The 49,521-nt window shown below is 46.4% G+C and carries 44 protein-coding genes, 2 tRNA genes and 1 other RNA gene; 5 read left to right on the top strand and 42 right to left on the bottom strand.

Annotated features, from left to right (window positions below; all coding sequences use genetic code 11):
- Window positions 1-169: 169 nt before the first annotated feature.
- The 20 genes from GPK83_RS15680 to GPK83_RS15585 form a co-directional block, all read right to left on the bottom strand.
- Window positions 170-1,492 (bottom strand): FRG domain-containing protein, encoded by a 1,323-nt coding sequence (locus tag GPK83_RS15680; protein WP_215705208.1) that lies wholly within the window; start codon window positions 1,490-1,492, stop codon window positions 170-172.
- 65 nt (window positions 1,493-1,557) lie between these two features.
- The gene (locus GPK83_RS15675) at window positions 1,558-2,664 is read right to left on the bottom strand and encodes a UvrD-helicase domain-containing protein (protein ID WP_215705207.1); all 1,107 of its coding nucleotides are present in this window, start codon (window positions 2,662-2,664) and stop codon (window positions 1,558-1,560) included.
- On the bottom strand, window positions 2,658-4,295 hold the full coding sequence (locus tag GPK83_RS15670; protein WP_215705206.1) for an AAA family ATPase: 1,638 nt from the start codon (window positions 4,293-4,295) through the stop codon (window positions 2,658-2,660). The genes GPK83_RS15675 and GPK83_RS15670 overlap by 7 nt, the downstream gene beginning before the upstream one ends.
- Window positions 4,296-4,389: 94 nt before the next feature.
- A complete protein-coding gene (locus tag GPK83_RS15665; RefSeq protein ID WP_117553070.1) occupies window positions 4,390-5,202 on the bottom strand; it encodes a hypothetical protein in 813 nt (270 codons plus the stop codon).
- A 23-nt stretch (window positions 5,203-5,225) separates the two neighbouring features.
- Complete coding sequence (locus GPK83_RS15660) at window positions 5,226-6,371, bottom strand: DUF3800 domain-containing protein (RefSeq protein WP_215705205.1); 1,146 nt, start codon at window positions 6,369-6,371, stop codon at window positions 5,226-5,228.
- A gap of 359 nt (window positions 6,372-6,730) precedes the next feature.
- A complete protein-coding gene (locus GPK83_RS15655; protein WP_215705204.1) occupies window positions 6,731-7,567 on the bottom strand; it encodes an HNH endonuclease in 837 nt (278 codons plus the stop codon).
- Between the two features lie 32 nt (window positions 7,568-7,599).
- Window positions 7,600-7,737, bottom strand: coding sequence for a hypothetical protein (locus GPK83_RS15650; protein WP_215705203.1), 138 nt, complete (start codon window positions 7,735-7,737; stop codon window positions 7,600-7,602).
- A 236-nt stretch (window positions 7,738-7,973) separates the two neighbouring features.
- Window positions 7,974-8,318, bottom strand: an RNA gene (gene rnpB / locus GPK83_RS15645) — RNase P RNA component class A.
- Between the two features lie 276 nt (window positions 8,319-8,594).
- Entirely contained in the window at window positions 8,595-10,250 is a 1,656-nt protein-coding gene (locus GPK83_RS15640; RefSeq protein ID WP_118600313.1) for a nucleoside kinase, read from the bottom strand.
- Window positions 10,251-10,383: 133 nt separating this feature from the next.
- A complete protein-coding gene (locus GPK83_RS15635; protein WP_215705202.1) occupies window positions 10,384-11,184 on the bottom strand; it encodes a Nif3-like dinuclear metal center hexameric protein in 801 nt (266 codons plus the stop codon).
- Window positions 11,174-11,908 (bottom strand): class I SAM-dependent methyltransferase, encoded by a 735-nt coding sequence (locus GPK83_RS15630; RefSeq protein ID WP_215705201.1) that lies wholly within the window; start codon window positions 11,906-11,908, stop codon window positions 11,174-11,176. The genes GPK83_RS15635 and GPK83_RS15630 overlap by 11 nt, the downstream gene beginning before the upstream one ends.
- Before the next feature lie 154 nt (window positions 11,909-12,062).
- Window positions 12,063-13,187, bottom strand: coding sequence for an RNA polymerase sigma factor RpoD (gene rpoD / locus GPK83_RS15625; RefSeq protein ID WP_117504659.1), 1,125 nt, complete (start codon window positions 13,185-13,187; stop codon window positions 12,063-12,065).
- A 59-nt stretch (window positions 13,188-13,246) separates the two neighbouring features.
- On the bottom strand, window positions 13,247-15,013 hold the full coding sequence (gene dnaG, locus GPK83_RS15620) for a DNA primase (protein ID WP_215705200.1): 1,767 nt from the start codon (window positions 15,011-15,013) through the stop codon (window positions 13,247-13,249).
- Between the two features lie 87 nt (window positions 15,014-15,100).
- Entirely contained in the window at window positions 15,101-16,108 is a 1,008-nt protein-coding gene (locus GPK83_RS15615) for a deoxyguanosinetriphosphate triphosphohydrolase (RefSeq protein ID WP_015554152.1), read from the bottom strand.
- 293 nt (window positions 16,109-16,401) lie between these two features.
- Complete coding sequence (locus GPK83_RS15610) at window positions 16,402-17,865, bottom strand: M20 family metallopeptidase (RefSeq protein ID WP_215705199.1); 1,464 nt, start codon at window positions 17,863-17,865, stop codon at window positions 16,402-16,404.
- A 103-nt stretch (window positions 17,866-17,968) separates the two neighbouring features.
- A complete protein-coding gene (locus GPK83_RS15605; protein WP_117469609.1) occupies window positions 17,969-18,694 on the bottom strand; it encodes an amino acid ABC transporter ATP-binding protein in 726 nt (241 codons plus the stop codon).
- Between the two features lie 10 nt (window positions 18,695-18,704).
- Entirely contained in the window at window positions 18,705-19,394 is a 690-nt protein-coding gene (locus GPK83_RS15600; protein WP_015554150.1) for an amino acid ABC transporter permease, read from the bottom strand.
- Window positions 19,395-19,554: 160 nt separating this feature from the next.
- Window positions 19,555-20,526, bottom strand: a complete 972-nt coding sequence (locus tag GPK83_RS15595; RefSeq protein WP_215705198.1) for a transporter substrate-binding domain-containing protein — start codon at window positions 20,524-20,526, stop codon at window positions 19,555-19,557.
- A gap of 347 nt (window positions 20,527-20,873) precedes the next feature.
- Window positions 20,874-24,074, bottom strand: coding sequence for a carbamoyl-phosphate synthase large subunit (carB, locus tag GPK83_RS15590; protein WP_118532969.1), 3,201 nt, complete (start codon window positions 24,072-24,074; stop codon window positions 20,874-20,876).
- On the bottom strand, window positions 24,074-25,147 hold the full coding sequence (locus GPK83_RS15585) for a carbamoyl phosphate synthase small subunit (protein WP_215705197.1): 1,074 nt from the start codon (window positions 25,145-25,147) through the stop codon (window positions 24,074-24,076). Before GPK83_RS15585 ends, carB begins: the two co-directional genes overlap by 1 nt.
- Window positions 25,148-25,453: 306 nt before the next feature.
- Between GPK83_RS15585 and udp the strand changes: the two genes are divergently transcribed.
- Both udp and GPK83_RS15575 read left to right on the top strand, forming a co-directional pair.
- A complete protein-coding gene (gene udp / locus GPK83_RS15580) occupies window positions 25,454-26,245 on the top strand; it encodes a uridine phosphorylase (RefSeq protein ID WP_215705196.1) in 792 nt (263 codons plus the stop codon).
- A 103-nt stretch (window positions 26,246-26,348) separates the two neighbouring features.
- Entirely contained in the window at window positions 26,349-26,783 is a 435-nt protein-coding gene (locus GPK83_RS15575; RefSeq protein ID WP_215705195.1) for a hypothetical protein, read from the top strand.
- A 131-nt stretch (window positions 26,784-26,914) separates the two neighbouring features.
- Here the strand turns inward: GPK83_RS15575 and GPK83_RS15570 are convergent, their stop codons facing one another.
- The 19 genes from GPK83_RS15570 to GPK83_RS15480 form a co-directional block, all read right to left on the bottom strand.
- The gene (locus GPK83_RS15570) at window positions 26,915-27,334 is read right to left on the bottom strand and encodes a zinc ribbon domain-containing protein (protein WP_117483271.1); all 420 of its coding nucleotides are present in this window, start codon (window positions 27,332-27,334) and stop codon (window positions 26,915-26,917) included.
- 259 nt (window positions 27,335-27,593) lie between these two features.
- Entirely contained in the window at window positions 27,594-27,812 is a 219-nt protein-coding gene (locus GPK83_RS15565; protein ID WP_117483272.1) for a hypothetical protein, read from the bottom strand.
- Window positions 27,813-27,833: 21 nt separating this feature from the next.
- Window positions 27,834-28,433 carry a DUF3990 domain-containing protein gene (locus tag GPK83_RS15560; protein ID WP_117483273.1) on the bottom strand — a complete coding sequence of 200 codons (600 nt, stop codon included), beginning with the start codon at window positions 28,431-28,433 and terminating at the stop codon, window positions 27,834-27,836.
- A gap of 88 nt (window positions 28,434-28,521) precedes the next feature.
- Window positions 28,522-28,743, bottom strand: a complete 222-nt coding sequence (locus tag GPK83_RS15555) for a hypothetical protein (protein ID WP_117566357.1) — start codon at window positions 28,741-28,743, stop codon at window positions 28,522-28,524.
- A gap of 264 nt (window positions 28,744-29,007) precedes the next feature.
- The gene (locus GPK83_RS15550; protein WP_117483275.1) at window positions 29,008-29,187 is read right to left on the bottom strand and encodes a hypothetical protein; all 180 of its coding nucleotides are present in this window, start codon (window positions 29,185-29,187) and stop codon (window positions 29,008-29,010) included.
- Between the two features lie 146 nt (window positions 29,188-29,333).
- Window positions 29,334-29,609 (bottom strand): hypothetical protein, encoded by a 276-nt coding sequence (locus tag GPK83_RS15545; protein WP_117566355.1) that lies wholly within the window; start codon window positions 29,607-29,609, stop codon window positions 29,334-29,336.
- Between the two features lie 196 nt (window positions 29,610-29,805).
- A tRNA-OTHER gene (locus GPK83_RS15540) sits at window positions 29,806-29,885 on the bottom strand.
- Between the two features lie 313 nt (window positions 29,886-30,198).
- Window positions 30,199-30,269, bottom strand: a tRNA-Gly gene (locus GPK83_RS15535).
- Between the two features lie 276 nt (window positions 30,270-30,545).
- Window positions 30,546-31,805: a peptidoglycan-binding protein gene (locus tag GPK83_RS15530; protein ID WP_345941835.1), complete on the bottom strand. Its 1,260-nt coding sequence runs from the start codon at window positions 31,803-31,805 to the stop codon at window positions 30,546-30,548.
- Between the two features lie 275 nt (window positions 31,806-32,080).
- Window positions 32,081-33,190: a sporulation integral membrane protein YtvI gene (gene ytvI / locus GPK83_RS15525; protein ID WP_215705193.1), complete on the bottom strand. Its 1,110-nt coding sequence runs from the start codon at window positions 33,188-33,190 to the stop codon at window positions 32,081-32,083.
- A gap of 168 nt (window positions 33,191-33,358) precedes the next feature.
- Window positions 33,359-34,555, bottom strand: coding sequence for a pyridoxal phosphate-dependent aminotransferase (locus GPK83_RS15520; protein WP_215705192.1), 1,197 nt, complete (start codon window positions 34,553-34,555; stop codon window positions 33,359-33,361).
- The gene (locus GPK83_RS15515) at window positions 34,552-35,874 is read right to left on the bottom strand and encodes an O-antigen polymerase (protein WP_117515253.1); all 1,323 of its coding nucleotides are present in this window, start codon (window positions 35,872-35,874) and stop codon (window positions 34,552-34,554) included. Before GPK83_RS15515 ends, GPK83_RS15520 begins: the two co-directional genes overlap by 4 nt.
- Before the next feature lie 6 nt (window positions 35,875-35,880).
- A complete protein-coding gene (locus GPK83_RS15510; RefSeq protein ID WP_117515255.1) occupies window positions 35,881-36,144 on the bottom strand; it encodes an HPr family phosphocarrier protein in 264 nt (87 codons plus the stop codon).
- A 15-nt stretch (window positions 36,145-36,159) separates the two neighbouring features.
- On the bottom strand, window positions 36,160-37,614 hold the full coding sequence (locus GPK83_RS15505; protein ID WP_117515257.1) for a CdaR family protein: 1,455 nt from the start codon (window positions 37,612-37,614) through the stop codon (window positions 36,160-36,162).
- Window positions 37,595-38,464, bottom strand: a complete 870-nt coding sequence (gene cdaA, locus GPK83_RS15500; RefSeq protein ID WP_117469359.1) for a diadenylate cyclase CdaA — start codon at window positions 38,462-38,464, stop codon at window positions 37,595-37,597. The genes GPK83_RS15505 and cdaA overlap by 20 nt, the downstream gene beginning before the upstream one ends.
- Before the next feature lie 18 nt (window positions 38,465-38,482).
- Window positions 38,483-39,445 (bottom strand): ABC transporter permease, encoded by a 963-nt coding sequence (locus GPK83_RS15495; RefSeq protein ID WP_117469358.1) that lies wholly within the window; start codon window positions 39,443-39,445, stop codon window positions 38,483-38,485.
- Window positions 39,446-39,477: 32 nt separating this feature from the next.
- A complete protein-coding gene (locus tag GPK83_RS15490) occupies window positions 39,478-39,864 on the bottom strand; it encodes a hypothetical protein (protein WP_117469357.1) in 387 nt (128 codons plus the stop codon).
- A gap of 267 nt (window positions 39,865-40,131) precedes the next feature.
- Window positions 40,132-41,631, bottom strand: coding sequence for a UDP-glucose--hexose-1-phosphate uridylyltransferase (gene galT, locus GPK83_RS15485; RefSeq protein ID WP_215705191.1), 1,500 nt, complete (start codon window positions 41,629-41,631; stop codon window positions 40,132-40,134).
- A gap of 236 nt (window positions 41,632-41,867) precedes the next feature.
- Window positions 41,868-42,386, bottom strand: coding sequence for a Gx transporter family protein (locus GPK83_RS15480; protein WP_015554134.1), 519 nt, complete (start codon window positions 42,384-42,386; stop codon window positions 41,868-41,870).
- Between the two features lie 193 nt (window positions 42,387-42,579).
- Between GPK83_RS15480 and GPK83_RS15475 the strand changes: the two genes are divergently transcribed.
- Together GPK83_RS15475 and GPK83_RS15470 are read left to right on the top strand one after the other, a co-directional pair.
- Entirely contained in the window at window positions 42,580-43,608 is a 1,029-nt protein-coding gene (locus tag GPK83_RS15475) for an FAD:protein FMN transferase (protein ID WP_345941834.1), read from the top strand.
- A gap of 90 nt (window positions 43,609-43,698) precedes the next feature.
- Entirely contained in the window at window positions 43,699-44,073 is a 375-nt protein-coding gene (locus GPK83_RS15470) for a NusG domain II-containing protein (protein WP_215705190.1), read from the top strand.
- A gap of 182 nt (window positions 44,074-44,255) precedes the next feature.
- On the opposite strand, the gene GPK83_RS15465 is transcribed toward GPK83_RS15470, so the two are convergent.
- Together GPK83_RS15465 and GPK83_RS15460 are read right to left on the bottom strand one after the other, a co-directional pair.
- Entirely contained in the window at window positions 44,256-44,858 is a 603-nt protein-coding gene (locus tag GPK83_RS15465; RefSeq protein ID WP_117469353.1) for a hydrolase, read from the bottom strand.
- 482 nt (window positions 44,859-45,340) lie between these two features.
- Window positions 45,341-46,726, bottom strand: coding sequence for a D-alanyl-D-alanine carboxypeptidase family protein (locus GPK83_RS15460; RefSeq protein WP_215705189.1), 1,386 nt, complete (start codon window positions 46,724-46,726; stop codon window positions 45,341-45,343).
- A 199-nt stretch (window positions 46,727-46,925) separates the two neighbouring features.
- Here GPK83_RS15460 and GPK83_RS15455 point away from each other — a divergent pair, with 199 nt between their 5' ends.
- Window positions 46,926-47,849, top strand: a complete 924-nt coding sequence (locus tag GPK83_RS15455; RefSeq protein ID WP_215705188.1) for an RluA family pseudouridine synthase — start codon at window positions 46,926-46,928, stop codon at window positions 47,847-47,849.
- 110 nt (window positions 47,850-47,959) lie between these two features.
- Here GPK83_RS15455 and GPK83_RS15450 read toward each other — a convergent pair whose 3' ends face one another.
- Window positions 47,960-49,450: an RsmF rRNA methyltransferase first C-terminal domain-containing protein gene (locus tag GPK83_RS15450; RefSeq protein WP_215705187.1), complete on the bottom strand. Its 1,491-nt coding sequence runs from the start codon at window positions 49,448-49,450 to the stop codon at window positions 47,960-47,962.
- Window positions 49,451-49,521 lie beyond the last annotated feature (71 nt).

Below are 49,521 nucleotides of genomic sequence, written 5' to 3'. Positions count from 1 at the left end.
TGAAAAGCAATATTCAGCTAAAATACAGTAACTATGTGGCTTTCAGCCACTTTCACGGCTGATCCGTGAATAATCTAGGTGTAATTATAAAATCTAATCCATTTTCCAGCATAGTGTATTTCACGTTCATGCGCCTCCCATATACTTCATGTCAAAGCATTTCCCATATTTATACAGTTTTATTAACATGAGTTTTTATATAATCCGCAACGTCATCTATTTCCGGATAAATCTTTGCCTTATTTATTCCTAAACTTTCCAATTCATTTAATAACTCGGCCTTTTTATCAATAATGCAGATTGCAATCTTTTTATTATCCAATTTTAAGCGCAGATTTGATAATGTATTATACTTTTTGTTACCATATATTTCATCAAGCAGTCCACAAACAACAAATGCGCCTTCTTGATTATCAATTCTTCTGTTCTTTTTTGCAGGAATACAAACAACAGCATCTCTTATATCCTCTGCCCTTATTTCCGATTTAAACCCCGGACGTTCCATTCGCACCTCGTGAACGAGTCGTTCAACATTATCATTAAAATCATTCACATTCGATGCCTTAATAAAACTTGAATGGTAAAATTGCATTTGTTCACTTTTGGTAAATAAGGGAAGTGATGCAAGCATTGCAACAGTATCACTTTGAAAATATTTTATTGAATCCAGATTCTGTGAAAAAATTATTATTTCACCATGATACGAATGTTGGGATTCACAGGCAAAAAATAGTGCAATCAATGGATTTTGGGTAATATCTAGCAATCTTGTTGGTAATCCATAGTGTTGCATTTCTGCCAGTTTTTCTATATGAGATTTTAATCGTTCAAATTCAAAAGGACATTTCGCCATTAATTCTAAATACATTTTCTTTTCGTTTGATAACCATTCTTCTTTTCGAAATAACGATGGTTTCAAATCATAAGAAACTTTACTGTGCCCTCGAAAAAACAGTTTGCCATCATTTTTTCTTATTTGTCCCAAAAAATCTACATACTGATTAATTGAAGATATGAAGTTAACCTCAACCTTGGCTGCATCAAAAACAATTCCGTTTGACATCCTGATATCATACTCATGCTCATGTTCATTCCAAGTTCTGTATAACTCTTTTACACAATCAAGCTTCTTATCAACAGATTTGTACATTTGAAAAATAAAATAAATAATGGCAAAATAATTGTATTCATCAAAAGAACATTTATTTTTTGATGTTTTTTCTTCAAGTTCTTTAAGTACCGGTAGCATTATTGTTTCGAGTTCCTTAGTGTTTGTAGCATACTTTCCTGCGAAAACCTTAGCTAATGGAGAATCTAATCTCTTCAAATTATTTTCAATTTCAGATTTAGAAGTTCTCGGTCGCCCTATTAACGGATTAATATCACAATATCCTTCTGATTGCAATTTTTCAAACATCATCTTCTCAAAAGCACTTTTGACAATGGCATTATATTCCAATTCTCCTAGTTCACCATAAAAGAAAAAAAACATTTTACGTTCCTCCTTCGTATATGTCACAGTTTATTACTGCTACATTACACAACACAATTTTCAAATTACTGATACTTTTCCACACCTTCAATATTGGTTTTCTCATCATAATTAAAAACAATTCCCACACTATATCTTGCTCTAGTTATTGCAACGTAAAATTGAGACCTTGTTTTGGGTTGCAATTTTTTTGAATGATCCTTCATCCAGTTTTTCATTGTTCCGGTTGGATAAATTAAGACTCTATCATATGTTAATCCTTTAGACTCGCCCATATTTATTGCAGAATACCCGTCATTTACTTTTACTGTTCTCTTCTCCCTGAGTTGTATTGGCTTAAATTCTTCTAAATATGCATCAACATCATTCGGTCTTACCAAATAAACTCCGTCATGCCCTGTTACCTCAAATTGCTTTGTTCCAGTTTCGCCATATTCTTCATACAACTGCGATGAATATGAACATATACTTTGGTTATTTCTGTAAGAATCATTCAAAGTCTCTTTATCAATAATGCAATCTATTTTTTTACACTCACTTCTAATAAATTCTTCTATCTTACCATCCGCATACTTCTTATACTTTGCTTCATTATGCGTATGATATGTTACCTGTCTGGGATCTCCTACCATTGTCACATCACAATCCGCTTGCAACATACTTTTTATGATGTCTAAATCATATCCCGCCAAATCTTGAATTTCATCTATATATATCTTAGGATAAATCCTGCTAATTCTTTGCGAAACCCTTCCTTTAGTCTCCTTTTCACAACGACATACAAATTTTGCAATCTTATCAGAATACATTTTCATTCCATCCGTGAAATAAAAATTTCTATAGTCCTCTTCTGCATAATATACCGGACCATATTTACCATTATATTTTTTCCCAGACTTTTCATTAACTAATATCATACCATTAATCTTATCATCTAAGACCACTCCCTGAAATGGTCGAACCCCATGCTGTAAAAGAAATGAGTACCATGTTTGTATGGTAACATTATGCGGAACACAACCATTAAGTTCTACAAATTTTTTACGGATTTCCAGTTCATTAGCAATAGTGTATGTTGTTATTAACACACTGTCCGATTGTTGCATCGCCTGTCTAACCAAATATGTAGTTTTACCAGATCCTGCTGCCGCAATTATCAATCTATTTACCATTTGATAGCCTCCAAAATATATTCCGGTATTTCTATCTGTTCAGAAGATTCGAAGATTTTCAATCCGCATTCCGTTTTGTTATGCTTCATAAATTTCCTCAAATCGTCCTCATCCGTATAAGCAGTACCAAAAATACGATTTAACTTATCTAAACCATTAGCTTTCAAAAGTTTCGGTTCTAAAGTGTTGTAATTATAATCACTCTTGCCAATCTTAAGTGTCCCTGTGTCCACAACATCATCAACACATATCTTTATATATTCTTTCTGATTTGCACCTATATAATTTTCATACTTTTTGTTGATAGCTGCCAAATCCCCATCGTTATCTGTAACAACCGCGATTTTTGTCTGAATACAATCTGCAATCTCAAGGAAACGTAAAAATGATACACCTACGGAAATCACTTCTATACCATCCTCTATCGGCAACCGCCCATCATTAAGTTGCATATATGCTTTTTGAATCACCAGCTCGTCCGAATCTCCTTCACACAAAATAGCTTTCTTACATAAAATCATTCGCAATGTATCATACCCAGCCACCTTCTTAAAGAAATTATATGTATCTCCCGATAGTTCAGAAAATTTTATTATCCTTAAATTCTCAAGTAGCATCACTTTCCTCAATCCTAACTTATTTGCAACCAAACTACTATGTGTTGAAATAAGTATCTGTTTTTCTGCATATTGTTCCGAAATACACTTAATCAATTGATTCAATCTTGTATGTGACAGATGATTTTCTGGTTCTTCTAACAAAATAATACTTGCATTTTGTGAGGTACGTTTTGCTAATGCCAGTTCCGTCTTAACAACACATTGCTCTCCCTTTCCCACATAATGAAATGGTATTTCATCCAATTGTGTAACAAGGCTATTCTCCCATGCATTCATAGTAACCAATTCTACTGATAATGCTATTTTTTTATCTGTCAAACTTGCATCCTGATTTATTTTATTGTTAATGGCTTCTATTGAAGGATCATTAATAAATGTATCCCTCATTTTTCTATGTGCCTGTGCAATAGATGTTATATCCTCCGGTTCCAATGCCCCCTTTATAATTCTTGACAAATACAGATCATTTCCACTTTGATATCTATATTCAGATGAATCAATCAAACTTGATTTATAAGGTATGCCACGTGTTGTGATTGCATCTCTGGCAAAGGTTGTCCATGTAATATCATAATATTCAATTGGCAAGCTTTTAACATTGCCCTGTTGCACTAATGCCTCATATTCATCTGCATATTTGTCATTAAATGCAATTTTGAAGCAAAATCCTTCCGCACTGTTATCTCTATCTGAATTTGCATCCCCATTCATCAAAGGATTTTCATCCCCACCAAAAAAGATTTCTATTGTTATGTATGGAAGTGCTATAGGTGCCGTGCCTAACAAAACAATATACTCATCTACTGCCTCTTTATTAAAAATATACTGCGAAATTTCATTCCAAATACTCTTCCCGCTAATAATTCCGGTTAGTGCCAGATTTATAGCTTCTAGTATTGTAGACTTTCCCGCTTCATTATCTCCAACAACAATGTTTAAACCTTCTTCAAGAGTAATTTCAAAATCTTTATAGCATTTAAAATTATGAATTTTGACTTTTCTAATAAACATTCTATATCTCCTCATATTGCTCATATGTATTTCTGCCAAAAACAACATCTTTTCCCATCATGAGAAATATACTATATTACCTATTTCTATACACTTACGTATAAATCCAAGATTTCATCTCTATTTTTTCTTCTAAGATAATATTTCTGCTTTCCTTCCCATGGCCACCGACTTCATATACCACCATATGTATATACTGCTTGTGCTCTTTCTTTTGATATTTTGTCAAGTATATGCCTAAATTGTAACCTCCACTTAACTTTCTCTTTATTTCCTTATCCAAAATCTCAAAGTACTTACTATTATTATTTATTTTCTCTTTTACAATTTCGCTCATTGGAGAGTCAAACAAAAAAGTGTGATAAATTGATATTGTTTCCTGATATCTAAGCATAGCATATGGTATATTGTACTTATTTACTGCTTTATAACTATACGCATGAGATTCCATAAAAACTTCATACATATGTTCCATTACAGAATTCGGTATATTAACTCCTACAATACCTCTAATATCCTGCTTTATCCTTCTCCAATTCTTTTCAATAATTTCTTTTATTTCCTCGGACTCTTCTGTTTTTGTTCTTATTTCCGTGTTCCCCAATGGTGATGGCTTATATAATGAGCAATTTTTCATCTCAGCCTCATTCCAATACGGAAAGCCTTCTACCGCTCGACCTGTATGTTTCCCATAAAGAGTTACTTTATGGGTTACATTCTGCATCATTTCTTCCCCATACATATTGACAATCTGAATTGGATTTCCACATTCAGGACAAATCGAATACAAAGAAAGTCGTTTATCCTTATTAGTTCTGTAATAAGGATAATCGTGGCATGTCTGTTTTTCAAATTCATCTACTGAAAGTTTCAGTGCCTTTCCTTTTTCTATTGCAAAAACATCCATATCATCAAACCTCCCGATTCAAACTATTTTTCCTTTCTGCTCTTTACCATTTCGAAAAATCTATTAAGTATTCCTATCCCATCCCAAGGACCAATCGAACATAAAAATCCGGGATTCTCCCGATCTGCTTCCATACGTAGCTTATCAATCAGTAAAATATTTTCAACCTGAAGCTTTGATAAACCTTCAACATCTCTTCTACGCTGATTTACACTTGTGGAATTTATGTACTTAAATAGTTTTCCTAAAATCCCTGCTACTACATCCGATAACTGCACGAATATGTCTGTCTCAGATTTCACAAACTTGAAATTATCTGCCATATTCTCCCCCATTGCTATCTGCTTTTTTACTATGTCCTGTACTGTCGTTTCCTCATCAAATATGTGCCTTGACTTCTGATATTTTCGGATAGGGTCAGCATAGAATTCCGCATAGTTTTCCTGCATAACATAATCATCGTTATCATGTAAAAATACTAATTCATCACTCTGTGCTGCCCTGGCAAGCATTCCTGCTAGGAACTTTTCCTCTTCCTTCATTTCTCTCCTGCTCCCGAGCAAGAACAGTAAGTCATTACAAAATGCTTCTACATCCTCCCGCTGTATATTGGGGTACTTATATTTGAACATCAAGATTTGTAATGCGTCTGCTTTCCCTTTAAACATATAATAAAATACACTCTTCATTTTAAAATAGTCATATCCAAATTCACTTATCTCATCAGGTTTTACAATGGAATCGAATATTTCAACAAGTGTATAAAATAAATTATTCACATTAGTGTAATGAATATAAAAAGGCGATTTATCTATCCATGATAAAGTTTCAAATAATCGTCTTTCCTTCACACACTGCAAAAAATCACCTTTTGCATACAGATTTTTAAACTTAATCTCTTCTACATTTGCTTGCAACTTTAATGGTTTGCGGAATGTTTCAAGCGAAGCTTCTACTTTTTCTTCCTCTTTTCTTACTAACCCTGCCAGCACAAAGTCAGCTGTATGATCCGTATTAAACTGCTGCTTACTATCATCAACCCAAAACTTTCTGCAATTATTACTTTCATCATAATAGAACACATACTTCGTTTGATTGTTGATCCCCCACATATCACACAGTTCCTGTTGCATGAAAACTAATGGATCTATATTCTTTTCTTCTGCCATAGAACGAATACCTCCCATATCAGAATTGTTCAACCTCTTCCAACACTTATATTATAGCACTTGAATATACCTTTTTCTATTCTTTTAAACACCAACGACCTATTTACAATACACAATGTGCATTCCACATTTTACACATTACACACGCTTCCGCGTTTTGAAAGTCTTTCCACTCATTGTCGATATAAATAAGAGGTAAAATGGATCAGGTTCCTAATAACTCTAAAAACAATAACTGAATTATAAAAAGGAGATACTTACACATGAATACACTTATTCCCATTACTGAGAAATACCTTGAATACTGTAAATCATAGAAAAGACTAGACTATAAGACAATTAAAGCATATCGAATTGATTTAAAACAGTTTACATCCTTCATTGCATTCTGCGCATGATAAAACGAGATTCCAGATCTTATCATCTTTTACAAATGACCATGGAATAAAATGGTCTACGTGAATGCTCTTCTGCAATTTTTTTCCGCAATAAAAGCATGTATTCTCTTCGAATTCTTTTCTAAGAATTTCTCTATATACCGACAGATTATCTCTGCGCGGTGTTGATAATTCCAATTTGTTAATTACTCTGATCAGAACATCATCATTGTTAATTTGCTCCAGCATACGCGCCCAGGAATAATAATTTAACTTTTCAAGTTCGTATTTATGTTTCAATATAAACTCATAAACACAGGGATTCAATGTGAGGCCAGATTCTTTCAAATCAAATGAATAAATCGTTCCATCAAAATCATTATACAGTGCCCCAATAACATTCTTTTTGCATTCCTGCACAACCAATTTAATTATACTTGTTCTCTTTCCTTCTTCAATAGATGCAAACTCTAATATGGATAACAACGGATTTTCCGTTGTTGCTTCCTGGAAAATTTTTTCTATCTTTGAATACTCCGATTTTCCATCTTTTCTCATTTGACACAAATGGTACTTAACAACTAAATTCCAATAGTTTTCTGCAAATTTGGCAAATAACTGCTCATACGTATAATAGATACCTTGTTCTTTGCTTTTTCCCGAAAAAACATTATCCAAAATTGCCTTAATCAAACCAAATTTATATGTATTTCTTTTTCTGCACTCATCTGAAAATACATAGTTGAACAATGACCATATATACTCTTCATCTAAGTCATATTTTGTTATTAAACCACATTTTAAATCCCAGCCTGCCATGCAACTATCACTATCTCCAATCAAACACAATGTTAGAAATCATCATCCTCATCACTATCATCATCAAAATACACGGCACCCCCGAACAATGCTATATGCTCTTCACGACTAGTACAAAGCATTTCATCTTTCATTATCTGTTTCGAAAGCATTGATTTCTCCATCATCATTTAAATCCATCCATTCACGCATATATAATACCCCCCTGATTCACCGCAGGTTCACCTGCAGACCTTCTTTTTCTCTATCATATCACAGATATTAGTATTTGTGTCGCATTTCAGGTGACAAAAAAGCTACAGTTTTTCCTGCATTTATGTATCTATCATAGGATTTAAAAAGACCGCTCCCCAAAATCTCAACCCGAGATCCTGGAAAGCGGTCTTCATCATTTTCCTTATTCAATATTCTGAGCAAGACGATAAGCCGGGTTATGTCGTTGGATGGTCATCTATCTAGGCCGTCCGTCACCGGACGGCTCAAGCGGCCTACCCGGAAGCAGACGGGCCGCCTTATGCTTCCTGTTTGGCCTTGCTTCGAGTGGGGTTTGCATGTGCCCTCCCTGTTACCATTGAGGCGGTAGTCTCTTACACTGCCTTTCCACCCTTACATGTTTCCATGCGGTTTATTTCTGTTGCACTGTCCCTGAAGTCGCCTTCGCCGGACGTTATCCGGCACCCTGCCCTTTGAAGCCCGGACTTTCCTCTCCTGCATCCCTTAGAACTGCAGCAGCGACCATCTGTCTTACTCAGAACTTGTTTATTTTAGCATATATTTATTTTGATGTCCAGACGTGTGTTTATATTTTTTTCGTTACGGCTTTTACAGAGTTACTGTACACGGGTAGGAATTTTCTGAACTGAAAATTCCGTACAGTACAGTGGTGGTAGTGGATTTTGCCGATTTGGAATGCGAAGCATCGGCAAAATCAGTTACTGTTTGCGCAAGGCGTGAACAGTAACTTTACAGATAATGTCCATATGGATGCACACTCCTATGAAAATACCACAGAAAAAAACGGATACAACTACACATTCAGACAGCTTCCCCCGATGAACTCCCTGAGAATCGAAGTCTTCGGGATCACATCACTGTCGATGGCAAGGAAATAGTCCAGGAATTTGAGAAGCCGCTTCGCCTCATCATACTCTTCCCTGTCTCTCGGGATATTGAAGAGCAGTGGTTCCGCATAGAGCTTCAATACCGCAAGCTCATACACAAGCGCGGAGTTAAACATCACATCGGCGCTCTCCTGGTACGGGAAGATATTCTTGTCCTCGCCGCGGCGCACCGACGGCCAGCGCTCGATCGTCTCTAACGCGGAGGTTCCTCTCGTTCTCGCATCCCGCACCATCCGGCGGATCAGTCGTCCGTCAGTTGTCGGGATCCGGTTGTGCTCATCCACATTCAACTGGGTCAGGGCGCTGATGTAGATCTTAAATTTACTGTCCTTCGGAAGTTCTGAGGACATCGCGTCATTCAGGCAGTGGATGCCCTCGATGACGAGAATATCCTTCTTTCCAAGCTTCAGCATTTCGCCTTTGTATTCCCTCTTGCCGGTCTTAAAGTTAAACCGTGGAAGTTCGATGGTCTTGCCGGAGAGCAGAGCGTTCATATCCTCATTAAACTGCGGAATATCCACGCACCCAAGCGCCTCAAAATCCGGCTGCCCGTTCTCGTCAAGCGGATACTCTTCCCGGTTGCGGAAATAATTGTCAACAGAAATCGGATGCGGATTGTATCCAAGTGCCGCAAACTGAGTTGAAAGCCTGTGGCTGAAGGTTGTCTTACCGGACGAAGACGGTCCCGCGATCATCACGATCCTGCGGTCCGGATCCTTCACTGCCTTCTCAGCAACCTGACCGATATTTTTTTCCTGCAACGCCTCCTGCATCAGAATCAGATCCTGCCCTCTGCCGTCCACGATCATCTTATTTAATGCGCCGACGTTCGGTACCTCAAGGCTGTCACTCCAGCGGTAGGAAGAATGCAGGATTGAAAACAGCTTCTCCCGGATCGCCGGATGCTCCACATGTTTCGGATCCGTTTTCACCGGAAGCAGGAGCAAAAATCCCGCATGACACGGAACAAGGTCAAAATACTTCACATAACTGGTGTCCGGAACCATATATCCATAAAAATAGTCCTCAAACTCCCCAATGCTGTAAATATTCACCCGCGACGCCCGACGATATTGGAACAGCTGCTCCTTATCATGCATCCCATGCTTTCCAAAAAGCTCCACCGCGTCATCTGTATTGACACTCCGCTTTTTCACCGGGATCGCTGCGTCCCTAAGCTTCTCCATATGTACCTTCACTGAAGTCAGCAGCTTCTCGTCCACCGGAATATCCCCGACAAGTTCTCCATAAATCCCGTTTCCCAGCGCAAAGTCGATCTGGATCTTCCTGATCTTCTCTCTCGGAATTACCTCATAAAACGCCTTCAGCATCAGAAAGATCGCACTGCGCTCATAAGTCTTATAACCTGCGTTTTCCTTCGCTGTGATAAAAGAAATCTCAGAATCTCCCGCCAGCGTTTTTTCGAGCTCCCTGAGCTTTCCATTGACCCGCACAAGCAGGATATCATTCTCATACTGATCCTGAAAATCTCTCGCGATCTCCAGATAGGTTGTTCCCTCCGGATACGTTTTTTCGATTCCATTCACCTTTACAACTGCCATAAAACCACCTCACACAACCTCTCCGCTGATGACATTCACAACATCAGCAACAGCAATTTCACTTCGATCTATAGCACCGGTCAGCCTCCGATCCCGGGTTGAGGCTGACCGGTGCGTCCCCGAAGCCAATTACCTACACAACGACCGCAGGAAACTTCACCGCCATCTTCACGACCTTAATATCAGCAGGCAGCTTCTCCTTCAAAAAACCTTCCATAAAATCCATAAAGATATGCTCCAGCCCATAATGCCCTGCATCAATGATCATCATCCCCTGAGCTGCCGCGTCGATTCCCTCATGGTGACTGATATCTCCGGTGATAAATGCCTGAGCGCCTGCCTTGAGCGCCTCATTAAGCTCACTTCCGCCGGCCCCCGGGCAGGTAGCTGCCTTCACAATTGGAGTATCCTCATAGAGTTCACTTCCATAAACAGTCACAAATGGAAGTCCAAACCGGTTCTTAACCTCTCTCGCGAGCTCCAAGCCCTTCATAGGCACTTTCAACGATCCTGTCTTACCGATTCCGTACTCCGTCCCGGAAATCTCTCCCATGGCCTCCAGCGGCTTCTGATCGGTAAAATTCAACCGGTCCGCCACAATATCTGCCATACACCCCGGTGCCGAATCAAAATTTGTATGCATCGCATAGTAGGACACATCCGACTGGATCAGGGACACAAGCCGTCTTCCAATAAAATCCTCGTCCGAAACATGCTTCACCGGCTTAAAGATCAGCGGATGATGGCTTAACAGCATATCTGCCCCGATCTCCTTCGCCCGCTCCACCGCCGCATCATCCGCGTCCAGCGTCAGAAGGATCTTCTTCACGTCCTTGTCGATCCGCCCCGCTAAAAGTCCCGGATTATCCCAGTCACAGGCACAGGACTTCGGCGCAAGCGTCTCTAAGATTTCAATGATCTCCCTACATTTCATGCTGTACCTCCTGATTTTCTTTTAACTGTAATTTCAACTCGGAAAGCCGCTCTGCCGCCCGCCCGGAATCTCCCGCTTTCGCGGAAAGATCCTCGATGAACCGCAGAATCTTCGCCTCTTCCTCCTTCAGATATGTAAGAAGAACCGGGTTCTTCGTTTGGATCAGATAATCGCCGTAAAGCATGCGGCTGTCCTCAGAAAGGCTTAAAACATCCGGATCCACTATTTTTCCCTCAGAATCTGCGTCTTTCTCTCTCCGCACATCCATCACCGTATAAAATTTCCCATCTTCAAGGACCATATCTTCCTTCCGGATCACAAAACCGTTCTCAAAAAGCCATCTTCTGACCTTAAAGATCTCCGACTGCGGCGATAAGACCCACTGTTTCACTGAATCCCACATATGTCTTCCGTTCTCCAGGATCTTAATGATCAGCTCGCCGCCCATCCCGGCGATCACGACAGAATCTGCCTCACCGGGCTGAAGTTTTGCGACACCGTCAGAAAGTCTCGTCTCGATCTTATCCGCAAGTCCAGCCAGGGCAATATTCTCCGTCGCCCTGGATAACGGGCCTTTCCGCACATCCATAGCCACGGCCTTCTTCACGATCGTTCTCCTGACAAGCTCCACCGGAACATGTCCGTGGTCCGTCCCAACGTCTGCCGCGGACTCCCCAGGTTCCACAAACGAGAGCACCAGCTCCAGGCGTTCTGATAATTTCATATTGATTTCTCCATTTCTCTTTTACATGACTGCTTTTCGATTTCGCAGCCGCCTTTTTGTATTTCCGGCAGTTTAACTTCGCCCCGGAGCACACAGACAGGCCATCCCTGACTGCCTTTTCCTGCACAGATCTTTTCCTGCTTCCCATATCTTTTTACTCATCCAGATAATCTTTCAAGATCTTACTCCTGCTCGGATGGCGCAGTTTTCTAAGGGCCTTCGCCTCGATCTGGCGGATCCGCTCCCTCGTCACGTTGAACTGCCGTCCGACCTCTTCCAATGTCCTCGGTCTTCCGTCATCCAGGCCAAATCTCAGGCGCAGCACTTTCTGTTCCCTCTCAGTGAGCGTTGACAGCACATCCATCAGCTGTTCGTGGAGCAGCGTGTAGGTCGCGGCATCCGCCGGGACTTCCACATTATTATCCTGGATAAAGTCCCCGAGGTGGCTGTCCTCCTCCTCGCCGATCGGAGTCTCTAAGGACACCGGATCCTGAGAGATCTTCATGATCTCACGGACACGTTCCACCGGCATATCGAGCTCCTTCGCGAGCTCCTCCGGCGTTGCCTCACGGCCAAGCTTCTGGACTAACTGTCTCTGGGTCCGCACAAGACGGTTGATGGTCTCCACCATGTGTACCGGAATCCGGATCGTTCTCGCCTGATCCGCAATGGCGCGGGTGATCGCCTGACGGATCCACCAGGTCGCGTAGGTGCTGAATTTATAGCCTTTCCTGTAATCAAACTTCTCGACTGCCTTAATGAGTCCAAGATTTCCCTCCTGGATCAGGTCGAGCAGCTGCATGCCCCGTCCGGCATACCGTTTTGCGATACTCACCACAAGACGCAGGTTCGACTCCGCAAGCTTCTTCTTTGCCTCCTCGTCACCGAGCTCGATCTTCTTTGCCAGTTCGATCTCCTCATCCGGGGAAAGCAGCGGCACTTTTCCGATCTCTTTTAAGTACATCCGGACCGGATCATCTACACCGATCCCCTCCGGTACGGATAGATCGATATGCTCCACATCAATCTCATCCTCCGGATCTGCATCTTCATCCTCCGAAAACAGATCCGGATCCATATCATCATCGTTCGACATTTTTAAGACGTCGACATGTTTTTTATCCAGGAAGTCGTATATGCGGTCCAGCTTCTCGGGTGTCAGTTCTTCCCCCGCAAAGGCATCCAGAACTTCCTTTTCATCAAGGACGTTCTTTTTACTTTTTGCGAGTTCCAGAAGTTTTGATAACTTCTCTTCAAATGTAAGTGTCTTTTCCTCCATAATTCCATCCTTCCCGGCACCTGACGTTCCTCGTGTCTGCCTTTTTGCTTCTGCTTCTCTCAGTCAAGTGTGATATTCAGGACAGCCAGTGCTGACTGCTGCCTGATGATTTCCTGTAACTCTCTGATATCTGCTGTTTTTCCCTTTACCTCCAGACTGTGTTTCTTTATCTTTTTGACGGTTTCCGAGAGCGCTCTCCTCTGTTCCTCATTATTTAAGGACTCGCTGAGACTCGCGTGGAATAAGGCCGCCACTTCCCTGTATTGTTCCTCGCCCTCGATGAAATGATTCAGGATCTGCGCGGGGTTCACGCTTCCTGTTTTTTCATATTCATCGAAGACCATGGATGCCGCTTCTCTGTAAAGCTCGTCGTCAAAATCCTCCGGTGTGATAATGCCGCGGATCTTTTCGAAAAGCTGCGGACGCTCGATAAGCCAGGTGAGAAGCAGTCTCTGGGACTTCCGGATCCCGTCCTCCTTCTCCTTTTTCTGGCGGGTCCGCTCCTTATCGTACTCCCGCTCCCTTGTGGTCACTCCGATGAGTCCGCCCATGGAGTTCACGAGGTTTTTGAGATCCGTCTCCGGGATCATATACTCCCTTGCAACAGCTTCCGTGTAATTATCACGCTCCAGCTTTTCCGGAAATTCCAGAAGCTTCTTCGCGATGGCGTTATAAAACCCTGTCTTCGACTCCGGGTCCTGCATGTTGTACTGGCTCCGGATCACGGAGATTTCGAACATAAAGCTTCCGACGGCATTGTCGATCCGCTTCTGGAATTCCTCTTTCCCAAGATTCTTGATAAACTCGTCCGGGTCCTTATAGGGCTTCATATTTAAAACCTTGATGGACATTCCAACCTCTTTTAAGATCGGAATCGCGCGGAGCGCCGCCTTCACTCCCGCCCCATCGCTGTCGTAGGTCAGGACTACCTGATCCGTGTAGCGCTTTAAAAGCATCGCGTGCTGGGACGTAAACGCGGTCCCCAGAGATGCCACAGCGTTCGTAAATCCGGCCTGATGCATGGCGATCACGTCCACATAGCCTTCACAGACCAGCATATATTTCGCCCTGGACGTTCTCGCGAAATTAAGTCCGTAGAGATTCCGGCTCTTATCAAAGATCTTCGTCTCCGGGGAGTTTAAATATTTCGGCTCCCCGTCCCCCATTACACGGCCGCCGAAACCGATGACACGGTTATTGACGTCTAAGATCGGGAACATGACACGGTTCCAGAATTTATCTCTGGCTCCCCTCTCATCGATAAAGAAAAGACCTGTCTCTTTTAAAATATCGTCGTTGTATCCCTTCGACCTCATATACCGGTAAAGGTCATCCGGCACCTTACTGGAATACCCAAGACCGAAGTGGCGGATCGTATCGTCCGTCAGGCGGCGTTTCTCCTTAAAATAGTCATATCCGACCTTTCCTGACGGCTGCTTTAACTGATAATAAAAGAAGTTCGCCGCAAGACGGTTGATCTCAAGGAGCGTATTTTTCAGGTCCGCCTGAGCTCTCGCCTCCTTTGAGTATTCCACCTCCGGCAGGGCGATCCCCGCCCGGTCCGCCAGCATCTTCACAGCTTCCACGAAGGTATAATTTTCATATTCCATCACAAAGGTGATGACATTTCCGCCTGCTCCGCATCCGAAGCAGTAATACATCTGCTTTCCCGGTGAAACGGAAAAGGACGGGGATTTCTCATTATGAAACGGGCACAATCCGAAATAGTTTGCGCCCTTTTTCTTTAAATTCACATACTGGGACACGATGTCCACGATGTCATTTCTTGTTCGTACTTCCTCGATCACTTCTTCCGGGTAATACACGCTTCATCCCTCCCGCGATATGTATGTTCCGCAAAACCGCTCTGCACTATCCTCTCAGAAACCTCGCAGATCCGCCGGATCCGTCTCTCAGACATTCCAGCCTTTCGGTACAAATAATTCTTCAAATCGGTCGATGGCATATCCATCGCTCATCCCGGCAATATAATCACAGACGACCCGCTCTCTCTTCTCCCCGCGAAGCTCCATCATCGCCAGGTACTCTTCCGGCAGCTCGTCCACATGCTTCAGGTAGTATTCGTAAAGTGTCACGATCAGCTGCTGGGCTCTTCCCTCCTCGCCCTTTGCGGCAGGATTGCGATACACATGTTCAAACATCCATTCCCTCAAGCCCCGCATGGCCCGCTCTACGTCCGGGGACATAAAGATCGATGGCCTGTCCATACTGTTATTGATAATATCATGGATCATGATATTCAGGCGGTCCTTTACGGTATCCCCAAGTACATCCGCGTATTCTCTCGGAATATCCCGCTCGGTAATGATCTTTCCGCGGATCGCGTCGTCGATATCATGATTGATGTATGCGATTTTATCGGAGAACCGCACGATCTTTCCCTCCATGGTCGCCGGATTTCCGGACGTTCTGTGATTTAACATTCCGTCGCGGACTTCCTTTGTGAGGTTTAACCCCTGTCCCTTTTTTTCCAGGATCTCCACCACCCGGACGCTCTGCTTATAGTGGGCGAATCCGTCCTCGCAGATCTCATTCAATATGTATTCCCCCGCATGTCCGAAAGGCGTGTGGCCGAGATCATGCCCCAAGGCGATCGCCTCAGTCAGGGACTCATTCATCCGGAGTGCCTTTGCGATCGTTCTCGCGATCTGGGATACCTCTAACGTATGGGTCAGTCTCGTCCGGTAGTGGTCCCCTTCCGGAGCGAGGAAAACCTGGGTCTTGTCTTTCAGGCGCCGGAATGACTTGCTGTGCAGGATCCGGTCACGATCACGCTGATAGGCAGGGCGGATATCGCAGAGCGGTTCCTCCCGGTCACGCCCCAGCGTCTCACTGCTTAACGACGCGTAAGGACTCAGATTCTGGCGTTCCCACTGTTCCATCGTTTCCCTGATATTCATACCTGACCGCCTCCTTTTCCGGCGCAGCCCGTCATTCCCACGGGCGTACATTTGTTCTCCGTCCTAAGAATATACTTTTATAGTATATCATATTTTAAGGCATTTTAGAACCACGATTCCTGTCCTTTTACTGAAAAATATGTAAAATTTCTGAAATTTTTTCGTTCAGCTCCCATTGAGATAAAACAGCCCGGCAGGCCAGGTCTTTTGCAGAGTATCTCCGCGTTCCCCCGTCCTGCCGGACTTACAGTCATTCTATTCTTTTTCTTTCAGAGACTCCGCCATGTCGCCTCTTACATCTTCTCACCCGGGATGACCGGAACTGCGCCCTGCGGAACCGGGCAGGTATAGCCGCCATAACGTTTCATCTTCTTGTTGAACTCGTCCTTCGCTGCCTGTAAAACATCCGGCTTCTCCATGAGATCGATCGCGGTAGCCGCGATGACCTTTCCCGCTAACAGCATATTCTTGTGGGCAATGGATGTCCGTCCACAGGAAACATTCTGCCAGGAATGTCCCGGCGCCTGTGCCGGGAATGTGGATGTGTTGATCTGCGCCGTCGGAATGCACCAGCTCACATCACCGACATCCGTGGATCCCATTCTCGGTTTCTCATAGTAGAGATACGGGACAAGGAACTCATTCATCGGTGTTGTGCCGTGTTTGGACTTCTCATCAACATATTCGTAGATATCGCTGCTGTCCTCCGTCGCATCTCCCGGAAGCTTATCAGACTTCATCTCAACGGAATCGTAGAGGGCTTTCGCGTACTTTAATTCTTCTTCCGTGTAATGGCAGACACCAAGATCATTGAAGTTGTCCCACATAAGGGACTCCAGGACCTTGTTCGGAACGGTATTGGAGCAGCCGTCGATAAACTTCTTCTCCATCTTTGTATCTGTCATCATGGATGCCGCAAGAGCAATCCGGTCGACTCTCTCCTGAAGCTCCAGCGCGTCCTTTACCCAGATGGAACGGACCATATAGAGGACCTGTGCCTTCGGCTGTACCACGTTCGGAGAATCTCCACCGGCATCCGTGATGGAGTAATGGATCCTCGCGCTGTCCGGCATATGCTCTCTTAAGAACTGGACGCCAATGTTCATAAGCTCCACCGCGTCGAGGGCAGAACGTCCCTTGTCCGGTGCGCCCGCTGCATGGGAGGCAACACCGGTAAACTTATACTCTGTCTGGATACAGGTGTTGCAGGTACCGGAAGTAACCTGATTCACATTGCCCGGATGCCAGGTAAGAGCCGCGTCACACTCCGCGAACACGCCGTCTCTTGCCATAAATGCTTTTGTAGCGGCGCCTTCCTCCCCAGGGCAGCCGTAGAGGATCACTTTACCGCTTCCCTCACCTTTTTCTTCCAGATATTTTTTTATAGCAAAAGCCGCAGCCATGGAACCCGCGCCTAAGAGGTTATGGCCGCAGCCGTGGCCGTTTCCGTCTGCGACAAGCTCTTTTCTGGTCTCTGATCCGGCGATCTGGGAAAGACCTGTCAGAGCATCATACTCGGCCAGAATACCGATCACCGGCTTTCCGGAACCGTAGGAAGCGCGGAATGCAGTCTCAATGTTGTCAAAGGGATATTCGACAGTAAATCCTTCTTCTTTTAATACCTTTGCGTAAAGTTCACCGGATTTGTACTCTCTCAGGGAAAGCTCCGCATAGTCCCAGATCTTATCGGATACGTCGGTGATCACTCCTGATTTCTCGTCGATATAATCGAATGCTGTCTGTTTGGATGCTGACATGTCATGTTCTCCTTTCAAAAATCCCGCCAGGCAAGACTCCAAAAGTCTGCCTGATCGGGATATGATAGTTCCTGTTAAAACAGCTTTTCCCGCTGTTCTTTCATCAGTATAATACCTTGCTTAAAAATTCCTGTGTTCTCGGATTCTGCGGATGATTGAAGACCTCATCCGGAGTACCTTTCTCTGCAATCACGCCGCCATCCATAAAGAATACGCGGTCGGAGACCTCCCTCGCAAATCCCATCTCATGGGTTACGATCACAGTGGTCATTCCTGTCTTTACAAGGTCCTTGATAACATGAAGAACCTCTCCTACCATCTCCGGATCAAGGGCGGAAGTCGGCTCATCAAAAAGCATAACATCCGGTTCCATCGCCAGCGCGCGCACGATCGCAAGACGCTGTTTCTGTCCGCCGGAAAGCTTCTTTGGGAACTGGTTCTCCTTATCCGCAAGACCAACGCGGTTTAAAAGCTCCCGCATCATCTCGTCGGCTTCCTTCTGTGTTTTCTTTCCGAGAAGGACCGGGGCGAGCGTTACGTTCTTTCCAACTGTAAGATTATTGAATACATTAAAGTGCTGGAATACCATTCCCATCTTCTGGCGATGCAGGTTGATATCCACATTCTTGTCGGTAATATCGGTTCCCTCGAAATAGATCTTTCCGGATGTCGGTGTCTCAAGAAGGTTTAAGCAGCGTAAAAATGTACTTTTACCGCCGCCGGACGGTCCGATAACAGAAACGACCTCGCCATGATTGACATGCTCGGTAACACCCTTTAATACCTGAAGACTGCCGAAGGATTTATGCAGATCTTCTACACGAATCAGTTCTTTTTCATTAGCGCTCACTTGCGTTCATCCTCCTCTCCAGTAAGGCAATCAGCTTGGACATGATAAATGTCACGCCGAAGTAAATGATACCAACGATGGTTAACGGCTCAAGTACACGGAATGTAAGACCGTTGATAGTCTTAAACTGGGTCATAAGTTCTCCGATAAAGAACGTGGACGCCAGAGATGTCTCCTTGACGATCGCTACAAACTCGTTGCAGAGTGCCGGAAGAATATTCTTAACTGCCTGCGGGAGAACGATATGGATCATGGTCTGGCGCGCGTTTAAGCCAAGGGAACGGGCAGCTTCAGTCTGTCCGACATCGACAGCCTGGATACCTGCGCGGACGATCTCACAGACATAAGCGGTAGAGTTTACGCAGCATGCAGTCATAACGCATGTAAACTCGCTTAAGTTGAAGAACGGAAGCCAGGTCGGCAGCATAAAGTAGAAGAAATATAACTGCAGCAGGATCGGCGTACCGCGGATAATTTCGACATAAACGGTAGCGATCAGCCGGAGCGGCTTAAATTTTCCGATGCCCACGTTGCTGCGGCGCATCAGTGCCATCAGAGAACCGAAAACGGTACTGATGAGGACGGTGAGGAGACCCATAAACAGTGTCATTCCAAGACCCTGTAAGAATAAGTTCCAGTACTTCATCCAGACTTTTAACATGACGTTAAGAAACTCCATCTGGAAAACTCCTTTCGTAGATAAAACTTGAAAACAGACAAAGGTCTTTCCGGCATCTTCACCGGAAAGACCGAGCTCTGTAATTTCTGTAACCTGAAGTGAAAACCAATTCCGGCCTTCGCAGATCTTCCATCACGGAACGAAACGATCTGCTCCGAAATTAGTTCGTCTCGATACCGAGCTTCTCAGCAAGGGCAACCGCCTCTTCTCTCCACTGCTCATAGAGACCTTTCTCGTTAACTTCAACGATCACTTCGTTGATCGCATTTAAGAGATCATCATCGCCTTTCTTGACCGCGATAACGTTACCTTCACTTGAATAGTCAAACATGAAATCTGCCATTGCGATATCGTCGTATGTCTTTGCAAGGGATTCACCGTTATCACCGGATACAGCGAGTGCGTCAACCTTGCCTGTTGTTAACATCATAACACCGTCTGTTATATTTGTCACTAACTGGATCTGAACGTCAGACGGAAGCTGCTCTGTAGCAAGCTTGTTCTGTAAGGTTGCGTTCTGGGTAGCAACCTTCTTGCCTGCGAAGGATTCTGCTGTATTGTACTGGGAAGCAAGTTCCTTCTTAACTAAAAGGCCCTGACCTTTCTTCGTGTTTACATTATAACGCTCGGAAAGTCCCATAGCCTCTGCACGCTCATCTGTGTAAGCGAAGCCGGAGATACCCATATCAATGTTTCCGGAAGTAACTGCCTGCTGGATTGCGGAGAACTCCATCGGCTTGATCTCAAGTTCTACGCCAAGCTTCTCAGCGATGTATTTTGCAAGCTCCACATCGGCACCGACATACTCGGTTGTTCCACTGCTGACATCCTTGAATTCCCACGGAGCGAAATCAGGGGATGTTCCCATTGTGATCTTTCCTGCCGCAAGAACTTTTCCGAGATGGCCCTTCGGATCTACATTCTCAAGTGCCTTTAAGGAACCTTCCGCTGCGGCTGCTGCCTCTGTCTTATCTGCTTCCTTTGATTCAGCCGCTGTTGTCGCGTCGGCTGTTGTTGTCTCAGCTGCCGTTGTAGCTGCTGCCGTTGTCTCAGTGGTCTTGGAGCTTCCGCATCCTGTAAGAGCAGCAATGACCGCTGCTGTTGTCATAGCTAAAACGATGTTCTTCTTCATAATCGATCCTCTCCTCTTTGTTTCTATCTTTTTCTATGTCTCACATGTGTGATGTTGATACGCATTATAATGTATAATTATTCTTTTGTAAAGCACTTTTTTATGTTTTTTTTACAGATTATGCATCTTATACAATATTCAGTGCATAATTATATTGTTTCATGCAGTTTTTCCAATGTTTTATACATTATCAATGCATATATTCATCTTGATAAAGCGTTAATATTTCTTTTTTTGCATAGCGCGTCACCTCTTTCTAATTTCCGGCATACGCTGCTGGGGCAACGTAAAAAGCAGCCCATCTCACTCCAGCGTGAAACGGGCTGCTCTTCTATTTTTTACCAATATCAGATTTCAGCAATATTGATCAGTGTAAGTTCTTTTGCACGATTTTCCATACTTGTCACAAGCGCTCTCGCAGTATCGACCGCAGTGAGAACGGTAACGCCTGTCTCGATCGCATTCCGGCGGATGATAAAGCCGTCATGGCTTCTCTCTGCGCCCTGTGCTGGGATATCGATGACAAGGTCGATCTCATGTCCAAGGATCAGGTCAAGAAGGTTCGGAGACTCCTGCTCGATCTTTCTTACCGGAATGACCTTTACGCCATGCTCATTGAAATACTTTGCGGTTCCTGCGGTACAGAAGATACGGTAACCCTGTGCCTTGAATCTCGCAGCAATGTCGAGCATCTCTTCCTTATCGGAATCGCGGACAGTCATGACCATGTTCTTATACTTCGGAAGCTTGATTCCTGCGCCCTGGAAGGCCTTGTAAAGAGCTTCGTTGAAGGTCTTTGCGATGCCGAGGCATTCACCTGTGGATTTCATCTCCGGTCCAAGGCTGATATCAGCTCCACGGATCTTCTCGAAAGAGAATACCGGCATCTTCACTGCGTAGTAATCTGCCTCTTTCTGGAGTCCCGGTGTGTAGCCGAGTTCCCGGATCGTATGACCGCAGATGATCTGAGTTGCCAGCGGTACGATCGGGATTCCCGTTACCTTACTGATATACGGAACGGTTCTGGAGGAACGCGGGTTGACCTCAATGATAAATACACCTTCGTCATTTACAATAAACTGGATGTTGATCATTCCCTTTACATGGAGCGCCCTTGCGAGCTTCTCTGTGTATTCCACGATCGTCTTCTTGTTGTCCTCGGTGATGCTCTTCGCCGGATATACGGAGATACTGTCGCCGGAATGGATACCGGTACGCTCGATATGCTCCATGATACCCGGGATCAGGATATCGGTACCATCGCAGATCGCATCGACCTCGATCTCCTTACCCATGATATACTTATCAACTAAGATCGGATGCTCCTGCGCGATCCGGTTGATGATGCCGATGAATTCGTCGATATCCTCATCGCAGATCGCGATCTGCATACCCTGTCCGCCAAGAACGTAGGACGGACGAACGAGTACCGGATAGCCTAACTCATTTGCTGCCTTTTTCGCCTCTTCTGCTGTAAATACAGTCTGTCCCTTTGCTCTCGGAATCTGGCACTGCTCCAGGATCTCATCGAAGAGTTCTCTGTCCTCAGCGGCGTCAACATCCTCGGCAGCGGTTCCCAGGATCGGGACTCCCATCTTCATCAGAGCCTCTGTGAGCTTGATGGCTGTCTGTCCACCAAACTGGACAACTGCTCCGTCCGGTTTCTCAATATCAACGATGCTCTCCACATCCTCCGGAGTCAGCGGTTCGAAATACAGTTTGTTAGCGATATCAAAGTCTGTGCTGACAGTCTCCGGGTTATTGTTGATGATAACGGTCTCAAAGCCCTCTTTCTCGAAGGCCCAGGTGCTGTGAACAGAACAGAAGTCGAACTCGATACCCTGACCAATGCGGATCGGTCCGGAACCGAGAACGAGAACCTTCTTCTTCTCAGTCTCGCCCTCTGCCTCATTCTCGCTGCCGAAGCAGGAGTAATAGTACGGGGTTTCAGCCGCAAACTCAGCCGCGCAGGTATCTACCATCTTGAAGGCAGCACGGATGCCGTTTGCATGACGCATCTCCTTGATCTCATTTTCTGCGAGACCTGTGAGTTTCGCAATCACATTATCCGGAAATTCGATGCGCTTTGCTTCCTTTAAAAGATCAGCGTCGAGGTTCTTCCCAACTTTCTTTAAGGCATTCTCCATCTCAACGAGGATCATTAACTTGTCGATGAACCAGATATCGATCTTCGTGATGTCGTGGATCAGCTCGTAATCGAAACCGCGGCGGAGTGCCTCCGCAATGACCCAGATCCGGCGGTCATCCACGTTGTGAAGCTGCTCTTTTAACTGTTCATCTGTGAGTCCGCTGTAGTCGTAAGACATTAAGGAGTCCACATGCTGCTCCAGAGAGCGGATCGCTTTCATTAAGCCGCCCTCAAAGCTTGTGCAGATACTCATGACCTCTCCGGTCGCTTTCATCTGGGTTCCTAACTTGTGACTCGCATTGATGAATTTATCGAAGGGAAGTCTCGGCATCTTGACTACCACATAGTCGAGCATCGGCTCGAAGCTTGCGTAGGTCTTCTTTGTAACAGCGTTCTTGATCTCATCAAGTGTGTAGCCGAGGGCGATCTTCGCGGCAACCTTCGCGATCGGGTATCCTGTCGCCTTGGACGCAAGGGCGGAGGAACGGCTTACACGCGGGTTTACCTCAATTACACAGTACTCGAAGCTCTCCGGGTGAAGTGCGTACTGTACGTTGCAGCCACCGGTGATACCAAGCTCTGTGATGATCTTTAACGCGGAGGTACGGAGCATCTGGTACTCTTTATCTCCTAATGTCTGGGACGGAGCGACAACGATACTGTCACCGGTATGTACGCCCACAGGGTCGATATTCTCCATGTTGCAGACGGTGATCACATTGCCTGCACCGTCACGCATAACCTCATATTCGATCTCCTTCCAGCCCGCAATACAGCGCTCTACAAGGACCTGGCCCACACGGGATAAACGGAGTCCGTTCTCCAGGATCTCTGCGCACTGCTCCTCATTATAGGCAATACCGCCGCCGGAGCCGCCAAGGGTATAAGCCGGACGGAGAACGACCGGATAACCGATCTCTTTTGCAACAGCAAGACCTGTGTTCACATCCTCAACGATCTCAGACGGAGCCACCGGTTCGCCGATCTTTTCCATTGTCTCCTTGAACATTTCACGGTCTTCGGCTTTTTTGATCGTGAGGGCTGTTGTACCGATAAGGCGCACGTTATTTGCCTTTAAGATACCTGCCTCCTCCAGTTCCATTGCAAGGTTTAAGCCGGCCTGTCCGCCAAGGGTCGGGAGGACACTGTCCGGTTTTTCTTTCTTAATCAACTGCTCGACAACCTCAGTTGTCAGCGGCTCAATATATACCCGGTCCGCGATATCCTTATCTGTCATGATCGTTGCCGGGTTGGAGTTTAAGAGAACGACCTCGATGCCTTCTTCCTTTAAGGAACGGCAGGCCTGTGTTCCCGCGTAGTCAAATTCTGCGGCCTGGCCGATAACGATCGGACCGGAACCGATTACAAGTACTTTCTTGATCTCTGGATTCTTAGGCATTATCTTTCCTCCTCCATCATGCGTAAAAAGCGGTCAAACAGATATCCGGAATCCTGCGGTCCCGGGCATGCTTCCGGGTGGTACTGGACGGTGAAGATATTCTTGCCCACGTACTTTAATCCCTCGTTCGTCTTATCGTTCACGTTCACGAACGCCGGAACGGCAACCTCCGGATTCATGCTGTGTTCGTCTACCGCGTATCCGTGGTTCTGGGAGGAAATGTAGACGCGGCCCGTCTCAAGGTCTTTTACCGGGTGATTTCCGCCGCGGTGGCCATATTTCAGCTTATATGTATTTGCGCCTGTGGCAAGAGCCATGAGCTGGTGTCCGAGACAGATGGCAAAAACAGGAACATCGGATTCATAAAACTTTCTGACTTCTTTGATGATCTCCGTGTTTTCTGCCGGATCTCCAGGACCGTTGGAAAGCATGATTCCATCCGGGTTTGTCTTTAAGACTTCCTCAGCCGGAGTATCTGCCGGATATACGGTCACTTCGCAGCCTCTCTTATTTAACTCTCTGGCGATATTCTTCTTTGCGCCAAAGTCCATGAGTGCAACTTTCTTTCCTTCCCCCGGGAGAACGTATTTCTCTTTTGTGGTTGTCTTTAATACAACGCCTGTTACCTTATACGCCTTGATCCGTTCTTTCACTTCTTCCAGATCAAAAGATCCGTTCGTTGTGATCATGCCGTTCATGGTTCCTTTTTCTCTTAAAATCTTTGTGAGGGCTCTTGTATCGATACCACTGATACCTGGAATATCCTGTTCTTCTAAGAAATGCTGAATCGTGTCCCCACTTCTGAAATTACTGGGGATCCTAGATAATTCTCTGACAATATAACCATCCGGCCATGCCTGTCCGGACTCCATATCTTCTTTACAAATACCGTAATTACCAATTAACGGATAAGTCATTACCACTGCCTGTCCTGCATAGGACGGATCGGTAAGGACTTCTAAATAACCGGTCATGGATGTGTTAAAAACAATTTCACTGATTACTTCCCTGGTAGAGCCGATGCTTGTTCCTTCAAACACGGTTCCGTCTTCCAGTATTAAATATGCTTTCATGACGCCACCCTTTCTTCTGTGTTCGTGTTCGTTTCCTATCTGGGATTGAAAATTTATTTCAGCCCAAATTTTCACTATTCTATCATGCGGTGAGAGATTTTTCAACTGGTTTTTTGAAATTTTTCAAGAATCTTTTCAGATATTATAAAGAGTTGTCTCTATTGAGGAAAAATGGTAAAATGAATACTAATAAAGGAAAAATTTGAAAAACAGCCCTGACACAGGCGGAAGGTACCTTTCTTATTCCGAAAATCGGCTGTGAATGATTTTTCCTGCTTATAAACTTCTTATGTGAGGAGGCAGCTTATGAGTAAACTTGTCTATACAAAGGGGAAAGAATACCACATCGGCGTCGGCGCCGGGGATGTGGGACGCTATGTGATCCTGCCGGGCGATCCGGGGCGCTGTGAGAAGATTGCGAAACATTTCGATAACCCGGTAAAGATCGCCCAGAACCGGGAATACACCACCTACACCGGCTATCTCGACGGAGAAAAAGTCAGCGTTGTCTCCACCGGGATCGGCGGACCGTCCGCCTCCATTGCGGTCGAAGAGCTTATCCACTGCGGTGCGGACACCTTCATCCGTGTGGGCACCTCCGGCGGCATGCAGAAAGAAGTGCTCGGCGGAGATCTCGTGATCGCTACCGGTGCGATCCGCTTTGAGGGGACCACAAAAGAATATGCACCCATCGAGTATCCGGCGGTTCCGGATTTCGATGTCACTACTGCGTTAAAGGAAGCTTCTGAGGAACTCGGCTACCGCCATCACCTCGGCGTCGTCCAGTGCAAGGACAACTTCTACGGACAGCACTCCCCGGATTCCATGCCTGTGGCAGATGAATTAAACTCCAAATGGAAGGCCTGGATTGCATGCGGTGCCCTCGCCTCCGAGATGGAGTCCGCTGCCCTCTTCATCGTCGGCAGCGTCCGCAGCGTCCGCACCGGTTCCGTGATGCTCGTGATCGCGAACCAGACAAGACGGGAGCTGGGACTTGAGGATCCGCAGGTCTATGATACGGAAGCCGCTGTTGTTACAGCGGTGGAGGCAATGAGGAAGCTGATTAAAAAAGACCGGACGTCGGCGGCTGAAAAGTAGGGGCTCGCATTACCAGTCATTCCCAGTTCTATGTGCGGAATTTTATGGTAGAATCCTTCTTGTAACATTTTTGTAACATTTTTACATAACAGGAGGTTTTACCATGAAAAAACAGATTATGACTGCTTTCGCAGTTTCCACCATGATGACACTCGCAATGCCTTTCGCATCCTTCGCCGCAGCCCGCTCCTGTCAGACCGGCTTCCGTCCGGAAAACAACTGCGGATACACCGGCACCAGCGCTGTTTCCGCGATCCAGATGCAGGGCGGCTGCGTGATCTCCAGCAGAAATGCCATCGATCTCTATACACTGTTGGGAAAAGGATACCCTAATGGGGCAGCCGGAAATAACTGCAGCAGCGGCTGTACAGCCGAATCCAAGGGAAGCAACTGCTCTTTCGGAACAAACTGCGGTACGAATTCCTGTGCTGGTGGAAACTGCAGTACAAATAACTGTGGCAACGGAAACTGCCTGACATCCGGGAATGTTTCCATAATTTCAGGAACGGCTTGTGGAAGTCTTGTCAACGTGCGATAAGGGATTTTCTATCGTCCTTTGTGACACTATGTGAACTACATCGGCAATTGAATTACCGAGCATCTGATTACGAAGCATAACTTCGTAGTTTCAGAGGTGCTCCATAACACCCTTACTGCTACCCGAATGGGTTACACAGCTACTTTTATTATTTCTGGATTCTTCAGCCCGGTTACGGGCATATCAATTTCTTCGCCGGATACGGCATGATATTTTCTTAAGATGTTATAAGCACCTACTGCGTCTGCATTGTAGATCACGGTATCTACAATGTAGATGCAGCGCTTCTTCCGATTCTTTTTCTCTGCATAAATGCGCGATACTTCTTCTGACTGTGGCGGACATTGACTAGAATAACTTTCTTCTTGTCTTATCAGGCGAATCCCTTGCATTTTAAGCTTATATTCTAACTGCATATAGATACGGGCATATGGCAGGCTGTGAAGCTGCTGGTTCGTTTTCCTTCCCAGATTTTTTTCTTCGCGAATCCCCTTTATATCTCTGACTCCATATCCTTTATCTTCATAATATCTTGTCACTGTTCCAAACATAGAGCTCCTTTCTTCGTCTGGCCTGAGATGTGTTGCGTGTAGAATACCGCTCTGAGCTTTACGGATTTTCTACTCGGAATTGAACGTAAGCAGGAACTCGACCTTTCTGGACTCACACAGCCAGAAGTTGACGCACTGCTGAATCTGATAAAAGCCATGAAAAGGAACTGACTTTGCTGAAAATCAAAATCGTAAAAAAAGGGCATACCGGACAGGAATTATTCCCATCTGATATGCCCTCAAATTTATAGCTTCTTAATTACATCTGCATTAAATGTTCTCCATGAACTTCATCATAGATAAAATCCGCCCACTCTTCTACTGTATCATGCTCTACATAATCTTTGTCGCGTTGCAATGCTGAAGAAAGATACGAATCTCTCACCGCTCGATGAGCTTCCACTTCAGTCATATTATATTTTTTCACTAATGTCTCTCGTACATACTTCTTAAATTCTTTAATTTCAGTATTGTTCATATCTTTCACCTCTTTCCATCATTATTTTATATATCTTTCCTTATTTTTTATTATATCACAGCTCAAGCCAATAATGCAACTAATAGATTTTTTCGAATGAAATGAATATTGCTGTCCATATGATTCATCATTTTTCTTCAAAAATTTCTCATAGTTTACGTTTTTCGGAAGCAGTATTCCACTATTGACCTGATACGCTATATTGACTATTGTACCATCTGCAATTTCGCCAATGCAAATATCATATCTACAATCTTGATTATGATTCTCTATGCCATATTGTGATAAAATTTCTGAAGTTAGTCTGTTATTAAGAACAAATGCTCCCCATTCAGCTCCATGCCGTGGAAATGCAATCAGCTTTAATTCCAGTTCTGGTAAAGGTATATATTCGAATTGTACTATATATGGTTCTTCAAATTTATAATCTTTCTGTTTTCTTCTATTCCATTGGTTGATTTTATCTGTCCTTCTAACAGCAGTCAATGCAGCATGATGATAGCTTGGTGTCGCATAGAATCCCGGTCCAAAATCCAAATACGGTTTGCTGTACCTTAAATCTATCCCATTACTGCATATACTAACGGCTGAACTATAATTCGTTCCATGATATAACTTCACTATTTCTACCTCGGATCATGTGATTTCGATAGTATAGCACAGTTATTTTTGTTTTTCTACAATTATCGCCAAAATTGATATTATCTCACTAATCTGTGATCTCAATTTCCCATTCCATCATGGCGTTGTAGACCTTCTCATCAATTTGTCCTCTGTACCGCTCTGCGTATTCCTTTATGATCTTCTCCTTGACCGTTTTATACTCTGTAAACGCTTCTTCCGGTGTGTTCCAGTATTTCAGCTTTACCCGCTTGCCGCCTGCAGAAAAGCATCCTCTGTACTTACCGTTCTTGGAATCCTTATATACCACTACAGGACAATCTCCACGGTGATTTTTCGCATTTATGAACAATGAGTTAATCACTGCTGGAACGAAGCAGCATGTCTCTGGACTGTATACCGTGTTACCCTTAAATAGGATGTCTTTATCCAGTTCGTAACCTTCCACATTCCACTTGTCGAACCATGCTTTAAAGTTCTGGAAGTTATGCCATTCTTCACACACTGTACATCCAATATACTGTGGTTGATTTTTACGCACCGAATCAGCGTAACAGCGGCTCATCATATTATGCTATTTTACATACTCCACAGCCTTTCTATCAACCTTATCCATGCCAGCGAATCCGATTCCATACATCGTTGGCTTCATTCCTTTAATGCTCCAATCATCCGGCATGTAGTCGATGTCGTTCACGATCTGAAGAATCGCTTCTTCGGAGTCATCTCCTGTCTGATTATAATAACGCCGCATAGTATAATACTGTTATAATGGTCTGGCCTGAGATGTGTTGCGTGTAGAATACCGTTCTGAGCTTCTGTGCGCCCCACAGGAAGGTTTTCACATCTCTCATGCAACATTATAAGTTGTAATTTTAGACATTAAAAACTAAATATTTTTTATTCCAAATATGTATCCCGAACATTTCCAAGTAGCATATTTCCTCTAACCCGATTCCCTTCTCCGTCATATACGATAAAATCATATCCAGGGAATTGCATTTGTAACTTGTTAATTAAAAAAGTGACATTCGCTGAATTTTTAGTTGCTTTTCCAATTTTATAATTTTTCGGAAGAGACGCATCATCTCTTACATTTTTTCCATCTTTTATAAAATCTACATTTACTCCCTCTAAGCTAAAAATTGTTTTCTCTACATACTCTACTTTAGGCATATAATTGTTCTCCTTTGACATTTTTTATTTTTGCCACGTCCTAATGCTGTTTTACATAACCATAGTACCTTTTGCTAGCACTGTCAATTTGTGAGTGCTAATTTATGAAAATCTTAAGAATTTAAAAAAGCACCCTTTTTCAAGGATGCCTCATGCTACCTGGAATGTCTGGATGGAGATCCCTAAACCAGGCAAATCGGAATGGGAGGATTCGAACCTCGATCGATCCGCAAAGAGTCATTAACTGCGCTGCTTTACCCATTAAGCTACATTCCGATAACTGACGCCCAGCAGAGGGGGTACCAGACGTCACACGCATTTTGGGAAGGTGTTGGAAGCCGCCGGCTGTATGCCCTTGGCTTCAGGTTACACTATAACATTTTGAAAACGGAAAACAGGAAAAAACGGAAAAACTTATGCCGCCTTCATAAAGTTCTCATATTCCTTCCTCACGCTGTCCGCCGTTGCCCGTCTCCCCATCTTAATCGCCACTTCTCCCCTCTTATTCGAAAGGATAAGCTTATTCCAAAAATCCCGCAAACCCGCATAAAATAAGGGAATCCTTAATTTCTAAGGATTCCCTGAAGGAAGCAGATAACGGGAATCGAACCCGCCTTTCCAGCTTGGGAAGCTAGCGTTCTACCGATGAACCATATCTGCGCATGAATTTTTCCGACACTCGTATCATAGCACATTTCTGTGGATTCTACAAGGATTTTTCTGGTAAATCCGAGAAAATCGTTCTCCTTTTTCCGACAACCGTTCCCCCCATATCCATATCTGTCTCTTAACTTTTGATCGCGTTTCATTCACAGTATCCGTTAATCCTCACTTCTCCGTCCCGCGATAGCCTGCTCCTGAATTCATGGTGACAGGATCGGCAGGTATCTCCTGTCACCATGTCCGGCAACATATCACTTTCTATCCATATTTCATTTACGATAATTCCGCAATCCTTGTAATCCCCACATATATGTGGGAAATCTTATACCATGTAGCAAAATCTACCACTCCGGTCTGGGGAAGTCCAAAAATCGACTGGAATTTCCGGACAGCTTCCGCGGTAGCCGGACCATAGATCCCGTCAGGGGAAATATCCGGAATTGCGGTATACACGCTGGAGATTGCGTCTAACTGCTCCTGCAGCTGCCGCACCTTATCACCGGTGGCACCAATCTTCAGATCATATCCCGGCCACGATGCCGGGATGCCGGAGATCTGTTCTGCCGTATTGATATACATATCATCTCCATAAAAATTCCGCAGGATCTCGATGGGACTGTACCCCGCTTCTCCGAGCTCACAGCTGCCCCATTGCGTCATCCACCCCGGACACCGAACCTTCCGCCCGTCGCAGTATTGTGTCAGGATCGGCTGTTTCACTCCCGGGCGCGAAAGATAATTATCAAAAATATCATCCACCACGACAGAGATGGACTCAAAAATATTCCGCCCATAAATCCATTTATGATCATACGCGGTTGATGATGTGATCGTAAAATCATATCCCTGATTGCGATACCATTCCGTATAGACACGATTTAACGTAAAGGACATGATCGCCAGCACATTCGCGACGATCGCGGAGCGGGGCCAGGTCGCGTATATCTCACTGGAGGCTACATTTTTGATATAATCCCGATATGGGACATAATAGTTGGCCGCGGACGCGTTCGTTGGCACTCCGTCATGTACCACGATCGTCTGAGGGACGACCACTCTGGATAGAACGATCTCTCCTGTCTCTATAACCGGCTTGATCTCGCTCTCCGCGATTTTTGGAAGATAATCACCATAAAGTGTGTGATCCGGAATCGTCACGATCTCTGTCTGATCTCCGGCCTGGACATTCGAAAGAGGCCGCAAACGAATCCCCTGGATCGACGTCACGTCCGCCAGAACCTCCGTTCCTGAAACAACAAATGATTCAAATCCCGGTGCTGTGATTCGGATCGTGTATTCTGCATATGGACGCTCCGTCTCCTCCGGTAACAATGAAAGCTCTAACGGTGGTGCATCTAATGGAAGATTCTCCGTCTGTCCGGAACTGTTCGTTCTCGTCTCCTCAATAATTTCATCTGGTTCCTCCGTCCTTGCAATCACAATATCCGCATCCTGTACCGGAAAACTGTTCGCGTCCGACACAACATCCACCTGCAAATATCCCTGTGCCATAATTTCCTCGCTCGATTGAATATCGTTCTATTTTATGCAACAGATGCACACCTGATACATTCCTACACTTATTTTCGACCTTTAAATGCAGAGTTTAAAACCAGCAAAGTTTTTCAGAAGATCTTCCTCCGGATATCCAATGCCAGCATCACGGCACCCTGTAATATCCCGGACGTCAATATCGTTATTGTCCCGGCCGATGGCTCATCTGCTGAATAAATTTTGTTTTCTTATACCAAAACAGGCATCCGGAAACTTAGATAAGCTTCCAAATGCCTGTCTCTTTTTCTTATTTTCTATCCTTCCATCAGCTTCCTGATCTCCTCCGCAAGAAACTTCACATTCCTGATCAGGCCGTCAAATGCCCCATATCCGTAAAACCGGATAAACAGGATGCCGACCGGTACAGCGATGATCATTCCCGCAATACCGCGGAACTTGAAACCAAGATAGAGGAAGAATAGTGTTGCAAGCGGCGGAAGTCCCATGCTGTCACCGACGATCTTCGGCTGGATCACCTGACGGATGCCCTGTGTTAAAATATAGAGAATGACAAGGCTGAGCGCATAACCGTACTCCCCGGTAAAGAGTCTCACCACTGCCCAGGGAATCAATGCCGTTCCTGTGCCGAACATCGGCAGAAAATCCAGAATCGCGATCGCGATTCCAAGAAAAATTCCATATGGAACCCTGAGGAATAACATTCCGATCACCAACACCACTGCGACCACGAACATGATCTTAAACTGCGCCAAAAAATACCCGCCGATCAACGTCCGGATATCGTTCTTCATCATCCGTCCATACTTGATCACAGGCCCCGGCATAACCTTCCGTACCGTCTCCACAAGCTTATCATGATCTGCCAGAAACAGGTATGAAGAAAGAAATACAATAATCGTATTCACAAAGACCTCCGGCAGCGTCCGCACTACGCGGCTGCCTGCGGAAGCCGCGATCTTCTGAACAAAATCGCCGATATATCCACCCACATTCTCCAGCTCGGAAACGATCGTCATCTCCGTGTCTGCAGGAAGATACTTCAAAAGTCCCACGATCCGCTCGCAGGCCAGATCGACCTCCTCCCGGATCGACGCATAAATTCCGGGCAGTGCCTGCCCAAACTCCGTCATTTCCCGGAACACCCAGGAAAACAGCGCATAGATGCCAAAGATCACCAGTGCCAGCACACCTGCGATCAGAACCATCGAGCCGTGCCTGCGGACGATCTTCAGCCGCTTTTCAAAAAAGCGCACCACCGGATTCGCGATCGCTGCCACGATCCATCCGATCACAAACGGAAGAAAAAACACCACCAGCCTCAGTCCCCAGACACAGACGAGATAAACTGTGAGCAAAGGAACCAGAATATTTAAAATAATCCCTGCATACTTTCTGAAATTCATTCCATGGACCTCCTAATCCTGTAAAAATCCTGCTGCATTCCATCCGCAGTATTTTACTCAGTCGATCCCCCTTTTTCAGTACTCCACATGATCTCATACGGCTTTATATACTTTCGAACAAAGTCCGGCTAATGATCTGTACTCCTTTCACCGGTTTTCCCGCCAACACTACTTACAAAGCCCGTACTCCTCTGCAATCTTCTTAAATGCCGGCAGAGACCTCTCGATCTGCTCATAGGACACACAGTAAGCCAGTCTCACGTACCCCGGACAAGCAAACGAACTGCCCGGAACCACCAGCACGTGATGTTTCTTCGCCACCTCGCAAAATTCCTTCTCGTTCTCCACCGGAGACTTCACAAACAAATAAAACGCTCCGTCCGGCTTCGCACAAGTAAATCCATACTCCGTCAGCGCGCCATAAATCAGATTCCTGTTTTTTTCATAAGTCTCCAGATCCACCGTAACCTCATGCTCAATGCAATACTTGATCACCTTCTGAACCAGTGACGGTGCATTCACACATCCGATCACCCTGTTCGCGATCGTAGCTGCCCCGATCAGGGCCGCAGAATCATCCACCTCATCCGGAATCACAACATATCCGATACGCTCGCCCGGAACAGAAAGAGACTTACTGTAAGAGTATCCCACAACCGCATTGTGATAATACTTCGTCACAAACGGAACCTCAACCCCGCCGTAAACCAGCTCACGGTACGGCTCATCAGAAATCAGCACGATCGATGTGCCAAACTCCTTCTCTTTCTTCTCCAGGATCGCAGCCATAGCCTTGATCGTCGCCTCATCATACACAACACCCGTCGGGTTGTTCGGGTTGTTGATGATAACAGCCTTCGTCTTAGCAGTGATCTTCGCCTCAAACTCATCAAGCTTCGGCATAAACGTCTCAGTATCCGGAGAAATGACCACAACATTTCCGTCATAGTTTCTCACATACGCATTATATTCCACAAAATACGGTGCAAACACGATAACCTCATCGCCCGGATTTAAAATGCTCTTTAAAATGATATTTAATCCGCTCGCCGCACCCACTGTCATGATCAGGTTCTTAAAGGAAAAATTCGTTCCGAACCGTTTATTTAAGGACTCTGCGATGGTCTGACGGACATCTTCATAGCCTGCATTGCTCATATATCCATGGAGTGTCATGAAATCCTCATTCTTCACCACGTCGAGGATCGCCTCTGTCACCTGCGTAACCGGAACATTCGGGTTTCCAAGGCTGAAGTCATATACATTCTCCCTGCCGTAAACAGCAGCCATTCTTTTCCCTTCCTCGAACATTGCGCGGATCGCGGAATTATTAGCCATAAATGGTTTCATTTTTTCTGATATCATAGCTGTCTCCTCCGTCTGTTGTGTTTAATCTCTAAAAAAATTCCAAAGGCACCGGTCACCACAAAGTAAAACCAGGTCGTAGGATTGGAATACCAGGTTGTAAAAAACGAGAGCATAAAATAGAGCGCTCCCTGAGAATAGAATAGGTACCACGCCGGATTTCTTCCCGGGTATGTCCTTGCAGAAAGCCATGCGGCAGCCGCTCCCAATACTGATGAAAACAGAAATACACCGGCAATTCCAAAATCATAATACGCGTCATAGAAGAGTGTAACCGTAGTCAGCTCCTCCTTATTCACGTAGATCGGCCAGTCCACTAATGCAGGCTTTATAAACTTAAGCCCCGATAATGCCCAGAGCGGAAACATTCCCTTTAGTCCCATAGAATGGGCCGGAAGCTCCCGTACCAGACAGTCAAAATTGTCGTAATTGTTTGCAATATACATGTAAGGCTGCGTGATAAAGATCGGCGTAGCCGCATTCTTCATCTCAAAGATTCCATTCAGATACGTCACATCATGGCTTCTGGCAATCGTTAAGATCACATAGAGTGGAACAAGTCCCGCCGCTGCCATGAAAAGATACCTGATTTTCCTATGTCCGCTGACAATCATAAATGTCAGCACTGCGAGAATCACCGCAAAGATCAGCTGAAATCTCGATACACAAAGCACCGGGATCAGGAGCGCGATCCCTGTCATAATGAGGGAAACGATTCTTTTCGCCTTCCCCATCTCCCTGTCATAGAACCATAACAGCACTTCCATGGACGGGACCAGTACACATGACACCGTCACATAATGGACCCCGGAAATATGGAAATATGAGTAGGCATGCGGCACTCCCCGAAGGAGAAACGGCACATATCCCAACCGGAATGCCTCAAACAAAAAGGCAGTCAGGGACAGAATTGTCAGCCCGGTAAGTGCAATGAAAATTCTTGTCCCGTATCTCTCTGCAGCCTTCTCTGTAAACTTCTGAGAAAAACCAGCTACAGTCTTTTTTTCTTCCCCATATCCAAATTTCTTTTCTGCCAGTGCGTACACATTCCAGAATGCCGCAAAAGCTACAAAAAAGCACGCCCAGGTCTCTAAACTCCAGTCCTTCTGAAGGTTTGACAGCTTCAGGCAGGAGATTCCTTCTCCTCCCACATAAAACAAGGAAAACAGTCCGCGGAGATGAAGCGGATTGCCGCTTTTCCCATATTCCCACAGATAAAGATATAGTGCTGCAAACATCAGTGACATTCCTGATAAGGTAAAATGGGCGCTGAATGCAAAAAGCATGGCAGCGCCGTAACAGATCACATAAACCAGCATATCAGCCTACTCTCCGAGACCGCCATTGATCAGTTCCGTGATTGCATCCAGAGCTTCCTTTTCGTCCACTCCCTCACAGATCAGCTCGATCTCATCTCCGCACTTTACGCATGCCCCCAGCACGCTCAGTACACTTTTTGCATTAGCTGTCGTGTTTCCATATTCAAATTTGATCGAACTCTGAAACCGCAGTGCCTCCTTGCACAGAAGCCCTGCCGGTCTCAGATGAAGACCGGTTGGGTTTCCTATCGTAACTTTTTGCTTTACCATAAGTATTTTTAACTCCTAATTTCGAAATATGGTCTGAAGACCTGTCGCCTGACGTGCTTCCGTCGTCTCCGGCGGGACGATCACCGCGTGTCTTGTCGCAGACGCAGCGGTCTCCCCCTCTGTCTCCGCCTCCCTGCTGCTCTCAGCGGCAGTTTCCGACGCTTTTGTTGTCTCTTTCTCAGTTGTCTCTTTCTCAGTTGTCTCAGGCTCTGTCTCCGTCGCAGACTCCTGCTCCTTTGCGACAGTTACCGTACAGCTGGAAATTCCCAGCAGATCATAGGCAGAATCAAGCTCCCTGTTAAGCGTCGGCTGAATCTGATGGCTTCCCTCTCCCATTCCAGAGACATTCAGACTCAGGTCCTCAGCCGTAAGCTGCAGGCTGTCAAGTTCTTCCTGAAGCGCACGGATCCGGACTGTGACCGTTCCCGGGTCTGCCCGATAGCTGTAGGAACTGTCCGCCCCAACATAACTGGCAGCGCTGATGCGGACCGTATATTCCCGTTCCTTCAACTGCTCCACCGTAAGTGTCACCGTGATCTCGGAACTGTCCTTCCCAGCCAGGGAAACTCCCTCCGGCAGATAATCATTCAGATCAATAGTCTTCACGATATTTGCCCTCGCGCCGGAAACATCAAGCTCTTCCTTCGGGATCGTGATCGTATTTAAGGATGCCAGAGCGCTCTTTAATCCGACCACCGGGACACTCTTAAGTCCGCACTCCACACCTGTGTAGCGATAACCGCCCGCCACCTCACCGGTGACATCGAAATCCAGGCTCAGATTCTTCACTTTCAGAATCTCCATGGTATAATCGACACTCTTGCAGTTACTGATCAGACGATCGCTGATCGTAATGCTGTTTTTGTTCGCGTCATAGAACTTCGGTTCCTCCGAATCGCTCCAATCCGCGTTCTTTCCGTCTAAGTTGATCTCGATTCCGACGCTGCTGATCTGTCCGATCAGGGATTCCGGACCTTCGACCGTAAGTGTCTCCGGTGACAGTGTCACCTTGCCAGTCTGGTAGCCGTCCTCAAGCATTCCCGTCGTCATGACGCCGATGGTAAATGTCTTCCTCTGAAGCGGTTCCGTCTCGATCTTGATCGTTCCCGTCCGGCTCACCGGCATGGAGACCAGGTATTCGGAGTGGTTTAGGACCTCGACCTTGATCGGGATCGCGCCTGTCACGGACCACATGTCTGTCATATCCGCGTACGCCCGGAAATCTGAGGAACGGATCCGATACGCATTTGTCGTCTTTACCTCATACTGAACTGTGGTTGTCGATTTTCCGACAACCGCATATGTCAGGTTGTTCTTCGTGAGGACGTCGCTGTTAATGATCTCTACCGGCACCTCCACAGTATCCGTCATGACCGGATCCGCCACATTGACGACCCCCAGCCAGACTAAAAAGGCACACAGGAAGGAAATCAGCAAAAGTCCCCATCGTCTATTCTGCTTTTCTTTCATTTTTATGCCATCCCTTCAAGAGTTTGAACGGGCCGGATACCGTCTCCTCCTCCGGCTTTGCAGCGATCGCAAGCTTTAACTCTTCCGGACTGTTGATCCTTCTGAGACTTCCGCCCGCCGCCAGGGATACCCGTCCAGTCTCCTCGGAGACTACAACGGTCAGGCTGTCCGTGCTCTCACTGATTCCAAGAGCCGCACGGTGTCTTGTTCCCAGGTCTTTGCTGATGCTCAGGTTATCAGAAAGCGGCAGATAACAGGTCGCAGAGGTCACGCGGTTTCCACGGATAATGATCGCGCCGTCGTGAAGAGGCGTATTGTGTTCAAAAATATTGATCAGAAGCTGGCTCGTGACGATTCCGTCCACCGGGATTCCCGTGCGTTCGATCTCCGGAAGCGGAGTGTCGCGCTCGATGACGATCAGGGCTCCTGTCTTTACTTTTCCCATTTCAAAGGCTGCACGGGTAATCTCATTTACGGTCTTCTCTGTATATCCTTCCTGCTGTCTGGAATTCTCAGAAATAAAAAGGTCTGTGATGATATTTTTGCTTCCGAGCTGCTCCAGCGCTTTTCGAAGCTCCGGCTGGAAGATAATGATGAGGGCTGTCAATACGAGCTGGCCCATATGGTTGATGATCCAGGTGATCGTATTTAAATGGAGCATCGCCGCCAGCAGGTAAAAACCAACAATGATCATACCACCGCGGAGAAGCACTCCCGCTCTCGTCGACTTCACCCATAAAAGGACTTCATAGATCAGAACTGTGAGGATCAGAATTTCAAAAAGATTCGACAATGTGATCTTCGGAATAAATGTAAACCAGGAATACATATTCCCAAGAAATTCTGTCATTTTGTTACCTCCGTACAATTATTCACGAGTTTCGTTCTTCTCATGTCTCACATTTTTTCTCGAATAAATCCGCTGTACCTTCACATCCGGTGCAGACACCGTGAGCTTCGGGACAGCTTTCACATAGTAATAGTAGTCATCGTCTTCATACTGCAGATACTCTGTTCTCGTGTAATCCACCGCGAACACAAAGAACTGGTAGATCAGGGCGATCACCACCGATGCGACGATTCCAAAGATCATGGAACCTGCGGATACCGGAAGGTTGAAATTGAAATCACCGATAAAGATCACTGCAAGCTGTGTGATCACTCCCGCAACGATGGCGATGGACCAGGAGTAGTCTACTGAAAGATTTTTAAGGATGAAAACCACAAGGATCGCAGCGGCAAATGCAGCCACCATGACCCACATCAGCTCATTTCCAAATACATTCTTTACGATCTGGATAAACCGGTCTGCCATCTCCGCCATCGAACTTCCCGTCAGTGTTCCCGCATTTTGCTTTAAATACATCAGAATATAGTAGATGCAGACACCGCTGCACACAGGAACGATGGACACAAGGCTTCCAGAAAGTCCTACCACAAGCGGCACCACATACGGAATCCGCAGGAAGAACAGTAACGGTGTCAGGAGAAGCAGATATCCGTCACCCGGCCGGAATCCGTAGTAAAGGACGGTCACCGCCAGCACGAACACAAAGATGACCAGAGCGATCTCCAGAGACACCTGGGCAACATGGATCAGGATAAAAACACCGGCCAGAAACGCTGTCACTCCATATGGAATAAAGGAGGCAACCAGTCCCATCACCACCGGGATCAGCGGATTCTTAAGTTTCGACATAAAACCTACATTCGCGTTGATCAGCCAGAACGTAAGGAATCCCACCAGGAATTTTACGACCGGTACGATGTAAATATTATACTTTCCATAAAATTGTTTCAGTTTTTCCTTGAATACTAAAAGTCCGATCACTTACTCTTTTCCTCCCCGTTTTCCTTTGCAGGCTACTGGTCATATTTTTTATCAAGGCGCCGCAGCTTTGCCTGATAGATCTTCAGTCTTCCGGCTGCTTCGTCATAACGTCTCGAATAGATCTTCCAGGTCACAACAAGATATGCGAGAAGTCCCGCAGCATAGTAGAATACAAGGCGCACCCCGAGAGAGATCAGGTCATCCACCGCCATGGCGTTGAGCAGATCATCGAACCGGTAAAGGACCCACAGCACCAGGCACAGGCACACGGTCAGCGAGTACGCGATAAAAGACCGGATCAGATGGCTTCCAACGTAGTCGCTCTTGAAATACCGGTTTGCCGGGATGGATTCCTTCATCATTTTCTTTTCAAACATGGCGATACCCGTCATCAGCCGGATCTTCTCCTCATTTAACATGGCAGTCTCCTTTTTCCATCATTTAAAGCCCAGCAGTTGCACAATAGATCTGCACACTTGCTGCGCTGACCGTAAAAAGTATGGGCTGGAAAGCAAAAATCCCATCGGCAAAGCCGATCCGGAATGGATTTTTGCTTGTAACTGCGAAGAATCTTAGCAGTTATGAAACAAATACCAATATAACACACTTTCCCGCGCTTGGCGAGACGAAGTCCCTACATTTATGAAAATTTTAAGGAAAATGTAACGGTTCCGGCAACAATTTTGTTACCTGTTTAATGTCTCGATAAATTTTCCAAATGCCTCACGCCCCGCCTCTGTGCGCTTATAAACGCCCGCATCCTCAAGGACATTCGCGAACACATGGCCGACCTCATCCTGTAAGATCTCCATCACATTATCCTTTGTGATCTTCGCATATTTCGGAAGGAACTCTTCTACCCAGTCTGCATGTTTTGCGATGGATTCCTCGCTGCGGATGTCCTTTCCTTCCACGATATAGTCGGCAAGCAGGGCAAGCTCATCCTTCAATCTCGACGGAAGAACTGCCAGGCCCATGACTTCGATGAGTCCGATGTTCTCTTTCTTGATGTGGTGGAGTTTCGGGTTCGGATGAAACAGACCTAACGGACGTTCCTCCGTGGTGCGGTTATTTCTCAGTACCAGATCCAGCTCAAACTTTCCGCCGCGGAATCTCGCGATCGGGGTGATCGTGTTATGTGGCTCCCCGTCTGTCTCCGCGTAGATATCCGCGTCCGCGTCTGTATATCCGCGCCATGCAGTTAAGATCTTATCCGCAAGATCCACAAGGCGTTCTTTCTTCTCACTGCGGATCCTGATCACGGACATCGGCCATTTTACGATTCCTGCTTCCACATCCTCGTAACCGTTCACTGTAAAACTTTTCTCCACCGGTGCTTTCGCCATCGCGAAGGTGTATCTTCCGCCCTGGAAATGGTCGTGGGTCAGGATGGAACCGCCGACGATCGGGAGATCCGCGTTGGATCCCAGGAAATAATGCGGGAACATGGTCACAAAATCAAATAACTTTTTGAACGTATTCCGGTCGATCTTCATCGGGGTGTGTTTTCCGTTGAAGACGATGCAGTGCTCATTATAGTAGACGTACGGGGAATACTGGAAGCCCCAGGACTCGCCGTTTAAGGTCAGCGGAATGATCCGGTGGTTGTTTCTCGCCGGATGGTTGATTCGGCCCGCGTAGCCCACGTTTTCCATACAGAGCAGGCATTTCGGGTATCCGCTCTGCTTCATGGTTTTTGCAGCGGCGATAGCTTTCGGGTCTTTCTCAGGCTTTGAGAGGTTTACCGTGATGTCCAGGTCGCCGTACTCCGTCTTTGTGATCCACTTCAGGTCCTTGCAGACACGGTAGCGGCGGATATAGTCGGAGTCCTGGCTCAGTTTGTAGAAATAAGCCGTTGCGTCCTCCGGGGATTTTTCATACTCCCCGCGGAATTTCTTTACGACCTCGCTTGGGCGCGGCATCAGGCAGTTCATGAGTCTCGTGTCAAAAAGATCCCGGTATACGACGCTGTTGTTTTCAAGGATCCCCTGCTCTGCAGCGTAGTCGGTGAGCGCGTTTAAGGTATCTTCCAGGCTGATCTCGTCTGTAATCCCGCCCGGCTCCTCGTATTCGGACATTTTCAGTACTTCCAGGATCTGGTTTCTTGCGTAGATCTCATCTTCGGCTTCGATAAGTCCGGTCGTTCTGCCGTACTGAACCAGTTTCTTTATTGACATTTCAATCATGATCGAATTCCTCCGTTTTTTTACGGTATATTGACAGATTTAAGTATAACGTGCGTATCTTCTTGTTTTCGCTGCACAAAAACAAGAAGCACAGGGCGGCCGCCCTATATCAATCTGCTCTGCAAAAACACTTATACAAGTAAACTTGCAGCGCGTTTTTTGCAGAACAAATTGCCGCACCTGCAACCTGTTACATTTTATTATAATAAATTTACCACCCTAATACAATCGCTATTTTATTTTTTTATCCCCCGCATCGCACGCTGAAGCCGCTCCGTAATGATTCCGCCGACGATTCCGATCAGTGTTCCCGCGATGCATCCGGCTGCCAGAAGAAATGGCAGATAATAAAATACCCCTGGTGTCTGGACGATAACTGCCGCAAAGGTGATCTGGCCGATATTATGGGCAATACCGCCAAGAACGCTGATGCTGACCTGGGAGAGCTTTCCGGTCTTCTTCAATACCGCCATCACAAACAAGCTTAAAAAGCTTCCAGACAGCCCGTAGATCATGCTGTAGGGATTTCCAAATGACAGTCCCACAAGAACGATGCGGATCAGGGTCACGGCGATGGTTCCGGGGATTCCAATTAAATAGAGCCCCACCACCGTTACAAGGTTCGCCAGTCCCAGCTTTATGCCTGGGACTGGGATCGGGATGGGAATCATTGTCTCAACAAAACTCAGCACCATGGCAAGGGCAATCAGGAGCCCATACAATGCCACAGTTATTGCCTTTTTTTCTCGATTCATCGGATCTATTCTCCTCTTTCTTGACTTTCAAAAGTTCATTTGTTAGAATAAACCGGATATCCGGCAGTGCAGCTTCTGATATTTTGTACGACAGGCACGAGTGCCTGCTGCGGTCTGCGTTTTCGTATTAATATACAAAATTTCCGCTGTCGAATGAGCTTATAATATTTATCGTACAGGAAGTATATAACACATGAATAAAAAAACAATATTTGGCCTCTGTGCCGCCGGTCTCCTCTTTGTTTCCGGCATGACATTGAGCGGGTGTGGAACAAGCAGCGGACCGGGACTTCTCACACAGGAGACTCCTCTCAGCCGTTCCGATTTTCTGCTCAACACCTTCGTCACCATCACGCTCTACGATTCCGACGACTCCTCTATCTTAGACGATTCGATGGCACTTTGTAAAGAGTATGAGAATATTTTCAGCAAGACCTTAGAGACCAGCGAGCTCTACAAGATCAACCATCGGACCTCCGACACTGTCACGGTCTCCGACGACATGGCAGCGCTTCTGGCAAAAGGTCTGGAATACTGCGAGAAATCTGACGGTGCCTTTGACATTACGATCGAGCCGTTGAGTTCCCTCTGGAATTTCACAAGCGGCGAGGCCGTGATCCCGGATGAAGCAGACATCGAAGCAGATATTCCGAAGGTGGATTACCACAACCTCGTCCTCTCCGGAAATACGCTGACATTCCTCTCCCCGGATACCACCATCGACCTGGGTTCCATCGCGAAGGGCTATATCGCCGACCGGATCAAGGAACAGCTCCTGGATGCCGGTGTGGAGAGCGCCATTATCAATCTCGGCGGAAACGTCCTCTGCGTGGGCGAAAAGCCGGACGGAAGCAAATTCAACATCGGGCTGCAGAAACCTTTTGCGGACAGGGATGAGACATTTGAGGTGCTTGGGATCAATGATCTCTCCGTCGTGACATCCGGTGTCTACGAGCGGCATTTTGAGATCGACGGAAAGAATTACCATCACATTTTAAACCCGGCAACCGGGTATCCTTACGATAATGGACTGATCTCCGTGACGATCCTCTCCGAGGAGTCCGTGGACGGGGATGGTCTCTCCACCACCTGCTTTTCCCTTGGCCTGGAAAAAGGACTGGAGCTTGCGAATTCCCTGGATGGAATCTACGCATGCTTTATCGATGAGGATTACAATGTTTACTATTCGGATGGAATGGAAGACTTTATTATCAAACAGTAATATTTAGATCAGACAGTCTCCCGGATTTTTTGCCCGGCGCTGATGCAAAACACGAAACAGTTACCATTACACTATTTTCAGGGATTTTTTATGACAGAAAGCAAATATACGAAACAGAAACTTTTAAAAAAACAGGATATGATCCTGATCGCCGTAATACTTGCGGCAGCCGTTCTTCTTTTTCTCGGGGCAAAATTGATGCATAAAAGCCCTGCGGAGATCGTTGAAGTTTCCGTCGATGGAAAAGTAGTCGAAACCCTCGATCTCGCAAAAGATCAGGAACTCACTATAGACAGCGTGTCCGGCGGCACAAACCACCTGATCATCAAAGATGGGGAGGCGTGGGTCTCCGAGGCCACATGCCCCGACAAGATCTGTGTCCACCAGGGAAAGATCCATCTGGACGGCGAGATCATCGTCTGCCTGCCCAATAAGATGACGGCACAGATCAAGAGCACAAAATAGACAGTGCAGTCAGTGCGGTAAGCGTGCAAAATTGCTGAACAATTAGTCTGAAATTGTGACTGTTCTGCAGGTCTGCGCACTTACTGCGCTGACTGTAAGAAAACATAAGCCGGAAGGCAAAAAACCTGAGAGGTCTCAACACAGCTCCTCAGGTTTTTATTATACTGGTCAGCAATACGCTCTTACTCCGCCAACCCCATCTTCTTCATCTCTTCCGCAACGGAATCCTCGCAGGATCTCATGGCGAGGATCGTCATTTCCATTAACTTCGGCAGTTCCCAGCCGAGATTCCCGGCACCTTTTGTGATGACGTCCCTGGAACATCCCGCAGCAAATTTCTTATCTTTAAATTTCTTCTTTAAGCTGGACACTTCCATGTCCTTCGTACTCTTTGATGGGCGCATCTTCGCTGCCGCCCAGATCAGACCGGTCAGCTCATCTGCCGCGAAGAGGACTTTTTCCATCTCGTGCTCCGGCTTCGCGTCGATCCACTCGTGGATTCCGTATCCGTGGCTGCAGACCGCATGGATCACCTCATCCTCGGCTCCGCCCTCTTTTAAAAGACGCGGCGCGATCAGGCAGTGCTCCTCCGGATACTCCTCGAAATCGATATCATGAAGGATTCCGCAGATCTCCCAGAATCCGGCCTCATCTCCGTATCCGAGTTCATTCGCGTACCATTTTAAAACGCCCCCGACAGTCAGGCCATGGAGAATATGGAATGGCTCTTTGTTGTATTTTCTGAGGAGCGCGATGGCGTCCTCTCTCGTCAGTTTTGTCTGCATGATTTTATGCCTCCATACTTATAAATTATCTGTAACTATTCAGTACCTTCACTTATAAATTATCTGGTAACTGTTCAGTAGGTCTGCGCACTTGCTGCGCTGACCGTAAGGAAACATAGGCTGGAAGGCAAAAATCCCATCAGCGAAGCTGATCTGGAATGGATTTTTGCACGTAACTATGAAGGTACTGAATAGTTACAATTATCTTTCTTACCAGTATAGCAGAACATTCCTATAATTCAAGTATGATAGTAGGATTTTTATAACATTTTAGTTACAGTTCAGCCATTACATCTTCTTGTTTTCATATTCATGAAAACAAGAAGCTTGGTGGTTCCACCATATGCTGGTTTGAATGAAAAAGTGCTTATGCAAGCAAGCTTGCAACACACTTTCTCATTCAAACCAGCGCATGGCTGAACTGTAACACATTTTAAAACAGTCCGCTCATTCATCGATTCCTGTTTGGAAAAAATAGACCTTTACATCCAGAATTTTCCCATCACAATCTTCTCCGCATACTCAAAGTCCCAAAGTTCAACATTCCCGGCTGTCACCACCGGATCACTGTCGATGACGATCCCGTCGACCATGTAATCCCGCTGTCCCACCGGCGTTCCTTCCCGGACCGGAGCATGGAGCGATTTTGCGATCTTTGTCCTTACCTGGACCTTCTCATCGTTTCCCAGCAGAACACGTAGAGGGGTCTTATCCGCGTTTTCAGTCCCGATCTCCACCTTAACCCTGGACTCCACGCCATTTTCCACCGGAACTGCAGTTTCCTCCCCGAGTCCTGTTTTCTCTATCTCCTTATACTCAAAGTTTTTATCCCCGTACGTCACAAGTTTCCGCACATCCTGCCACTTATAGGTCCTGTGGGGTGGCCACCCGCAGCCCAGGAGCGCCGCTATGAACAGCTTCTTCCCCTTTTTTACTGCACCAACATAACAGTATCCGGCCTTTCCCGTGAATCCGGTCTTTCCACTGACCGCACCTTCCATGGATGTCAGGAGAGCGTTATGATTGACGCAGGAGAAACTCCGTATCCCGGAAAGGTCGGAAAAGGCGTGGGACGGTGCTCTTGTGATGGCAAGGAACTCTTCTTTTGCCGGTGAGAGCACGATGCAGTATCTGAGGATCCGCGCCAGGTCTGCCGCAGTGGTGGAATGAATCTTCCCACTCTCCTTATCCTCCGCATCCAACCCGTTGGGCGTCAGAAAATATGTATCATCACAGCCAAGTTCCGCTGCCTTCCTGTTCATCATGTCCGCGAAATCTTCCACGCTGCCCCCGACCGCTTCCGCGATGGCCACTGCGGTGTCATTGTGGGATTCCAGCATCAGGGAGTAAAGAAGGTCTTCCAGGCGGTATTTCTCCCCTTCTCTCACATGCAGCTTCACCTCCGGCATGGTCGCCGCCCGGTCTGAGATCCCGACTTCCGTGTCCAGCCCGGCATTCTCCAGGGCAAGGATGCAGGTCATGATCTTCGTAGTGCTGGCCATGGGAAGAACTTCCATCTCGTTTTTGCCGTACAGAATCCGCCCTGTATCGCCGTCAAGCAGGACAGCGGAGTGGGAGTTCAGGTTCAGCGGATCGGTCTTCACCTTCGATCGCACCACCGCTGATTCCAGTGTCTCCCCATTCTCGGACCGGATCACCGATACGACCGGATCCTGTGCAGCCTGCAGCCCGCTGCTTTCCCTGTATAAATGATCTCCGGGAACTGCCGCTGCCAAAAGCAGGAGTCCCCCCAGGCACAACTGCAGGATCTGGGATGGTCCGCGCCTGCGTTTTTCCTTTTCTTTCCCCAAGGTCCATTCACTGAGCCGCGCCAGCACCATTCCTGCTATATTTTTATTTTTCCACATTTTTCAGAACTTCCGCCGCATATTTGTAACAGCATATGCGGATGTTTTCTGAGACTTGCCGGACAATTTTTCCTATGATACAATGAAATACGCTGAAATAACTTTGAGATCATTTCTACGTGTCCGTGGTGTTATGCAGCCGAAATCTCTGCGGGCATCTGCGTATTGAATTATTATTTTTAATAAAAAGGGATTTTTCATGAATATAGTTTTAATTTACACAATTAAAGAAGCTGAGAGCGGCCGTTCCATCGCCGCCTTTCTCCTGGATTCCGGCTATTCTTCCCGCCTGGTGGTTCATCTTCGGAACACCGAGGGCAGTTTTCTCCTAAACGGAAAAACTGTTTTTTCCAACACAGTCCTTCAGCCGAAAGATCAGTTGCGCGTCCATGTCACGGAGAAAAAAACTTCCGACCAGATTGTCCCTGTTCCCATGGACCTCTCCGTCGTTTTTGAAGACGAACATGTTCTCGTGATCGATAAACCTGCCGGAATGCCGGTCCACCCGTCCCAGGGACACTATGAGAATACCCTGGCAAACGGAATCGCATGGTATTACAGGAACGAGGCGACCCCTTTCGTGTTCCGGGCCGTAAACCGGCTGGACCGGGACACATCAGGACTTGTGCTTCTCGCAAAGAATCCCTACAGCTCCTGCGTTCTCTCTGATGCCGTGAAGGATCACACGATTCACAGGGAGTACGCCGCCATCGTCTCCGGGAAGACGGACGCGTCCGGCACCATCGATCTTCCGATCGCAAGAAAAGACGGCTCCACCATCGAGCGGGTCTGCGATCCAGAGCGGGGCGAGACCGCTGTGACCCATTACCGGACGTTTGCCTACAACAAGGACGCCGACATTTCTTTCATCCGCCTCCTCTTAGAGACAGGAAGAACACACCAGATCCGGGTCCATATGAAAGCCATCGGGCATCCGCTGCCGGGGGATTTTCTCTACTGCCCGGACTACCGCTTTATCGACCGGCAGCCGCTCCATTCCACATACTTAAGATTTTCCCATCCCATGACCGGAGAGAAGCTTGAATTCTCCGCATCACTGCCAGAGGACATGAGAAAACTTTTTCCGGACATCAAAAATCCGTCAGGTCCTGTCTTTTTCTAAGGCAGGACCTGACGGATTTTTATTTGCTTTTTTTAAACACTACATATTAAAGTGTATCTCATCATAAGCAGATTTTCAGCGTATCCTCATATATCTGCTGACTTCTATACTCAGCCGCCCTGGATTCTAAGTCCCTTCGGATAGTGGTTTTTCAGCATCCCGCCAGCTGCCTTCGCAAATCCAAGCGACATGCCGCCGGTAGTAACAAGAACCCAGCCTTTTACCGGAATCTCCCGATTTTCAAAGTCTTCCGCCCGCAGCGTCTCCCCGCGAAGATACCGCAGCGCAAGATCCTCCGATCCGACCTCAACGCTCTGTCTCACATCACTTTTTTTCAGTGCCAGAGCCAATGCATGGGACGGCTCAAACCTGTCTTTTTTCGCGCTTCCGAGGTGCAGGCCCGGTCTCAGTACCTTAAGTCCCTTAAGATCCGGCATCACCTCCGGGACGAGATACAGGTTTTCTCCGAACATCAGAAATTTCTTTTCATTCTCCAGATGTTCCGTGTCTTTCAGATTTTCTTTTTCAAACGTCCGGAACGCAGCGACCGCTTCCGTGAGCGCCGCGTCCTCTTTCGCACGTCCATTTTTACGTCCGCCCTTTTTGCTGTTTTTCTTTTCGTCTGCGTTCACGGTACTTTCCACAGCATCCCAGGATCTCTCACCTTTCACAAGCAGCGCCAGGAAATGACCCTCCCCGTCCGCAAGATGCGGCCAGATCCTCACGGTCTTTTTCAGCTCCTCATCCCCATCTGCCCATTCCGGGTGACCGCCGGAAAAATATTTTACAAGCTCCGGCTGCACCACAGAAAACTCCGGATGGCGCTCAAGGAATCTTGCTATGCTCTGCTCGTTCTCCTCGGGTGAAAATGTGCAGGTGGAATAGGCGATCCGCCCACCGTCCTTTAACATCGCCGCTGCGCAGTCCAGGATCCCGTCCTGCAGCCCCGCGCACTGTCTTACATGGTCTGGGCTCCACTCATTTCTGGCGTTCTCATCCTTTCGGAACATTCCCTCGCCGGAACACGGGGCATCCACCACGATCCCGTCAAAAAATTCCGGAAACGCCGGGGCAAGCTGGAACGGATCCATATTCGTCACCACAGCATTCTCCACGCCAAGGCGCTCAATATTCTGGGACAGGATCTTCGCGCGGGCAGGATGGATCTCGTTGCAGACTAAAAGCCCCTGTCCGCCCATTTTTCCGGCAAGATGGGTAGATTTACCTCCCGGTGCCGCGCAGAGGTCCAGGATCTGCTCTCCGGGCTTTGGAGACAGTGCTTCTGCCACAGACATGGCGCTTGGTTCCTGGATATAGTATGCCCCCGCCTCGTGGAACGGATGGCGTCCCGGGCGCATGTCTGCCTCGTAGTAAAATCCCTCTTCTGCCCAGGGAACTTTTGCGAGTCCCTTCAGGTAATCTCCGAGGGGTTCTCCTTCCTCCGGCATCTCTCCGCTCTTCTGCTTTAATGGGTTGACCCGCAGTCCGAATTTCCGCTCCGCGTCATAGCTCTTAAAAAATGCTTCCGCATCACTGCCGAGAAGCTTTTCCATCTTCTCCACGAACGCTTCCGGCAGCTCTCTCTTCGTTTCTTTTTCCATAATCTCCTGATCTCAAAAACGCCCGCCGGGGATGATCCCAGCGGGCGCTCAAGTCCTAAAGTCCTAGTTTC

It is taken from the genome of Clostridium sp. MCC328 (genome assembly GCF_018785465.1).
In the GTDB taxonomy this organism is placed as follows: domain Bacteria; phylum Bacillota; class Clostridia; order Lachnospirales; family Lachnospiraceae; genus Pilosibacter; species Pilosibacter fragilis.
This window is presented reverse-complemented; position numbering and strand designations above follow the sequence as displayed.

Excerpts from the sequence above, each read along its gene's own strand:
- GPK83_RS15680 (WP_215705208.1), bottom strand. The coding sequence starts at position 1,492 with ATGTTTTTTTTCTTTTATGGTGAACTAGGAGAATTGGAATATAATGCC.
- GPK83_RS15675 (WP_215705207.1), bottom strand. The coding sequence starts at position 2,664 with ATGGTAAATAGATTGATAATTGCGGCAGCAGGATCTGGTAAAACTACA.
- GPK83_RS15670 (WP_215705206.1), bottom strand. The coding sequence starts at position 4,295 with ATGTTTATTAGAAAAGTCAAAATTCATAATTTTAAATGCTATAAAGAT.
- GPK83_RS15665 (WP_117553070.1), bottom strand. The coding sequence starts at position 5,202 with ATGGATGTTTTTGCAATAGAAAAAGGAAAGGCACTGAAACTTTCAGTA.
- GPK83_RS15660 (WP_215705205.1), bottom strand. The coding sequence starts at position 6,371 with ATGGCAGAAGAAAAGAATATAGATCCATTAGTTTTCATGCAACAGGAA.
- GPK83_RS15655 (WP_215705204.1), bottom strand. The coding sequence starts at position 7,567 with ATGGCAGGCTGGGATTTAAAATGTGGTTTAATAACAAAATATGACTTA.
- GPK83_RS15650 (WP_215705203.1), bottom strand. The coding sequence starts at position 7,737 with ATGATGATGGAGAAATCAATGCTTTCGAAACAGATAATGAAAGATGAA.
- GPK83_RS15640 (WP_118600313.1), bottom strand. The coding sequence starts at position 10,250 with ATGGCAGTTGTAAAGGTGAATGGAATCGAAAAAACGTATCCGGAGGGA.
- GPK83_RS15635 (WP_215705202.1), bottom strand. The coding sequence starts at position 11,184 with ATGAAATGTAGGGAGATCATTGAAATCTTAGAGACGCTTGCGCCGAAG.
- GPK83_RS15630 (WP_215705201.1), bottom strand. The coding sequence starts at position 11,908 with ATGAAATTATCAGAACGCCTGGAGCTGGTGCTCTCGTTTGTGGAACCT.
- rpoD (WP_117504659.1), bottom strand. The coding sequence starts at position 13,187 with ATGGAGGAAAAGACACTTACATTTGAAGAGAAGTTATCAAAACTTCTG.
- GPK83_RS15615 (WP_015554152.1), bottom strand. The coding sequence starts at position 16,108 with ATGAATATCAGGGAAACGATGGAACAGTGGGAACGCCAGAATCTGAGT.
- GPK83_RS15610 (WP_215705199.1), bottom strand. The coding sequence starts at position 17,865 with ATGTCAGCATCCAAACAGACAGCATTCGATTATATCGACGAGAAATCA.
- GPK83_RS15600 (WP_015554150.1), bottom strand. The coding sequence starts at position 19,394 with ATGGAGTTTCTTAACGTCATGTTAAAAGTCTGGATGAAGTACTGGAAC.
- GPK83_RS15595 (WP_215705198.1), bottom strand. The coding sequence starts at position 20,526 with ATGAAGAAGAACATCGTTTTAGCTATGACAACAGCAGCGGTCATTGCT.
- carB (WP_118532969.1), bottom strand. The coding sequence starts at position 24,074 with ATGCCTAAGAATCCAGAGATCAAGAAAGTACTTGTAATCGGTTCCGGT.
- GPK83_RS15585 (WP_215705197.1), bottom strand. The coding sequence starts at position 25,147 with ATGAAAGCATATTTAATACTGGAAGACGGAACCGTGTTTGAAGGAACA.
- udp (WP_215705196.1), top strand. The coding sequence starts at position 25,454 with ATGAGTAAACTTGTCTATACAAAGGGGAAAGAATACCACATCGGCGTC.
- GPK83_RS15575 (WP_215705195.1), top strand. The coding sequence starts at position 26,349 with ATGAAAAAACAGATTATGACTGCTTTCGCAGTTTCCACCATGATGACA.
- GPK83_RS15570 (WP_117483271.1), bottom strand. The coding sequence starts at position 27,334 with ATGTTTGGAACAGTGACAAGATATTATGAAGATAAAGGATATGGAGTC.
- GPK83_RS15565 (WP_117483272.1), bottom strand. The coding sequence starts at position 27,812 with ATGAACAATACTGAAATTAAAGAATTTAAGAAGTATGTACGAGAGACA.
- GPK83_RS15550 (WP_117483275.1), bottom strand. The coding sequence starts at position 29,187 with ATGCGGCGTTATTATAATCAGACAGGAGATGACTCCGAAGAAGCGATT.
- GPK83_RS15545 (WP_117566355.1), bottom strand. The coding sequence starts at position 29,609 with ATGCCTAAAGTAGAGTATGTAGAGAAAACAATTTTTAGCTTAGAGGGA.
- ytvI (WP_215705193.1), bottom strand. The coding sequence starts at position 33,190 with ATGAATTTCAGAAAGTATGCAGGGATTATTTTAAATATTCTGGTTCCT.
- GPK83_RS15520 (WP_215705192.1), bottom strand. The coding sequence starts at position 34,555 with ATGATATCAGAAAAAATGAAACCATTTATGGCTAATAATTCCGCGATC.
- GPK83_RS15515 (WP_117515253.1), bottom strand. The coding sequence starts at position 35,874 with ATGCTGGTTTATGTGATCTGTTACGGCGCTGCCATGCTTTTTGCATTC.
- GPK83_RS15510 (WP_117515255.1), bottom strand. The coding sequence starts at position 36,144 with ATGGTAAAGCAAAAAGTTACGATAGGAAACCCAACCGGTCTTCATCTG.
- GPK83_RS15505 (WP_117515257.1), bottom strand. The coding sequence starts at position 37,614 with ATGAAAGAAAAGCAGAATAGACGATGGGGACTTTTGCTGATTTCCTTC.
- cdaA (WP_117469359.1), bottom strand. The coding sequence starts at position 38,464 with ATGACAGAATTTCTTGGGAATATGTATTCCTGGTTTACATTTATTCCG.
- GPK83_RS15490 (WP_117469357.1), bottom strand. The coding sequence starts at position 39,864 with ATGTTAAATGAGGAGAAGATCCGGCTGATGACGGGTATCGCCATGTTT.
- galT (WP_215705191.1), bottom strand. The coding sequence starts at position 41,631 with ATGATTGAAATGTCAATAAAGAAACTGGTTCAGTACGGCAGAACGACC.
- GPK83_RS15480 (WP_015554134.1), bottom strand. The coding sequence starts at position 42,386 with ATGAATCGAGAAAAAAAGGCAATAACTGTGGCATTGTATGGGCTCCTG.
- GPK83_RS15475 (WP_345941834.1), top strand. The coding sequence starts at position 42,580 with ATGAATAAAAAAACAATATTTGGCCTCTGTGCCGCCGGTCTCCTCTTT.
- GPK83_RS15470 (WP_215705190.1), top strand. The coding sequence starts at position 43,699 with ATGACAGAAAGCAAATATACGAAACAGAAACTTTTAAAAAAACAGGAT.
- GPK83_RS15465 (WP_117469353.1), bottom strand. The coding sequence starts at position 44,858 with ATGCAGACAAAACTGACGAGAGAGGACGCCATCGCGCTCCTCAGAAAA.
- GPK83_RS15460 (WP_215705189.1), bottom strand. The coding sequence starts at position 46,726 with ATGTGGAAAAATAAAAATATAGCAGGAATGGTGCTGGCGCGGCTCAGT.
- GPK83_RS15455 (WP_215705188.1), top strand. The coding sequence starts at position 46,926 with ATGAATATAGTTTTAATTTACACAATTAAAGAAGCTGAGAGCGGCCGT.
- GPK83_RS15450 (WP_215705187.1), bottom strand. The coding sequence starts at position 49,450 with ATGGAAAAAGAAACGAAGAGAGAGCTGCCGGAAGCGTTCGTGGAGAAG.